This is a genomic window from Adhaeretor mobilis, from assembly GCF_007741515.1.
Lineage (GTDB): Bacteria > Planctomycetota > Planctomycetia > Pirellulales > Lacipirellulaceae > Adhaeretor > Adhaeretor mobilis.
Window position 1 is genome coordinate 5,104,084 of record NZ_CP036263.1, and the last position, 57,671, is coordinate 5,161,754.

Here is a 57,671-nt window from a genome sequence, read left to right on the forward strand (position 1 = left end):
TTTGGCAACTTGCAAGGCTGCATCGCGATAGTCCTCGAGCACTTTAGTAAGACCGCCGGCCTTCGTGAAATTCTCCACTCGATGGCGCGCAAAGTAGGGCTCGGCGTCTATGGGAGGCAATGTACAGAGTACGGCATGGATTCTGCGATTCGTGCAGGCTCTAACCATTTCATCTAGATTGCGGGAGTACTGATCCACGGGAACATGAACGTGCCCCTCGGCCAGACGACTGTCATTAGTTCCAAACAGGATCACCACGATCTCGGGATGGTGGTCGAGCACATCCTGCTTCATTCGCCGCAGGCCATGTCGCGTTGTGTTGCCAGCGATCCCTGAGTTGAGAATCTCTACACCCAGTAGTTTTTCCAACTCCGCAGGAAACCCTCGTTTCGTAATGCTGTCTCCGAAGCACACAATCTTTGGTGCCTTGGGTTTTGACTTCGCTGCCGACTTGGATTTCATGGGCCGTTCCAGCACCTGGCCATTTGCGAGAATTCGGCTTTGAAGCTTCTTGAAGTTTATTTGTTGGACCGAGAGGCCTTCCTCAATTGCCAGCACGGCAGCAGTGCCGGCCGATTGACCAAGCACCATGAAGACGGGTTCCATGCGAATCGAACCAAAAGCGATGTGCGTTGCAGACACACACACCGGCACGAGGAGGTTCTCACACTCAGTTTCCTTAGGGACGATGGAACGATAAGAAATTGGATACGGCTTCAAACCGTGCTCCTGAACATCACCTTCATTGCGAGCGGCACCGCCCTGCACGATGCGCTGGCAATTGTGCGAGTCCATTCCATAGGCTGCCATTCCGACCGGATCTTCGGCAATGATTTTGCTGCGGCAATTATGCTCGGTCATCACATAATCCGACACCATCCGCCGCGCCTCGCGAACGTATAACTGATGCGACCAGCCGTCGGTGTCCTGGAACTCGTCTTTGCAGGGCCCAAATGATTGAAACTCGGCTCGCAGGCTTTCGGGCATGCGGGGGCTGGTTGACATGAAGTACCAGAATCCTCGAATGTAATCCTCGTGTGCCTGCCAGATTTCAGCTCGCGTTGCATAATCGGCATCCGGGTAATCGTAGTTTTCCCCAATGAAGTCGGTGGAAATCCCTTGGCTGTTGTTGATATCCGTCTTGCCGTTAGGCATCCAGACGGGGTGACAGAACTGCTGAATCGTGGGGACTTTATTGGCAGCGACGATCTTCTCAACACGGCGGGCAGCCAGCTCGTAGCGTGCCGGGTCGTAGTTGGCGGGAGGCTCTAGCGCTCGGCGATTCTCTGGAATGTTGGTAAAACAAAGTCGGAAGTTGTAGGCCTGTACGCGTTGATCGCCGTCGCCCGGAATGCCCCCGCTGCCGCGCTGGATCAGCGGGATGAGTCCGCTCATGGGATCACCAGGCGTGACATAAGGATCTACGCTGCCATAGATTTGATTCTTCGGTGTCTCAGCTCGGATTCCATTCAAGGTCTCATTGTATAGAGCATTCGCCTCGCGCCCTACACGGTAGCTCACTCCCGACATGGCCATCAAGTCGCCCTCATAGGTGGCATCGATGAACATCTTTGCCCGGATGACATCTCCACCCTCGACTAGTATTTCGGTAATACGCTCGCCATCTTTCTTCACCAGGGCAAGACGTTGTCCCAAACGGACAGGCACCTTGGCTTCTTCAAGCATCTGCTTGAGAATCTGCTCGGCGACATGCGGCTCAAAGGTCCACATGGTAGCGTTCTCGCCTTGAACTTCTGCAAGTTTCGTACGTTTAGAACGCTCGGCGAAAAACTCTTCGCGAGATTCCTGCGTCCAAGATTCATCCTTGGCATAGTGCTGGGCGACTCGCCGGTAGAATTCACGGCTTAGACCACCGATGACATCCTTATTGCCGATGTCTGTAGCGTCTAAACCTCCGGACGTCATGCCTCCGATGTGCTGCCCTGGTTCCAGGAGGACGACTGACTTCCCCTGTCGTGCTACTTCAACCGCTGCAGTGACCCCGCTGGCTGTGCCACCGTAAACGCAGACATCGTGTTCCGCAATTTCTGCATTACAAGGCAGAGCGAGAAGAGAACAAAGTAACGGTGCAAATTGGAAACGAGCTAATATTTTGGTAGGTGTATTCATCAGGCGAACTACGACCTCTGGTGAAATCGATTGGCAAAGAAAACCGAGCATGGATTCTACATGCCATTTTGTCGATCGACAGCAGGGAATCCTACGATGGCCAACTATTTACTAGACAGATCAAAATTGGCTTCATTCGTGCCCTCGGCCGGCACTTCAAATTTGTGATCGCGATTGTGGGGCGACACAAGTTCGCGCGGGGGAGGGTCGGTCTCTAGCGCATCGGGTGCCCAATGATTCGTGGTCAAGCTTACGGAATACGACCCCGGCGCAACTCCAGACTGTTCGCCATCGAGCGACGTCAAGGAGAAGCGGCCATCAGCATCCGTTATGGCTGTGTAGTTTGTCTCGGGGCCTCCTCCGGGAAGATAAAACAAGACCTTTACCTTCTCAAAGGGATTGCCGTCGAGCGTGACTCGCCCCTCAACCGGGACAAGACCGGCGCCCCCACCGCAACCTGCAAGGTGCGTAACTGCTAGGAGGGCAAGTAGGGGAAGTCGAATACGAGCAAGCTTGTGGGTGACCATGGACGATGCGTACCAGAGGGGTAAGACGAAAGCTTTATGGGCAACGCTCGGAGCCCCGAGATTTATGCGACACGGTTGGGCGCTGGGTATTGGCAGAGGGTATGACGATTGGCGTTATGAGATTCCGGCTGCTCCCGAGCGTCAAAACCGGCCTGATTTCGGTGCCACCCAGTTTTCGTCATCCGCCGCATCAATGCTTCCCATGGCAGCAAATGCGAGTAAATCGATATCGAATGAAATGTAGCGAGCCGATGCATCGCACATTGCGCCATTCATGCCGCCGGGATGCATGGCCCAAAAAGCCGACATACAGGCTCTCTTGCCCGACCCTGGGTAGGCACCACTCGTTCCAGTGCTATTGGGGCATTCGAGGTAGTTGCCATCAAAAACGCGATCCTGGGCAATCGGCTGAGCCATTATGTAATTGCCCCAAGTCCATGCCCAGAACGGACGTCGCGGTTCGTACTCGTTGCTACTCTCTGCCAAGAGGAGCGTTTGGGTAGTCCCGTCCGCAATATTCCTCATTGATTCACGAGTCAATCGGTCGGCAGGCTGTGGGAACTGAGGAGCAACTTCGACATGCAGAGGGCCACGCCAGCCCCAGTGCGCACCTGTAGTCTTGAATGCGCCACTACTCGAAGGTAAATCTTCGTAGAGATACCACGTCAGGGAGCCATCTCCACGCCCCGCGTTCGCTACATAACTCGAAGTTGCGAACAGCTGGCCGTTGGTCGGTCCACTGGCAGGTACCACCAGAGCGGGCTCAATATCCGAAGGGCAATTGTAAGTCCCAATGAACGTTTCACGGAATTGCTGAAGACTCGGGTCACCCGGCGCGCTCACCGACAGCGGTGTACCAGAAGACATAGCAGGGCGATAGAGCTCGCGAAGTTGTGTGCTTTCCATATAGGGAAGTACCTCACGAGTCCAGCCGGAAAAATAATTGCTTTGAATTCCTGTGCCATCCCTCTGGGCCCCCGGTGGGAAAGTCTCGTGTGAATCATGGTAGAGATGCATCGCCAGAGCGATTTGCCTTAACTTGTTGGTGCATTCTGCACGCCGTGCTGCCTCGCGGGCAGCTTGCACGGCCGGCAGCAGGAGACCAACCAACACGCCAATGATGGCAATCACCACCAACAGCTCAACCAAGGTAAATGCCCGCCGATGATTGTGGCGCGGCTTACGCTTAAAGCAAAGCAGGCCTTCTCGAATCAGTTTGCTAGAAGCCATTTTTCTAATCCTTTTTGAGAAATAACTTTTTCGTGTACCGGCGAGCCTAAATTGACCTCAAACAGAGGGCAAATTCGCACTCAGACCGGCTTCCCTTTAAGGTCGCCAAGCTACTGATTGCGAGGAAGAACGAAGATGTAGGCTATGGACAAGGAGCTGCGAAAGATAAGGCAATCGTTGCTTTAATATATCCGTGAAAAGGCTGAGTTGATTTAAGTGGCGTCGGTAATTTTTCTTGCCTACCATTCAGTATTGTTTTACGGCAATGCGTCCCGCTACTGGCTCAAAGTCGACGTTCCTTGGTATAACGCGAACAACTAAATTGTAGCCCCCTCAGAATCAATTTGCCGAGGCATCTGCCCGGTGCCTCAGCAACAAAGTATCGCACTACTGCGCATCCAACGACACGGCCACAATTCCGTACATATTGGGCTCGGACTCCGGTGCCTCAGTCGAGCCCAGGAACACGACTGTCGGCTCGGCAACCACCTTCACCCACACGGAGAGGGTGTCCTCGACACTCTCGCCTGGGCCTACGCCCGAGGGACCTTGGTTGTGCCAAGCATGGTTGTACGTTTGATACGGTCCAGTGTCTAAACCGATTTCGTCGCCCGTGTCTTGGAAATCACGTTTTAACCAAGCAGGCGCTGGAAGTCGATTGTCGAACAGCACATACAGTCTACAAGGCACATCAACCTTCACGCTGACTTGAATGTCCGGGTTGAACTTGTCGCTATTAAATGTTTTCACATAGTCACCGCCCAGCAAGTAAGGTGGCATGCCAGCTGGCGTGACACCGTTCCACTGGTGAGCAACCCGATCAACGAAGGCAAACGCGTCTTCCTGCATGCCCTGCGGTACTATCTCGTAGTAATTCAACATCGAAGAGCTTCGCTCGATGTTGTCGTGGACCTCTGAAATAACAGCAGGTCTTGAGAAGGATTCCAGAGACTTGCTGGAGTAGGTGCGCCGATTGATCGACACAATGCGGCTGGCAGTACCGATCGCATCCAAATGCACCGCTTCGCCCATACGCAGTCGCTGGGCACTATTACGATCCGTATGGTCGTTGTAGTCGACATCGACTTCGCCCTCGAACACTACCACATCGGTCGCACCGTCGTTGTTCACTTCGACTCCGAACTGGGTGCCCAGATCCACGACCATGGCGCGAGGGGTCAGTACAGAGAATCCTTTGGCTTGGTCGGACACCGTCGCGGTCAAACGGCCCAAGAGAATTCGCGCCTTCATGTTGCTGATCAGTTCATAGGCTGCGGGCGCGTGCAGCACAACTTTGCTACCGTGAGCGTATTTCAGCTCAAGCTTTCCTTTTGTAACTCGAATTACATCACCAGGCATACACAAATTTGCGCGAAGGCGGGGAGTTTGCTCTACGTACCAAGTGCAGTCTTCAGAGATCGGTTTGAGTGCGTCCAGAATCTGAAATTCTGCCGTCGGCCTAGATCGATTGAGATCCCAGCGGTCTGCTGACTGCCAAATCCCTATCGCCAATAACAGCCCAGATGCGATTGCGAAGAGCCCCCAGTTCCGAACTGTAGAGCTACTCTTACGGGACGCAGGCTCCGGTTTTACGTTGTTTCCTTGGTTGCTGTGCGTTTTGCCGCTGCATTCGGTCTGATTCGCGTCTATCGAGTCGAAATAATCTTGGGCAGCCTCTAGACTACAAAGCTCCGCGTGGACGCTCATGTACTTGAGATAGAGTCGTCGTGTATTGGCATCTTCCTTCAACGCGGTTGCCAATTCGCGCATTTCTTCCGGAGCGATTGATTTATCAATCCAGCCAGAGACCAATGTATGTAGTCGAATTGCGTCCATTAACGTCCATTCACTTCCATTGTGGGTAACTCATTCTAAATCACGACCGCTGAGCCAGCTGTGTTTCAATACAGCGATGCAGCAAGCGCCGAATCCGAGACAAGGAACCATAAACCGTCGGGAGAGGCAATCCGCGTCGTTGAGATATGTTCTTTGGCTCTGCATTCTGGCAATATCGATCGTTCAGCAAGTTTCGATCTTTGGCGTTTAGTCGGCCAAGGCACAGATGCAACTGTTCTCGGCGAATATCATATTCGTATGAGTACTTCTCATATTCTGCTGAAAGCGACTTGACGAGGGCATCATCGAACATCAATTTGTCGGTCGCTTTCTTCCTTCGATGACGCAGGATCTCAATTAGCACAAAGCCGCATGCCCAAGGGAAGAATTCTCGATCAGCGTCGTAGTTATCTCGTTTCTCCCACAAAGTAAGGCAAGCATTTTGTAGTAGGTCGTCAGCGTCGCTGGGATTGCCTACCATCGAAATTGCATAAGCTCGCATCCGCGCTTGGTTAGAGCTCAGGATGTCAACGAACTGGGAATCAGTTGATTTTCCGCTCATCTGACTCTTTCGATAAGGGATGCCGTACTTCCGGTCACATACTTATCCTTCCGCAACTCACGCTGCAGTTTATCGCAGAAAGTCTGCAATTACCCTAATTTTCTTAATTGTCAAGTTTTTTTGATGCCGTGACAGAAGGGAGGGCGTGGTGGTTAGCCACCACTTTTCGACCTGCTCAATAAAGTTCCAATAAAAACCTGCTTTCTGCGATAACGATGGCTACTTTTTGCGAATACCCACTGGGAAGCATTACGGTATCTGCGTAATACCTCTGGAAGCACGGTGTTTTCCAGCAAGCTGGGCAGAGCGGTCTAGAAACTCGGTATTTCTAGGCGTGAAATAGAATGCCGCTTTGGGAAAGTTGAGTGCAGCTTGAGTTCAAGGCACTCGCCTCGTCACTTACTCTCACTCAAAATCCGTTCTTACAAAACTGCCCGATGTTCAAACTTCAACGCTGTTTCTGTCTCGCTGCTACTAGGCAAAGGTACGGGCGTTACTTCTTTGGGAGCTGCTTGCTCCTGGAGCGAGCCTTGTACAGCTCAACGTTGAAACCATCGACTCCGAGTCCGGCTCCATTCTTGAGATCGAGTTGGATGGAACTTCTGCTGGAAGCGAGTACGACCAGTTGATGGCAGATACGGTTACACAGGCTGGCGACTTAACCATTTTACTGATCGACGATGGCGGCGGACTGTTTGCTCCTATGGCTTCAGATAGCTTCCTGGTGTTAAGCGCCACGTCCTTGATGGGCTCATTCAACAATGTGGCCAATGGGGCGCGGATCGACACCATAGGTGGCGAGGGTTCCTTCCTCGTTTCTTACGACAGTGCGAGCGATATGGTACTGGTCTCCGACTTTCTCTCCGCAGGCCTCCCCGGTGATTTCAATGGCAGCAGCTTCGTCGATGGCCTGGACTTTCTCACTTGGCAAACCGATGGTCTGTCGGCAGCCGAGCTGACCAATTGGCAAACCAACTATGGGCAGTCGGGAGCTTCAACCGCAAGTACGGCGACTGCGGTCGTCCCCGAACCCAGTTGTCTATTCCTGTTTGCTATAAGCTTTCTTAGCTACGGAAGAGATCGCGGGGTGTTTGTAATCCGCTAAGACCATCCTAGTCGAGATTGTCGAAGCATTTACTCAACTGCACCTCGCAGGCGAAACACGAAGAACATTAGAAAAGCCGCGAAGACAGACTTTATTGGCATAAAAACATGACTTTCGTATGCGGAGGGAAATGTAGGCAGTGGGTAGAATAGAAGTATCTAGGAATGACGACTCGGACCGTTGCTATGCTAGATCGCCCCGCATTTTCGATCGTTGCAGTTTTACTGCGAGGTATCGCTTTGTATTACTGTTTATCCACCGCCGGCAGAGCAGCCGACTCGAACGCTGGAAGTCCAACTCACATCAAGTGCATCTCAGTAGGACCAGTTTCTCTTGGATGCAAGTCGTTGCTGGTGCCGAAGCCGCTGCAAAAGAGTTCTACAGTGAGTTAGATGTTCTCGTACCAGAATCGACCCAGACTGCAATACTCGCTCCTCGTAGGACTCGACACTAGAAACCCAACGACCAAGAGGAATCAACACTTGTCTTTCCTTCGAATCCTATTCGCCTTACTTGCGATTGTAGCCTATTGCTCAAGTGCTCCACTGGCTCGTGCAATTGACATTGGTACCACTACTTCGTACCACAATCACCGGTTCGAATACTGGGGCACCTCGCTGGCCTGGTGGGGCAATGAAGTTGGCGGCCAATCCAACGCCCAGGGCCGTGAAGACCTGGTCGATATCTTTTTCGATCCGAACAACGGCTTGGGGATGAACTTCTTGCGCTACAATATCGGGGCCGGCTCGAACCCCGACACGTCGATCCAGAACATCACGCGTCCCGGCGCAAAGATGGACGGTTGGGTGCCGGACCAGCCGACCGATTTCTCCGATACCAGCACCTGGCAATGGGACTGGAACGCCGACGCGACCCAGCGGTTGATTTTGGACATGGCCATCGATCACGGTGTGTCCAATGTCGAGGCGTTCGCCAACTCCGCCCCCTGGTGGTTGACGCGCAATCTGCAATCCAACGGCATCAGTGGCGGCGGCTCAAACTTGAGCACGGCCCGAAACGACGAGTTCGCCCACTACATGCTGGAAGTCGTCGATCACTTCGAGACGAATCTCGGCATTCATTTCGAAACCTTGGCCCCGATGAACGAGCCCGGGTCGGGTTTCTGGAATGGCAACTCCAACCAGGAGGGCATGGGCGTCCCGGCCGGATTTTATCAAGACCGATTGATTAAGGAGTTCGGGTCGGAGATCGCAAACCGGGGAACCAATATCAAGCTGGTTGGCCTGGAGGAGACCTCAACAGATCAATCGGCGGATTCTTGGAACAACGGCAGTCTTACCAACACCGCGAAAAGCTACCTCTCGCAAGTAAACACACACAGCTATGGATTTAACGGGGCTAGCTTACCAAGCGACTCCCAGAATCTGTTCAACGCGGTCAGCCCAGACGGCCTGAAGATCTACGCCACGGAATACGGTACCGGACAAGGCGCAACGCGGCTCGCCCGACAGATCAACAACGACATCCGCTACCTGGACGCCGCCGGCTGGACCTACTGGCAGGCAATTGAAGACAACAATGGTAGCGGCTGGGGGCTGGCCCTCTCGAATTTCAATGGAAACAACCCTAGGTTTGACGTCCAGGACCAGTACTTCGCGTTTAAACAGTACTCAGCGTTCATCCGTCCTGGGTCAGAAATCATCGAGCTAGCAAACCAAGACGATATCACCGCCGCCTACGACCCGCGAACCGGTATCACGAACGTGGTGGTCAACAACGAAGGGGGAGATAACACTTCCCAGCAGTACAGTTTCGATGTGCTGGATCGCCAAGTATTGTCGACCCGCCTGATCCGTACTACCGATGAGGACAACAGCCTGCGGACCGACGCCTACGCTGCGCTGGGCCCGGCTACAGCCAGTAACAACAACGTTAGTTTCGACGCCGTGGGCAACGCCGTCACTTCGGTCGTGATTTACCACCGACCCAACCTCGTCGAGAACCCTAGTCTTGATCTAGGGAGCTCCAACAACGGCACAAAGGTAATTGCTGGGTGGCAGGCAGAAGGCAACGCATTGTTCGCCAACGTGGAAGATAACAGTGGCGACGGCAGCGGATCGGCATTGATGCTGACTAACTCTGTCGGCAATACCGGTAGGATTTCCCAAAGTGGGATCGGTGATGCGGACGTCGACCTGACCGGCGTGGCGTACCAATTGTCGTTGGACGTGCAGTTTGCCAACGAGGACAGCGCTCATTATGACGCCGATACCTACCTAGCTCTGGAGTTCTACGGAGCCGACGACGAAACCCTCGCGTCGATTTCTCTACAGGATTCTGAAACCGAGATCGATCCAGCGTTTGCTGTAAAGCGAGACGGGTTTGAGAGCAGTGTCGATGGGAGTGACCCCAACGACACGGTGTACCGCACCTACCTCAGCGGCCGTTTTGTGGCCCCTGAGGGAACTCGATTCGTTCGCCCCGTCATCCGTTTCGACGGCGTCGAGTCGGGCAGCAATAACGTGGTGAACCTCGATAACGTACGATTGCAGGAAGTCCACCCCGAAGCCACGGCACGCGTGTGGAATGCCGAGGGTAGCGGAGACTGGTCTGGCGATGACAACTGGACGAACCATGCAAAGGTCGACAATAACGCTTGGGCTTACTTCGGGAATGCGATCGATCAAGCCAGCACGGTGACGATCGCCAGTACCACCTATGCCCAGGGCGTTACCTTCTTCAGCGACCACGAATACCAACTGCAAGGCAGCGGGCAATTGACAACCGGTCACCCTACAGAGAGCTCGGCGATCGATGCGAGGATGGGAAGTCATCGAATTTCCGTCGATACGTCGCTTGTCGGTTCCGTTGATGTGCAGGTGCTTCCCGGTGCAAGCCTGGTCTTTGATGGCGGGCTTGATCTCAATGGCCATGATCTCACGAAGTTGGGTGCAGGTCTACTTGATCTCTCAGTCGGTTTTGAAATGGGCAGTGGCCAGATCAACTCCTACACCACGTTAGAGGCACTTATTGCGATTGGCTCGGATGCTGTCCTGGATGGCGATTTCCAGCTCCTACTTGCCCCGGGCCAGACTTTGGAACTCGGCGATACGTTCGAGCTACTTTCTTACAACTCGCTGAGCGACACTTTCGATAACCTCTTCCTACCGTCACTCGCGGACGGACTTGCGTGGGACATCGACTACGGTGCCAGTTTGCTAATGGTAGAAATCGTCAACGCCACGTCTGAGGGCGACTTTGACGGTGACGGTAATGTTGATGGGGTAGATTTTCTCTATTGGCAACAACATGGCCTGTCGGCAAGTGAGCTGACTGAGTGGCAAGACAACTACGGAAGCATGGCCCCGCAGCCCAGTTCTGCCGTTGTTCCCGAGCCTAGCACTTTCGTTCTGTGCTTCTTTGCCATTACAATTCCATTGTCACTCGCCACACTAAGAAACCAACCCACACAGAAATCACTCCGGAAAGTGAATTGATCATGGCAGGCAGTACCAGTGAGCCCGTGAACACCCTTAACTCATCGTCTTTGGAAACAGGGCCAACCTCTCATACGCCATTTGTGACGGTTACGTTCCTGTTTTTCTTCTGGGGTTTCCTCACGGTCATGAATGACGTGCTGATCCCGTTTTTCAAGAAGACCTTCGATCTGACCTACTTTCAAGCTGGACTGGTGCAGTTTGCATTTTTCGGCGCGTTTTTCGTCATCTCGCTTCTCTACTTCTTTATATCAACTAAGAGTGGCGATCCTATTAACCGGATCGGGTATCAACGGACCATTGTCATCGCGTTGTGTATTTGCGCGGGAGGGTGCGCCTTGTTCTCACCGGCCGCCGCGGCGGGCTCGTATGCTTTTTTTCTCGGCGCGCTCTTCTTACTAGCTACCGGTGTGACACTGCTGCAAATTGCCGCGAACCCGTATGCAGCAATCCTGGGGAAGCCAGAAAATGCTTCGAGCCGTCTGAACCTTGCTCAGGGGCTAAATTCGTTAGGCACTACCCTCGCCCCAATTGCAGGAGGGCTACTGGTTTACAAGGTGTTTGCTAGTGAGGGTGAATTGGCTTTGGATGCCCTTAAGACACCGTACTTAATTTTTGCCGGCGTATGTCTTGTGCTTGCTGGTGTGGTGTGGTTCATTCACTTGCCTTCGATCGGAGGTGACTCAGTTCAAGATGAGAAATCGAGTGCGTTGGGCTTTCCACAACTCCGTTTAGGAATGGCCGCGATCTTTCTCTATGTTGGTTCGGAAGTTGCCATTGGCAGCTATCTGATCGACTTCATGGGCAACGAAAACGTGATGGGCTGGGCGAAACCACTAGCTACTACCTATTTGGCGTTCTATTGGGGTGGTGCCATGATTGGTCGCCTATGCGGCTCGATTGCGATGTGTGACATGGAAAACCCAGGGCGCAAACCTGTGTATATGATCGCCACGGCGGCGGCAGTCATGGCACTCATCTACATTGTCACAGCTGTAGATTTCAAGGACGGAGAGCTTGTGACAAAATTCATCGAGCTGAAGACTCTATGGCCGTTTGCCGCGATGGTCGGGCTTTGCTTGGTTGCGTTCGCGATTGGCAAAGGCAGACCTGCCATGGTGCTGTCTGTGTTCTCCGTGTTCCTGATTGCCTTGCTTATCGTGGCAGCCCTCACGACGGGCAAGGTTGCCCTGTGGGCAGCGTTAGGGGCAGGGCTGTTCAATTCCATCATGTGGTCGAATATTTTCACACTGGCGATCGAAGGCCTAAAAGAACATACCTCGCAAGGTTCATCGCTATTGGTGATGATGATTGTCGGTGGTGCACTGTTTCCGCTGGTGATGGGTGCGGCCGCTGATCGGTTTGGTATCCGTCATGCCTTCTTAGTTCCCGTGCTCAGCTATGTTTACATCGCATTCTACGGCTGGTGGTGCCACGCTAGGTCCGCAAAGCTTAGTTGATAGCCTCCTAATCTAGCCGCCCTGCCCTGCAAGCTTCGAACTGTGTCAATGAATTACCAGACAGATAACCGCATCGTTCTGACACTGGACGCCGGCGGTACGAATTTCGCTTTCTCTGCCATCCGGCAAGGAGAAGAGATGACCCAGCCGGTCACTCTGCCCGCGGAAGCGAACGATCTGGAGGCTAGTCTCAACAACTTGATCTCGGGATTCGAGCAGCTCGTGGGCCAGCTTTCAGAGCGCCCGTCTGCTATTAGTTTTGCTTTCCCTGGTCCCGCCGACTATCCACGGGGCATCATCTACAACGTGGGGAATCTTCCGGCTTATCAGGGTGGGGTTGCAGTGGGGCCCATGCTCGAAGGTCATTTCGACTTACCGGTGTACATCAACAACGATGGCGACTTGTTTGCCTACGGAGAAGCCATAGCGGGGCTGCTGCCTGAAGTCAATCGAATGTTAGCCGAAGCCGGTAGCCCTAAGCGGTATCAGAATCTTTTTGCCGTGACCTTAGGCACAGGGTTTGGTGGCGGAATCGTGCAAAATGGCCAACTGTTTCTGGGAGACAACTCAGCAGCTGGCGAAATCTGGATACTCAGGAACAAGATCCGAAGCGACTGCTTTGCTGAAGAGGGGGCAAGTATTCGTGCTGTTCAGTCAGCTTATGCAGCCGCAGCGGGAATCGATGCAGCCGCTGCCCCGCCGCCCAAAGAGATTTTCAAGATCGGGATGGGGCAGAAACTAGGCAACCAGGTCGCGGCACAGCAAGCCTTCGAAACTTTAGGGGAAGTCGTGGGCGATGCGATGGCCAACGCGCTGACACTGATCGACGGATTGGCAATTATTGGTGGCGGCCTAGCCGGAGCAGCTCCGCTGTTCATGCCGCGACTCGTGCAGGAGATGAATGGTACGATCTGCAAGTACAACGGAGAGACAATCCCTCGTCTAGCACAGCGCGTGTATGACTTGACCAATGAGCAATCGCAGCGAGATTTCCTGCGCGGTGAATCCAAGGAGATTGCTGTGCCTCGCTCAGACCGCACAATTCTTTGTGACCCACTGAAACGAATCGGCGTGGGGATTTCGCAACTGGGGACCAATCGTGCAGTCGCGATCGGAGCCTATGCCTACGCACTTCAGCAACTAGATAATTCAATCACTTGATTCAACATAGATTTGAGAGCGATCGCATGAAACTCTTCTTATTCGCAGCCGCTTTGCTGGCTGCATTGCCTACCGCTGCACTAAATACAACGGCCCTGCGCGCCGACGAGACCACCGATCTGACAAGGTTCGTCAATCCACAGATCGACACGCACAATTCGCGATGGTTTTACTTTTCCTCAGCTTGCCGACCATTTGGCATGGTTAATCTCAGTCCAGATACTCAAACCGAGGGAAGCTGGAAGAGTGGCTATCTGTATGGCGATGACACGATTCGCTGCTTTAGTCACGTGCATGCTTGGCAGATGTCGGGGATTGCAGTCATGCCAACTACGGGTCCCCTGCAGGGGCATCTAGGAATGGATGCCTATGAATCCAAGTATTCCCATGACGATGAGGTGGTGCGCCCTGGGTACCACAAAGTCTACTTGGATCGCTACAAGATCGCTGCCGAGCTCACCTCGACGTGCCGCGTCGGTTGGCACCGCTACACCTTCCCGGCTAGCGAAGAGAGTTACATTCTCTTCGATACTGGCGCTTTCTTGGGTCATGGCCCGATGGTTTCGTCTAAAGTCCAGCGGATAAGCGAGACGGAAATAGCGGGCTACGCGCTGATGGAGAAGACTTCACGTCGTCCCAAAGACACCTACGTCTATTTCGTTGCCCAATTCAACAAGCCGTTCACCCAATTCATCAGTTGGTCCGCAGGTGAGTTGCAAAGCGAAACAGAATCGGTGGAAGGGGCCAACGTCGGTGCTGCGGTCAAATTTGCTACAACACAAGATGAGCAAGTCCTCGCCAAGGTGGCCATTTCCTACACCAGCATTGAAGGTGCTCGGAAAAACCTCGCGGCAGAATCGCCACATTGGGATTTCGATCGAGTAGTTGCCGAATCGACCTCCGAGTGGAACGAGTGGCTAGGTCGCATCCAAGTGAGTGGCGGTACACTTCAACAGCAAACCAAGCTCTACACCGATCTGTGGCACTCGCTTCTAGGGCGACGCATTATCAGCGACGTCGATGGCAAGTATTGCGATATGACCGGCCCAGAACCAAAGGTTCGGCAAAAGCGACTGCGTAGCGACGGAACCCCCGTATTCGATCACTACAACTTCGACGCGCTCTGGGGAAGCCATTGGTCTCTGAATATTCTCTGGTCGATGTCCTATCCTCAGGTGATGGACGGTTTCTGTGAAACGATGATCGATATGTATCGGGACGGCGGGCTCATTCCGCGTGGGCCGTCGGGCGGGAACTACACCTATGTGATGATCGGCGACCCAGCCAGTTCATTTTTTGCCACAGCCTTTAACAAGGGAATACGCAGTTACGACTACGAGGCAGCCTACGAGGGGCTACGTAAGAACGCCTTCCCCGGAGGCATCCGCGATCACGCTGGATACGAACACAAGAAGAACGCTCATGGTGGAGGCATGCAATTCTATGTCGATTTGGGGTATGTACCAGAAGACATGGGTGGGAGCGGAGCACATCGTGATGGAGCTGCCATGACCCTCGAGTATGCCTATCAAGATTGGTGCCTCGCACAATTCGCCAAAGCACTCGGCAAGGAGCAAGACTACCGACTATTCATGGAGCGATCGCAAAACTATAGGAACCTTTGGGATCCTGAGATGAAGCTAATGCGTCCGAAGATGAAAGACGGGAGTTGGATGCCCAACTTCCAGCCGTACGGAAAGGGATTTCACGGCAAGGGCTTTTGCGAAAGCAACTCGATGATCTACTCCAACTACGTGCCCCACGACATGGCGGGACTTATTCAACTCTTTGGTGGCCAAGAGGCTTACTCTCAATTCCTCAACGGTTCGTTCGACCAAAGCGTCGAAAGGCGATTCGTCGCGGATCATGGCAAGCACGCTGAAATGGTCGTCGACTACGATAATCAACCAGGGACTGCGATGGCACACCTGTTCAACTACAGTGGCAAGCCGTGGCTTTCTCAAAAGTGGGTGAGGGAAGTCAAACTTAAGGCACACGGCGATGTTACACCCTACGGCGGGTACCATGGCGACGAAGACCAGGGGCAAATGGGAGCTCTCGGCGTGCTGATGGCGATCGGACTGTTTCAAGTAGATGGAGGGGCGGCAGTCGACTCCATCTACGAAATTACAACGCCACTATTCGAGAAGACCACCATCAATCTGGCTGCCCCCTACTACCCTGGTGATAAGTTTGAGATCGTGGCGAGAAACCGGTCCCCTGAAAATATCTACATCCAGACGGCGACACTCAACGGCAAACCACTGAGTGACTGCTGGATTCGCCACAGCGATCTTGTCGCAGGCGGAAAGCTGGAACTCACTCTCGGTGCCACACCCAACAAACAGTGGGGGTCGGCAGAACCACCCTCTGATATTGGCAAGTAACGCGGCCACTTAACATCGGATGTCTCCGAGCAACAGTCGCAATATGGTAATAGGAGTCACTATCCTCCCTACTCTTCCGCTGAGTTTCTAGCTGGAATTAGTTCCGCTCGCAACAGCAAGCACTGGTGTCGAGCTGTACGTGATCCAGATCGGCGCCGGTGGGAATCCTGGAACAAAAGAACAGCCACTCATGATTCGGACGATGCCGCAACGCGCTCAGCAACCAATCACAGTCGTTCTGTGAAGTGGAATCTATCTCGGCGAATCGCTGGTCTTTACAGCAGCGGATTCCGGCGTGAAGAATGCAACCGAGGAGTACCGCAGTGTAGCTGGCGAAGAGGCGATTCCCAGCGGGGGTAGAAATCTAGCTACCAAGCGCACTCTACCCCTTCATAACCGGTGGTACAGGAATTCGAAGCTGGTCACTGCCACACTTCGCAAGCCGGTAGAAACGGAATCGCCTTCGTCGGTGACCCTAAAGCGGGCTGCAACGGCTTAGTTGGTAGAGCTCACGCGCTAAGTTCGCAGCAATCAATGGACAACTTGTGCCAAGAGCATCGCATTATCCGGCTGATTCCCTCGTCGTGGGGCATAGCGTTGGATCACAACCTGATTCACTCTGAGACCGACAGCAGGAAGGCCCGAAAGGGCTGCTTCCCGCAACTTGGAGACTGGTTCCACACGTGTGGGCAGGTCACGTGTAAGCGAGACTTCACCTCGACAAGCAGGCATTGCGAGAGCTAGAAGTACTAGCTTTCTGTCTATGGTGCTACCTCGATCGGGTTCAAGCCTCGTGGCAATCCGTAAGACGTCAAGGTGCCCCATGGTATGTGGGTTGTCGATGAACCTTCTGGGCGTCGCTGTTCTGCCACTCTACGACTATACGGCATATCGACTTCCATCCGATCGCAATAGTGATGAATGATCCGCTCGTAGATCGGAGCGAATCGACCCCGCGAATTTGATGAAATCGTGCGATAGTGGTACCTGCCCTCAAAGCTCCTGTAGGGTTCGTACGGTACGTCTTCACCGAGATTGAACTTAGCCGTGTACTCAAATCCAAGAGCGAGACGATTGTCGGCAGCCCCGTAAAGATCGACACCCTGTTTCCAAGCGATCTCGCACGCACACCCGAGAAACCCCATGCCCATTTGAGTGTGTGCCTGATCTCGGCCGCTTTCCTGGCATTCACCGAACTCGTTGAAGTAATTCTGAATCGCGCCGTTGCCCTTGCCTTGCAGGTAATAGTTGACCGCTTGCTGGAACATCTCTCGGTCGTCGAGATAAACTCCCATTGCGAGCATTGTCTGGATCATGGACGCATCCCAGTTGCCATTGGCTGAGGGATAAAAGTCCTGAATCACCGGATAGAAAACCTTCCTAAGCATTCGTTCGAATTGTGCTTGTTGATCGATATTCCAGCCGGCATCCGTGTGTCGGACGAGCTCTGCCGCATTGCAGAAGCCTATGCCCGCCATACCGATCAGCAGCTTTGCGTCGTGGCCGGAAACGGACTCCAGCGTTTCGGACCAGCCATTTAGAATTTCTATCGACTTTGTCGCGTGCTCTTGTTTTCCAGTAAGGCACCACTGCAAGGCATGTGTATAGGCAGCGCTCGAGTCGTTTGAAAAATCGGAACTACCAATATTAGGATTGTTCCTTACCCCACGCACCACATTCGCAAACGGCTTCGGTTTGTATTCCAGTGAGGCTGATCCCACCGATCTGGAGGATCGCGACCGTGATCTGGAACGCGATCTGGAACGCGACGGCCGGGACGATTGCAATCGTTCCCAAGCGGATATCCACGGCTGTTCGCCGGCCTCGATCTTCTGTCGGATGAATGCCAGTTCGGCGCGACTGTGAAGCAGGCCGGGATGAATGAACGGCTTTGCCTTTGCCGAAGATTCAGAACTCTCGTCAGCTAGAGTCGAAGCCGCTGGTCCAAATGCGAAAAACAGGAGAAGCAAGTATTTCATGGTCAATGGCCTAAAACGTTCTGTCATTTGATACTGCATGCGGCGCAAGCGCGAGTCTCTTTCTTAACTTGCCCTAATTTATCCTTCAAGAGCCGGAAGCGACACATCCTCTGTACACCTTCCATCCTGTCATCTCGCCAGGCGTTCCGTTGAACTTTTACCGATAGAGCAATTGGCTTTTACCGCTGTAAATCCAGCAGTAGTATATCAGACGAAGAGCCATTGTGAGCCGGCGGTTCATTCCGTGCCACCTCTCACTGCTACCACACCCACTATTTAAGAGCGTTTGCTAGCCGGCCAAGCGTTGGCGACGAATAAACAGCGTCAGCAAGCCCAACGCCACGAGTAAACAGATTCCAGGCTCGAGCACAGCTGCGTTCGCTACTACGAGCGGTAGAACACTTCCTGCGGAACTCGTGCTCGGTGTAGCAGTCGAGCACATTCCCGCAGAGCTTGTCAAGCTTGGTCGCGGTCCGCCCGGCGACAGAGGTAGTCGAAGGACGTACTCACTCTACAAACATAGTGCTCCTGGTAGACTTTGTGCGTATCGTCTCAAAACCTCGCAGTCATCGCGTCGGTGTCAATAAAAGGCGAGGCACCATCACACGATGGCACCCCGCCCTTGGATTACACCTATTCCTCGAAACTAGCGTTACGCACAACGCTCCTTGCGACGTGCCATGAGTCCCATAAGAACCAAACTAACCATAGCTAGCGTGGTCGGCTCGGGGACCGCTGAAGCGGAAGACACTGCCGAAGTGACGTAAGTGGGGGGCGACCTCGACAACCACGCCATCGGCGGTGTGGTAGCTAAATACCAAGTCTTGGGCGTCAACCGTCTCATCGTAAGCATTGCCGAGACTGATCGACTCGCCAGCGCCCAGTGGGACAAGGGCAGTACCGCCACCACTACCGTCGTTGCCATATTCGCTCTGCCAGATCGCGAGATCTGCAGCGTCAATAGCATCGTCACCATTCGCGTCACCAAACGGGTGCAGATCAATGGGGGCGGTGAAACCAACATTGGCTTGCCAAGTCAGGAAATCCGCTCCGTCTACGAGGCCACTGCTATCGAAGTCGGCAGTGGTCGATTACTCCGCTAAGGTCGATGGCTGCTGTTCCCGGTAGTCGTCGACGTTGTCGCTATCGACGATCTGACAGGCCACGGTCAACGTGCCCGAATATCCCTGCGGGACAGCATAAGCTTTGTCGTGATGCAACAAACAGAGCAAGCGGACGGACTCATAGCCATACAAATAGGGCTTCTGCACGACCGAACCAATGATCTTGCCGTTGCGAATTCCTTGTAACGTTGCATCAAGGTGATCGAAAGCGACGACCTGCACGTCACCCGTCTTACCTGCTTCGTCCACGGCCTGCGCGCAAGCTGGACCGTTGCGGCTGTATAGGCCGACCAGGCATTGCACTTCAGGATGGTTCTGAAGTGCGTCGGTAGCGTTCTCCAGGGCACGGTCATCGTCGCGCTGATCGAGGTAGGTTTCCACGATCGTGTACTTGCCAGCTTCAATCGGCGCGTCTAGCTCGTCACTGACTGACGTAAAACTCTCGCGATCGGCAAGTGTATTGATCAACAATTGTCGTCGGATGCGGGCAGTCTCCCGGGAGTTATCACCCACGAAAAGGGCGATTTCCCCGCCGTCGGGCAACGCACGTTGGACCAATTCTGCCAATAACCGACCGCCATTATGATTATTGGCGCCAATGTGATAATGAGTCAGCGCATCGGGCGCTCGGTTATCGAAGGTGGCCACGCCCACAGCGGCCGCTGCTGCACTGATAAGTCTAGTCTGATTGGTAGGGTCGAGAGGACTGATCATCAGCGCGTCGATCTTTTTCGGATCAACATGGCGAAGCGCAGCGGTTTGCTCACTCACTGCTGTCTCGCTCGACTCGGGAGTTACCGTTTCAAGCTCGGCATTGAATTCCTCTGCCGCGTCCTTGGCACCCTCTAGAACATCATTCCAAAAAGGATCAGGCCCGCCCAAGATACATTGGATTCGCGTGGGCTCAGCCGGGAACTTCTGATTAGCGAGCGGGGCGCTCAACTGGTAGTAATAGCCCGCCAGGACCAGCACGGCGATGGTCGCGATCCAGAAATATGGTTTTCTCAACATTTCATGACTCGCTTTTTCTTGCCTGAGAAGAGTAATCGGGGCCAGAGCGCGCGTTTCACCAACTCGGGCGACGTAAACTACCGCGGGTACTTTACCACGTGCTTCTAGCTCGTACAACTTACCCGTCGAAAGGTTGATGACGACGTCTGCAAGAGCTTGCTACTGCAAGAATCGCTCGTACCAGTGGGCTACTTGGCTCAGGCACCGCATTGGAAGCTGACGAGACAAGCGTGGTCGGACCCCATAGCCAGCCAACCACGCATCTAAAGCGGTAGCACCTAAAGCATCTTGCTGCCATTTCAGCAAGTCTGCGACATACCTGTCGCCATCGGCCACAAAATCGCCAGGTGGAGTGGAAGTGACATAAACGACTTTGTCTGGTAGTAGCGAGTCGTCAGACAGGCCGATGTTTAATTGTAGATTACCATCCGTATTGGGACTGAACACGGAGTTGTCAAAGACAGAGCCCACTGTCTCGCTATCACTGTTGCCAAGCAACAGATTACCCCGCCAATACGCTTCGGCGATTTGTCCATCGTGGGGAGTGCCAAGTTCTTCCCTACCGTCGCCGGAGTTATTCGGAGGTCCGCTACTTTCGAGGTCTTGATCTTGAAAACTATTCTACGTCCCCGGGGCGAGTGCTCCGCTAGGTCTTACAATCTCGTAGAAGTTCATGTCGAACGGTGTGACGGTATCGTTCAGAATGGAAATTTCGCCAGTGGTCGTATTGACTTCCAGTGTCGGCTGACCATCCACTACGTTGATGGTCAAAGTGGTAGTTCCCGTCTGGAAATGCGGCATGCCATCTCTGTCGTCGATTGCACCAAATACGATTCCTGCAAGCCCGATGTCGACCCAACCTGGAGCGACATTTGGTAAACGTTGAGCGTCACTCGCCAGGCAGTGAGAAACAGGGAGACGTAGAATCGAACCGGCCGCAATACATCGCCTTAAGTGGCGGTGTGAACGATAACCCAAGAGATCCCCGGCCGCACTTTGACGAACCAGAAGCTGAGGGCAGTTGCAGTTGTTGTGGCGGGAATGCCGCGAATGGCATATTTTCGCCTAATGACATTTTGGCACCCGCAAGCGAGACGTCGAGTTTGTCAGCCGTCACCAACAGACTATCTAACATCGCTTTATTTGGAGAGGTCTCGGCGTTTTTCTACGACGCTGCCGGTGAGCCGTTACATGCCTACGGCCGCAGCGGCATCATAATGGGCGGCGTCGGCCTAACGTATCGTCCCGGGTTGCGGCACTTTCACGCCACCACTGTCCGCCAGCACAAGGCCGACTCCGTGGATTTGCCTGGAGTTCACCCGAACTGCGGGCCGAATTTTTCGCTTGTCTCCTCCCCCAGGAGGAGTTCATGTCGCGATGGGCGACGGTGCTGTCAAGTTTGAACCGGACGATGCTGAAATCCTCATTCTTAAGCAACTGGCTACCAAAGACGATGGCGGCATCGACAACACTGACGATTAGGCCATGGAAATGAACCAAGCGAATGGAGGGCAAGGATGAGATACGCACCATACGAGCGGCTGCTGCCGCTGGCGATCGTCTGCGCAGCTAGCATGGGTTGCGGGGATTGCGAACCTATCAGCTACGTCAAAGGTAAGGTGAGTTGCGGCGGCAAGCCGGTACCTGCCGATACTAGAGTCTTCTTCGAACAGGCTGGCAAAGGATATCTCGCCGCCAGGGTCGTCCAAGAGGACGGCACTTACGTGCTGAAGCACAAGCGGGCTGAAGAGTACCGGCCAGGTGAGTTCGTTATCTATGTAGGGCCTCCGACGACTTATCTCACGGAAGTAGAGTTCCGAGCGCTCAAGAAAAAGGTCAACGCCGATTTCCGCAGCCGCGTCGAAAAGCCGCTGCCTTCTCCCGACGGTGTACTACCCGTGAAGTACTACCAGTCGTCGACCAGCCCGCTTCGTGAAACCGTGAAACAGGGCGACAACGTGATCAATTTCTTGCTCGAAGATTAACGGCGTCGCGAAGCAGACCAATGGGCATCCGGAACGGTGGCCATGAATTTGCACCCGTGCTGCAATCCTTGTAGATCCGCGAGTCAACGTCTGAGTCATGGCGAAAGCACTATGCGCTCCACGCATTCTTCATAACGTTCCGGCGTGGCACGAAGGCTAGGACCATCAACAACAGCAAACTGCTACTTGGTTCAGGAACAGAATTGGTTACAGCAAGAGAGTTTAAACTTGCTCCGTAACTAGTTTGCCAGGCAGCTAAGTCCGATTCGCTGAGAGGGCTGAATGAATCTCCTCGTTGCCACTGTAAGAAATCAAGCCCATCGAATTCGTCGTCGTAGTTGAAGTCTGGATGAAGGTTCAGTTTGACCCCAGTAATTTGGCCTTCTCCCAGTGCGCCACCATTCTGGTCTGAGACATAAGATAGGAAGAGATATTTGCTGCCATCTTCGTCTACAAAAATGTCACTATCGCCGAGAGATACGGGGTCGGCGTAGTCGTCAGGATCAGAACCAATTCCGTTTGCGGTCTCAACTGCGGCGTGCAACTCTTCAGCAGAGATCACGACATCGAAATAGGCTTGGCCGGTGGAGTCGCGAGCAACTTCCCAGTTTTCAAAATCTGAATCGCTCACATCCAAAACAACGCGGTAGAGATCGTCGTATCGGTCAGGTGCACTGGAATTCGCTTCCCTCACGTAAAAGAATATCTCTAACGCGTCGGGAGAGATGAGATTCACACTCACGTGGTTAAACCGTTCATCATTTCCGTTTGATAGGACACGTTCCCCAGGTAGCGGATTCCTTGGATGAGCAGCAAATTCGGAGGATGCGATGAACGATGCGGCCGGCGAATAATAGTCGTCCTGCCCTCCGGGGTTGGCGTCACTGGTCCATAAACTGCTGGGCGTACTTTCGCGCGTCCAAGCTTCGCCAAAGGGATTGCCAGCCAGTGGCGCCCAAGGATCAAGCGGATTGGGCGAAGCATTGATAATTCCACGTTTTCCGATGGAATACCAGCTGCCATCGACTTCAAAGGCACGTTGATAGTCTTCGCCGATCCAAATATCTCGCGTGATATCGTCCACGGTCACGGTCTTTGGGCCGTGACCTGACTCGCCGCCGGCATGTGTGGGATCATTGAAATTCAGTCCTGAGGCGCTGGTGGTGACAAAGCTCTCGTGCTTTCGTGGCACAGAAGTCCCGCCGGAGGTGGTTGTCGATGGCTGATTCTGGCCGTGGAAGTACATCACAATCTGCTGATTGGCTTCATCGACATGGACATCAGGGGCCGAGACGTGATCATAGGTATCACGGGTCGAGTCCGCGTCGATATCGAAAACCCCGCGTCGATTCCGACCATTGTATTCGCCGCCCAGATCGAATGTTGTCCAGGGACCTTCCAGCGACTGGGCCCATTTCATGCGGATGCGTTCTCCCCCATGATTGCCGTAGTACATATAGTAATTCGCATCGGCATCGGCCCGCTCAGCTGGGGGTATCCAGCTTGGCACTCGAATGACCGACGGAAAGGCGGTGTCGTTTCCATTGTCGGCAATCACTCGGCCATTATCGAGAAGTTCAAAGTCGTAGATCGTTCCTGCGATTGCGGAAGGTGCCTGCACGAACAGTAAGGCTGACAGCAACATCGCGCAGATCGAAATTGTGGCGGAAGTGAGATTGTTTCTGCTTTTCATGATTAGGGGAATTTCTAAACTGGGTTAGCGATGAATTCGCAAGCTAAGAAAGCAAATGAAAGAGAAGAAAAACAAAGTGAACCCTGTAGGCTCCGGAATCGAAACACTAACAGACGGCGGCGACGCTAGGCTGTGGTCTGTTTGCCAAGCTAAAAAGTCGGAGCCGTCCGAGTCTCTATCTCCGTCGGCATCTGAGTAACCATTCTGGCCAAAGTCGCCCGTCCATCGCAGGAGATCGTCTGAGTCGATGTCGCCATCGAGATCGAAGTCAGCGGTACTCGCGTTCGCTGCAAAGCGAATATTGTCGATGAGGCCACGAGTTGCCCGAAGACCTGTGCCAATCCAAGTGCTCGGATCACTACCAAATTGGGCTGCCGACAACTCAAGGGTGAGAATCGGATCGCCTGCATTCATTGTAGTCTGATTCGTGAGGTCATTTGCGAAAAGAGAAACTTCGCGATTGCCTAATTCGTCAGGATTCGACCAAGTCAGAGATAACCGATACCACGTATCGACCGCGTAATTAACTCCCGAATCAATCTCGGCACCGGTCGCGTCCCTGAGCTTGAACACGCCATCGCTATCGAGCCCAAACCCGACACTTCGTTCGTCGTTGGATACAGAGAACTGACCGTTGTCGTTCGTGTCTTCGCTCCAACCATAAAGCCGCACCGTCGAGTCTGAGGTTGCGTCGTCATCGTAGTCAGCATTTCCGTCCTGGTCGTGATCCGTGGAATCCCCAGCGAAAAAGTCGGCAGTCATTGATCTGCCGTAAACGGGAACCAACCCTAGGTTCCCGAACTGCTCACTTCCGCCGCTATCCACATGTCCCGCAGCCTGACCTGCCACATAGCTCCCACTGGTGACTGTCGAGACGATCAGGTTTTCTGTCGTTCCGGTGGATACCCAGCCAGCCTGCCCGTTGAGCGGGCCTACGTCATAGAGGGACGGCTCAAATTCGACGTGTTGCCACGAGGGTGACAGTGCGTTGGCAAAGCGTGTTCCAAGCCACAATTGGCTCTTGCCGTCGAGGTGTGTTGTTACATCAAAAACTTCGAACTGTGTCGAGTGAATAACTTGGGAGCCAGTCACAGATGCAGCAGTGGCTTGCTGCGCTGCGATAATATCCTCTCGCCCTACTGGAAATACTTCTCCGATAAAGAAGGGCATATTTGGCAGATTCAAGTCCGTCCGCACATCGCTGATGAACTGCGTCAAGTTGGACTGATAGGCACCGGGGTTGTTCGATTCGTATCCGTTGTCGCCCTCCCCCTGGTGCCACGCCATTCCTAATACGTTCACGGTGTCTCCGCGATTTTGTATCACATCAAAGGCTTCACTGACGGTACTTACAAACAACGAGTACATCTCGTCGCCGTTGGTGTTCCCTTTCTCCCAGTCGGTGCGAAGATTGGTCCCACCGCGAGTTACTTTGACGATCGCGAGATCATCTATTCCTTTCCCAGACAATGTTCTTCCGAGGCCAAACTCGGGCCCAAAAGTAGAGCTTGGTGGGGCGAGCGGCAGGAAGTTTCCGCCCGAGTCTAAGCGGGTACTAGCACCGGTCACATCGGTGTCGTAGTAGAACTCAATGCCAGCGTCCAAAGGGCTTGAAGGAAGTTCGCTAATCGAGGCGCGACCGCTGGCATTGGACTGGCCAGCCAGCAAGACGACATTCACAGTTTTCGCCTCCGATGCTCCAGCGAACCAGATGGTAAGCAGGGATGCCGTGAGTCCAACAAGCCAGCGTTGTGCGACAACGGAGCTAGTCACAAACAGCTTTTCAAATCTTCGCCTACAAGAGGCCGAAGAAATTGAGAGACGACTCATGATGTAGTCCACAGTGTAATACATAGAAGCTTCTTCACTAATGTCCTTGGAACGCACTCTCTGATTTAAGCAGTAAAAGCGAATCTTCCTGAGAGGCAGATGGCCGAAATGGCCAACGTGCAGACGAGCAGGCTGGAGGGCTCTGGGACAGCGGTGGAACTCGCTGGCGTTATCTGCGTGCCATACTGATTCTTCCATACAACGAGGTCGTCGCTATCCACAACCTTATCGTGGTTCGCATCCCCGTCAGTGATCTGTGCGTTGGAGTTGCCAAAACCTCGTTGCCAAATGAGGAAATCCGTGCCATCGACTTCACCGTCTGTGTTAAAATCGGCATTGTCAGCTAGGCTTATATCCAGATCCGACAATGCCAGAATAAAGTCTCGTTCTCCGCCGAGCTTCTCGACGCCATCCTCGTAAGCCTGCCCAAAAGCATAGACAGACCCAGCCGTGGAGCCCGTACGCAGCCACTCGAATCCCGGGTTGCCGCCATTAGTGAGCCGTAGTGCGTAGCCAGCCGTCCCTGCGGTTTCCTCCAGGGAAAGTGCAGAATCGAGAACGATTGCTCCAACGTCCGAAGCGATGAGCTCGGGCAGGCTTAATCCGGTCAACACTAATTGCGACGTGCCTGGGATGAGTGTGCTCGCTCCGACATCATCGACTTCAAAGATCTCGAGATTGACGAGGATTTCGTTGGGGTCTAAAGAGTTCGGATCGTAGTCATATCCGAGAAAAATCGTTTTAAGATCGAAAGTCGAATCGACCTGGAACGTTTGGGTCAAAGAGGTTAGGGCATCGTCTCCACTCAAGCCGGGATGGTCAGGCGTCGCAGCAATTACATTTGCGACATTCGTTGCGGGGAATAAGTCTCCTGTTAAGACGGTCGCTGTTGGACCCATTCCAGCTGCACCGACTTTTCCAGCACCAAACACGGTGGAACCCGCTGACAACGGCGAACCCCAAAAGTCCAATCCCCCGTCGTTAGCAATCGGAATTCCGCCAGCACCGTAGGGAGAATTTCCGGCGAGCATGTACCCAGCAAGCACACCTCTACCAAACTCCATGTCGATGTCATACGGTTCAGCGCCTGGGGAATAGAGCTGAGGGTTCTGAGTGAGGGGATTAACCTCCGAAGCTGGCGGAGTGATGTTGTGATAGACATTCGTGTCATACGTGACGTTCGTTCCGTTATCAGCATTGGTGCCTGCGGTCCCGGAGCTGGCACTGGAAAACACATTGTTGTTGAAAACGGTCTCCAGGGGAGTTCTATCCAGCCTTGGTCCAATGAGCTCCGGAGAGAGTTCTTCTTTGAAATAATGCGTGTTGTTGTAGATATTTGTATCCGTCATATCGGAATCGTTCTCGAATCCATAATGATAGGCACCATACAAGTCGTTCACGCTCAGGTTGTAACGGATGATCGTGTCCGTCATCGGTTTTTTCATGATGCTCGCAAACCAATGGTTGCCATGCGTGTAGTTATATTGAATGACCGTTCCCTTAGAATAATAGTCGGCATCAAAGCCACCACGGTCATGGTCTCCCACATCACCCGTGTTGCCGTAGGCTTCGTTAAACTGAAAGACGGTACCGATGGTTTTGAAGTTGTAGAAGCTATTCCCGGTGCTATGGCGGCTGCTGTTTGCAGACGTGTTGTATTCAATGACCGCGTAGTCCGTGTCACGCGCCACGAGGGAGTTCCTCCCCGTGTTGCCAATCCAGTTGTGAGCCACATACAGATTCTTAATCGCATTGGCCCTGTGCGTGCCGGGGAAATCGTGCGCACGTTCGATATCGGCATTGGCAATGTCAGTACTGATACCGACACCGCCGACATAATTAAGGACGTTGTTTGTTATCCGTACATCATTGAAGGTTGTAGCATTGGAAGAAGTCGGTGAAGCTCCATAAAAGTGGATTCCCCCTCTTTCCTTACCTTCGACCTCGCCATTGATGTGGTGGATATAATTATCTTGAATGTAAATTTGGTTGAGAGCCTTGCCTCGATCTTCTCCGAGAACGTAGATCCCCATGGATTGAACGTCTTCCTGAGTGCCCCCATTGTTGTTGGTGATTTCAAGATTGCTTACCGTCACGTACTCAGAATTATAGAGAAGCAGTCCAGCTGACACCGGATCGCCGTTGGCGCGAGTCGGGTGAGGATGAACAACACCGTGATTGTTGATGATTGGCTTGTTCCCCGTGCCATAGGCAGAGATCGTGATCCTATTCGCAGGCGAGCCGACGCCTCTCGGGGCGAACATACCGGTGAACACTTTGCCTCGCTCCAGCAGGATATTGTCACCTGGAGAAAAAGTCGCTTGGCGGTAGGTATCGAAATCTGCTTGCGTCGAGATGTAGAAATCGGCACCCCTTGCCAACGGGCCGGGGCATAAGAGGAGTGCAAGCGCGCAGAGCAGAGCTTGAGGTAGTCGCTCGAAGTGTGTGGTTTTGAATCTCATGTTGGTATCTCAGTAAAGAAAGCTCCGCTCGATTGAGCGTTCGACTTAAGTCGAACACTGTTACCTCCAGTGTGGCGATTACATTTCCGCACTTACTATTGGCGACTACGGCTGACGTTCGACAGCTCCCATATCCGCAGAATCAACCCCGACTCGCGTTCCGAGAATGTCTCTGCCGCCGTTGTTCACTATGGATACTGCTCTGTCGATGCAGGGAGAAGTTTTCCTTAGCTGATATCCTCGGAGGTCGGCCATGGTGGTCAAGTCGATGTCTTTGCCAGCCTTTCCCGGCTTGGTGAAGCTGGGATTGACGTTGAGCGGGTCGCCATCTGATTCGTGAGGCGAAAGATTGAAATAGTGGTTGTTCTGGAACTTGGTGTTGATCCCATGGGGGTTCTTACCCCAAGTGCCTTTTCCTGCAAAAAAGAACAGATTATTCTCAAATGTCGAATTCAAGGGTGTCCTGCCTTTGGGGAAAACTTCGACATCAAGTCCCTCACGAACGAAATGTGTGTTGTTGTAGATGTGAATATCTTTTGCCTGCCGCGCGGTCTCAAAGCCGTAGAAGTAGAGGCCTTCACGTTCGTTCTGACTAATGTTGTAACGAATCACGACATGGCGGTTGCGCCGTTTCATGATCCCACAAAACCACTGGTTGTCGTGGCTGTAGTTATATTGAATGAAGGTGTTTACACAGTTGTAATCGGCATCGAATCCTCCTCGATCGATCTTGCTCTCCCCAATATTTCCATAGGCCTCGTTGAATTGGATTTTGATGCCGTTGGTATTAAAGCAAAAAATGCTGTGCCCGGTATCGTAGCGACTACTATTGGCAAGCACGTTGCGCTCGTAGATTGCATCTTTACTGCAGCGAGCGATGATATTGTTGCGCCCCGTATGATCAACGTAGTTGCCCGCCACGTACACCTGAGTCCAGAGATGGTGATCGCGCGTAGACTGCTTCCGGAATTCTATGCGTCCGCAAGAAGAATCGTTTCCAATGCCGACTCCTCCGACGTTGACAATCCGATTGTTGGTGATTCGGAGGTCGTCGAAAATAGTAGATTTCAAGCTGCGGACGTGGACATGAATCCCCCCTCGTTTCTTGCCAGCGACTTTCCCGTTTACATCGTGGACATGGCAGTCGTCGATGTAGACATGGCGGCGAATCCCTTCCTCGCCGTTGGCGATCACATAGATACCGTAGAGGTTCCCCTGATCCTTGTCGCTTCCATCGGTATTGGTAATCTCCAATCCGCTGACTTCCACGTAAGAACTGTTGGCGAGCAGTAAGCCGGCTTTTTCTTTCCCTCCGGCATCGATCCTCGGGCGTGCGCCCTCTCCCACTGGTTGAATACGGATGGGGCCTTCTATTGTGCCATTTCCAGAGGGGGCCAACATGCCGGAAAACTTCCTGCCACGCTCAAGCAAAATCGCATCGCCAGGAAGCAACTCGACGGCGTTGATCGCATCAAACTCTGCTTGTGTTTGAATTCGATAATCAGTGGCATTGCAGGGCGCACCTTGATCGCAAAATAGCAAGAGAACTACGAGAAAAAGTGGAAGCGTTAATTTCACGATACGACTCTGCATCTGCTACTGGGGAACTGGCGGATCAATAGCGATAGTCCGCGCCATCGCGGCTCAGTTGGCAGCTCTCCTCGATCTCTGCAAGCTGCTCAGAAAGTTTGCGAAACAACTCAGGTTTCTCGCTGGCGAGATTGTTGGTTTCTTCGGGATCTTGCTTCAAATCATAGAGACCGAAGCGGCCTTTTTTTTTCGCTTCTTTGAGCAGTTTGTAATCACCGCTGATGATCGCCTTCCCGTCAATCCCGCTGTAGAGTCTGCGGTAACCAAGAAACAGTGGTTTGTCTCGAGCGGTGACGGTGCCGTTGATCACAGGCATGAGATCGATGCCATCAATAGGTCGGTCCTGCTTGCTGGAGAACTTATAGCCAACGAGCTTTGCAATCGTGGGAAAGTAGTCGACCGTCGAGCAGCGGACCTCTGTCGTCGTTTCTGCCGGAATGACACCGGGCCATTCAGCACATGCCGGCTCCAGGACGCCGCCTTCGTACATCATATGCTTGTGCCCTTTAAACGGGCCGGCCGAGGCAACGCCCTTTTTGGCAAGTCCATCGGACGGGCCGTTGTCGCTGCAGAAAAAGACGACGGTATTTTTTTCGATACCCAACGCCCGCAGCTTTGTGCGGAGTCGTCCCACTTGCTCGTCCATGGCCGTGATGCAGCCATAATAGTTTTGCCTCGCCTTGCCGAACTTTGCATATCGCTTCTTGTACTCCTCGCCAGCAACGACCGGTTCGTGAGGCGTATGGAACCAGATGGTTGCAAAGAAAGGATTGCTCTTGTTCTGCTCGATAAAAGGTATCGCGCGGTCCATGATGACTCGGCTATCATCACCTGCTAAGTTCTCGGTGGCTTCCTTCCCATTGTGCATGTAAGGGAAACCGCCCTTCCAGGGCTCGCCTGACGTGCTTCCCCATTTCTCCCATCCCTCGGGAGTGACCGTTGGGTCCCAGGTCGGCACGGCACTAGTCGTGGCAAAAAACTCGTCGTAGCCGTGATGCGAGGGAGGCGAGTAAACTCCTCGAGTGGAGACCTCCTCGGACTTCACCCAGCCCATGTGCCATTTGCCAAAGAAACCGGTTTGGTATCCCCGCTTCTTCAGCATTTCGGCAATGGTGATTTCGCCAACACGCATGCCACCGGTATGCGCAGCAAGTATCCCGAACCGAAACGGAAAACGTCCGGTTAGGCAGCTCCCGCGCGTTGGAGAGCAAAGCGGAGCGGCCGCATAGAACCGATCGAACCTCACCCCGTTCCGCGCCATGCTATCGAGATTCGGCGTTTGGATGTCCGTGTTGCCATTGAAACCGACATCCCCCCACCCCTGATCATCGCTCATGATCAAGATCACGTTGGGGGTGCCCTGCCCTTCCTCTGCCGCCAATAGCTTGAACGAGCCAAAGCAGAGAGAGCAAATGCTGAAAAAGAACAGAATGGTGTAGCGAGAGTGTTTCAAAACGTATCGTGACTTTCCAAATGTGGTGCGCTGAAACCGCGCACCACAGATATAGCGACAGATCAGGCGGGACGACCCCGCGACTGCGAGATCGTCCCAACACCGACAGTAGAAAGAAATTCTCAGTGACGTCTGCAAGCTCTACTTGCCGACGACTTGAAGCCGATTGCCTCGACCAAAAGCAAACAAGACGGCACAACCGGCCAAGAGGAAGCTGCTGGGCTCGGGAATAGTTCCCACGGTCAGGGAATCTACTCGGAGTCCTGTATCAGGATCCATAACATTGCTATCGGCTGACATCTGCAGCGTAATCGTCGTTCCTGCAGTGACAAAGAGTTCACCCAGATTATGGACATCTCCAGATTCTCCGTTGCCAAGCACAACATCGGAAAACGCCGTAGAGGAAATGGTGAGGAGTGCGCCATCATCTTGGCCTGCCAAGTCGATCTCAACCAGATTCACATCGACATCGAAGGATATCACCCACGCTTCGCCCGGATTGAAATCCCGGGATTCATTGCTGTAGCCACCTGGATTGGTATCGTCATTGATACCGAGCGAATTGACGTTCGCTTGGACGTTAGTCTTGTGGTCGGTGTCTGGGTCGCCAGAGGATGCTAGACTGCCGTTTTGGCCAATAATCTCGATAGTCTCGAGCGTTACATCGATCCCTGTGTCAAGATCAGTCCCAATAACTGATGCTCCGACCAGCCCCTTCCCACTCTCACCGCCATCGAAGGGATCATCCTGTACAAAATCGAACGTAAACGCGGCATGTGCATGCGGGCTGAGCAGTAGTAGCAGGGCTGTTGCAAAAGCGAGCGAGTATGGTTTGAAATTCATGAGACCCTCCGAAATATGGTTGCCCCGGAAAAAGAGTAGAACGTAATGGCACGAACGCACGAGGCAACGCGCTTCCCGCCACCAGATAAGGGCGGTAGAGCACGCTTTTGGACACGAGAACCTGTATTTTACTTGATCCTGCCTCCTAAAGCTCGTGAAATGGGGCTTTGATTCTCAAAATCACTCTCGTAGACGAAAACATGCGAAGAAATGCGGGCACACATACCGAATGCATTTCCCCATGTTCCTCCGCAGTGAGCTCCCACGCTTGCCGCACGCAGCTCCCTAGGAAAGCCCCGGTTTAGGCGGCCTTTCGTCGGTGAGTCATTCCTTTGAAGCCTGGACCTCAAACGCCCCTTTAAGCCGGATGTCTTGGGAAGAACTACCGACCAACACCGCAAAGTCGCCCGGTTCGACCACCCATTCCATGTTTCGGTCTAGCAGAGCCATGGCGCGACTCTCAATGGTGAACGAAACGTCCTTGGTTTCTCCCGGAGCTAGATGAATGCGCTCGAAGCCCCGCAGCACGGAGTCGTAGGTCGTGACACTGCTAAGCTCGTCACGTAGATAGAGCTGTACCACTTCGTCGCCGGCACGATCGCCTGCATTGGTGACGCGGCAGGTTACTTCGACAGACTCACCGGGTTGAATCTCTTCGGGAGTGATCTTCAGATCGCCATAAGTGAACTCCGTATAGCTAAGGCCGAATCCGAAGGGGTAGAGCTCTCCCAGGATGCGAGAGCTGCCTTTCCCATTCGGGTTGTGGCCGGTGCCCTGCCCCGACTGGCTGCCTGGTTTGAACGGGAAGTTGTAGGGGAGCTGCCCGACTGTACGTGGAAAAGTGACCGGAAGCTTTCCACCGGGGTTGTAGTCTCCAAACAGAACATCAGCCACGGCTCGTCCGCAGGCTTCGCCCGGGAACCATGCTTCGACAATTCCAGGGATGTTGCGGTCGATCCAGTTGATCGACAGGGCACGTCCGTTGACGAGCACCACGACGATCGGCTTCCCCGTCTTGTGGAGTGCTTGCACCAGTTCACGCTGGTAGCCAGTGAGATTCAGGTCAGTACGACTCTTGCTCTCGCCGATAGTGTCCTCAGATTCGCCGAGTACTGCGACAATAACATCCACGTCGCGAGCCAAGTTAACAGCCTCCTTAATTAACTTCGCATCATTGCCTGCGGGAGGCTCGTACAGTACTTCCGACTCTGGCCAACGGGAGTCGACGGTTTCAGCACCAGCCGCGTAGTGAACGACCGTGTCTGGAGAGACTGCCGATTGCACACCTTCCAGAATGCTTACCACTTCCCCACCGGTAGGACCGTATCGGCTAATGCTATGTTCAATCTCTTTCGCGTTAGGGCCGCATACCAGGATCGATTTGAGATCCTTCTTCAAGGGCAAGACCTGGTTCTCATTCTTCAGCAGAACGATCGACTCGCGAGCCGCGCGGATCGCTGTTTGACGATGAAGCGGCGAGTGGACAAGCCCGTCGCCTCCCTTCGGATTGGCGACATAAGGGTTGTCGAAAAGGCCCAATTCAAACTTTACGCGTAGGACGTCGCGGACACGGTCGTCAACGATGTCCATGGAGATTCCCTTCTCCTCGATCAGCTCGCGAAGCGGTAAGACGAACCCTTTCGGAGAGTTAAACTCGGTTCGGACGTTCCCGCCGCTCTCGAGAAACAAGCGAACCGCGTCCTTCGCAGAACTCGCAACGTGATGCTTACTATGCAAATACTTCACTGCGTCGCTATCGGAGACGACGTACCCGCGGAATCCCAACTGTTTCCTCAGGATGTCAATCATCATCTCACTGCTGCCTGAAACGGGGATGCCATCGTAATCGTTATAGGAACTCATGATGCCCAGAATGCGGGCATCGCGGATCACCTCAGCGAATGGTGCTAGGTAAATCTGCTGCATTTCGCGCGGAGCAACGTGAGGATCGGTGCGTGCCTTGCCGTCTCTTCCCCCTTTGGGCACGCTGTACACAGCAAAATGCTTGGCCGTGGATGCAACCCCTGAGTTTTGTAAGCCACGAGCCTGTTGCACTCCCAGAGCCCCAACCAGAAAAGGATCTTCGCCGTAACATTCCACAACGCGTCCCCACCGCGGATCGCGAGCGACATCCAAAATAGGTGAATAGATATTCGTGTAACCCAAAGACTTGGCTTCGGTACCTGTTATGCGTCCAATGTCGGCAGCCAGCTGCTTGTTCCAGGTAGCCCCGATACCGACCTGTGCCGGGAAGTTCGTGGCACGATGGTGGCACACTCCTCGGATGCCCTCGTTGGTGAATTCAACTGGGATTCCTAATCGTGTTTCTTCAAGAAACCAGCGCTGCACTTCGTTGATTGCGCGTGCATGCTTCGAAGGTGGCCAGAGATACTCGCTTTCCTTATCGCCTCGCCATCCTGCTATTCCGTTAATGTGTTCGTCGATATTCGCGAGGCCGTCTTTCCAGATACTTTCCTTCCACTTCGGCGTGGGGAGATCGTCTTTGACGACTCGCTTGTAGCCGTAGAGCGTCACTAACTGGCAGGTCTTTTCGTTGACGTTCATCTGAGACAGCAGGTCTTCTGTCCTGGCATCGATCGACGCTGTAGAGTCCTCGTAGGTGTCCCGTTTGCCGTTCTTGTTCAGATCGATCCACCCTTGGTGGTAGAGCGATGCCTCTCGCGGAGCGAGAACATCACCCTCGTTGGCGGAAGACTGCAGACTTTGCATTGCCGTGGCAAACCGGGTCCCGAAGGTTTTCAATGCTGCGGCATCGAAGTGCGAATAATCGCCAACGTGTCCGAGGTCGATAGCGCTCACGCATGCGGTGTTATCGACATGGGTCGGAATGCTCCGTTGCTGCTGGATGACGATGTCGCTGCGACTCTTCTTGCCAACGCGGAAATGCCCCAGTTCGCCCAGTACAAAAGGCAAGCCTGGGGAACCGAGATCGGCTCGCAAGTCGCCAATCAGTTTCGTGAGCCGCTTACGGTAAGTAAGCGCCTTCGACTCTCTGCAATCGCCCTCTCCTTGGTGCCAGAGAATGCCCTTGAGCGTCCCACGCTTCGCGGCAAGTTTAGCCCGAGCGATTGCCGACGCGTAAAGTTTCCCGCCTTGACTCCATTCTTTCAGCGAGGTTCCCCCCACGGCGCACGGGACTAGCCCGATTGATAACGTTTCATCCTGTGCTTGCATCTGCTCGGCAAACTCTATGCCCAGGCCATAACGGGCGATCTTGGGCTTGTCGAAATGGAGCGGATGCGATGCGGGCTTCCATTGGTCATTGGCATCCAGGGCATAGATTCCCCGCTTGGGATTTCTATCTTCTGGGGACATTTCTCCCCGTCCCGACATATTCGACTGACCAACTAGCAGGTAGACGTGAAATTGTTCCTGGGAGATGTCCTCCGGCAGACCGCTATGTTGGTCCTCCTGGGCAAAGCCAGCTGAGCAAGCCATCACGAAGAGCACCCACACGACTGTGGCCAGCGAGGTAGTCCGGGCGCTACGGCCTTCATAGACTGGAAGTATTGGAAATCTCACTGATTTACCTCTTGGGAGAGAAGTCTCTCACATTTTGAATAATCGGATTGATGGGATCGCCAACTCGCGTCGAGACGCACACAGGCGAGCAAGTGAACGAATGAGATTGGGCGATACCTTGGTTGATTGGAGGCAAGCCCAAGCAGCAGTGTACGCGATCGTGCTGCGACGCAAGTATCAGGACGTCGATTCTCTGGTCATTTCTTACCCAGAGCCCCCAATTGACAAAGGGCCAAACACGCCAGAATTGGACAACCACGCTGAAATCCACTGCATCAGCGCCGCTCAAGATACGCCAGGCTTGCGGGTAGCTCGTGCTTTGACAACTCTTAGAATGGTCCTCAAGCTCGCAGGACGACTGACCATGAAACAACTTCTGTCAGCTTGCGCCCAAGTCACCAGGAATGACAAAGCCCTAGGGGCAGTTTGATATTCAACGTTTCCGAATCGCCTGCTCCTCTTTTGCCAAAAAGAAATCAATATATCCGTCCAAACCAGCGCCTGCTCGCCCTTTCTACCTAGCGAGGGGGGCCAGCCGGCGTGGCAATTGGCTCTGTTGGCTTTTGCCATGCCTCTACCATGCGGGATTAGAACTGGTAGCGATCTGACACAGCAGATATGAAGAATCATGACATTAGCTGAAACGCAAGGTGCATTTGCGCGACTGATCGCTCGGCACGAGCGAGATGTACAGAGCTACATTTTCGCGTCGGTCTCACGATGGGCTGACGCCGACGACATTTGGCAAGAGACAATCGTCCGACTGTGGGAAGAGTTCGATAAGTATGAAATGGGCACCAACTTTTCAGCCTGGGCAATTCGGGTAGCCTACTACGAGATTCTGACTTGGCGAAAACGTCAGAGTCGAAGCCACTTGGTCTTTGACCAAGCGTTGGTTGATGTGATAGCAAGCGAACAGCAGCAATTCTATTCCGAAGAATCCCGTTCCCGACTGCTCGCCCTGGAGCAGTGTCTCGAATCGCTTGACACGGAGAAAAGAGAGGTCTTGAGTTGGTTTTATTCGCGCGCGATGCGGGTCGAGCAAATCGCATCCGTTCGTAGTTCGACTTCAGATGCGATCTATAAAGTACTCCAGAGGACCCGTCAATCGTTGCGATTGTGTATACAAAAGCGGCTCGACGGAAAGGCACACACATGATCCGTAGCGATAGAGAGATATTGGATCTGATCCACGAACTGGTTACCGACCAGATCGAGGAGGGTGCGCGAGGAACCGATCCCCAGTCGCTCCAAAAGCTCGTCTCTAGCGACGACCGCATACGACGCCTCTATCTGCAATACATGCAAGAGTCTTTTCATATTCGATCAAGACTCATAGCGGATTCCGCATACTTCAGTGATTCGACGATTGCGAATCTTACCAACGTCAATCTTCCCGGGCCAACCAGCGGGACGTTACGGCACCAAAGTCCCAGGCGATCGAATCTGATGTGGTTTGCAGCCGTTTCGGCTGTGGTACTGGTGTCTGGTTTTGCTTGGCTTGCTCCCGATTCCAGCAAGCAACGAGGCGGCCAACAAGAAGGCAGCCAACTCACCTCCACGACAGACAATCGTCCAAGCCAAATCGAACTACCCGAAGGGGCGGTTGCCACATTGGTGAGAAGCAACGGAGCAGTTCGGGGTGATTCGGGCGATATGCTAGCTGATTTAAGCCGCTTGGAGATTGGACAAGAGATACGTATCGATCGAGGTAGTGCGGAGTTAGTATTTGATTCTGGGGTCGAGGCTTTGCTGCTGGCACCAGCCCAGCTTAAAGTCTTGGGTACCGATCGAGTTTCGAGCGAGTACGGTCGGTTCTCTGCTCGCGTCGGCAGTACTGGGGTCGGTTTTGTTATCGAAACTCCAATGGCACGTGTCACAGACCTCGGCACTGAATTTGGAGTTTCGATCGCTGAGTCCGGTCAAACGGAAATTGCCGTTTTTGAAGGCGAGGTTGATCTGGAATTCGGCTCTACTAGCGACCGCCAACAAGTTGATAGTTCCGACACAAGAGAACGCTTGCTTCAAGGAGAAGCCGTTCGTATTGACAGCAGCGGCGCGAGAACACGCGTCGTTTCCATCGACGACAGGCACCTTCCCAGTGTTCGGCAGCTACCCCCCGTGTTTCAAAGACTCCCCGCAATTGGGGCGGTTCGCGACAACACAGACAAGCAGAATCCGTCGAACCGAAAATTCTACCGAATCGTTCACAGCGGGTTCCGCGAAGACTGCCAAGCGTTTGTTGATCGTCCTCATCAATGGAATGGTCTCTTAGCTGAAGGACTCCCACGCGAATTGATCGGCGCTGACTATGTCATGCCTTTCAATGACGACAAATTTGATAGCGACCTGGAGGTGGAGATTTCGGTAACTCGATCTGCTTCGATCTATGTGTTTTTTAGCGATAACGTGAGCGTGCCGCCTTGGTTGCGCAGAGATTTCGAGGATACCGGAATAGATATCGGCCTCGATGAAGGACGTAATCGGTTCCGCCCCGACTTGATCTCAGGAGTAGGCCCAGGGGAGAGTATCGACACGGTGTTTTCCGTTTGGAAGCAGGAGGTACCAATTCCCCGGACCGTTATTCTGGGGTCCGTAAAGAAGCCCGCATCAAAGAATGGCTACAATATGTACGGGGTCGCAGTCGCTGGGCACTAGGAAGGTGCTCAATCATGTCAGCTTCTCTGGCCCCCAAAGAGAACAAGTTAGGTTGCTGATAATCGCCCAGATAGACTTTATGCTGTTTTACAGGGTGAATTACTGTCCAAAGGTTGGATTTATCGCCCTTTCAAGTACTCGGAGGGCTGGTTTTCTTGCGGGAAGCTGCCTGGAGTTGCTGCAACCCGCTTGATTCCGTTGGAAGATTGAGTCCTCATAACACGTTATTCGATTAAGGGTTTTTCTGCTCTACCGCTTATCTTGCTCGCTATTCAGGGAGATTGGTTTCATGGCATTTCGAAGAAAACAAGCTTCAATTCTTACGTTTCTAGTGCTGGTTGGCTGCGTAATTGGCTCTGCAACGTACGCCGCCGAGAAGAGTGTCGGTACGTTGGTCGTCGACACCTACATTTCTGACGATGGCGATGATCCGGAAGAAGAACCAGACGACGTGCAAGGGGCGAGGACCAATATCACCATTCGTGGCGGAAGCGATGGTGCTAACAGCCTCAACGCCAAAGCATTCCTGACGTTCGATCTCACCGAAGCGATCGATCCAACGCTGCCTTACTTTTTGGAAGTCACCACCGACGTGGATGGAAGTTCGGGCGACACGTTCGGCGTCTATTCAATCACCGATCCAGATCTGCGAGCGATCATTGATGAGACAACTTTGACATGGAATGTGGCAGCTGCAAGTGCTCCGGGCGCCGTTGAGTCTTTCCGCGATTTGGATGCTGTTGGTAACGAAGTGGCTCAATTTCTTGCACCAGGTACAACCAATACTCCCATTCTGTCGTCATTCTTCGGTTCCGACATTCAGTCCTTTGGGCCTGGGCTGGGTTCTGCTGTCTTTGGGATTGTGGGTGGCGGTAACCAACAGATTGACATCAAGTCAAAGGAACTTGCCGCGGGAGTTGGAGCCGCTCGACTGTTCTCGTTCGATAACATCGACTCGAATGGATCAGGAGGTGGCCCGATCAATGCGACTGCCACGTGGGTCAACAATGCGGTACCTGTAGCGGGCAATACCTATCGGGTGGTCTCCGGCGACATTGTCGAAGCGGATGGGGCAGGTACTTTCCAGGGGAATGCCATGATTGTAGCCGACGGGGGTACGCTTGATTTCACCGCCGATGGTTTTGATCAAGATGTCCTTTACGTTAATGCGGGTGCCAACTTGACTCAAAACTCGTCTGGCGACTTTGCCTTAGGGGACATCAATGCCCTGGGAACCTTAATTCTCGATGGAACTGCGACAATGAATCCTAGTGCAGGTTCCGACATCTTTATCGACATGGTCATGTCTGGCACGGGCAACATGGTCGTCAATAGCAATGGGACCGGTTCCGACTTATTCCTCTCAGCAGCAACCGCTCACACGGGCACGATCACGTTTGCTGGCTCTGGCGACGAGGTCCTCTACACCGAACCTAATTCTGGGATTGGGGGGCGTCTGGAAATGAATTCCACCGGTGCCAATCGTCTAGTCTTTAATGGTGACGGTGCTGGCGGGGGAACAACAGCTTTCAATCAAGCTGGCAGCATTGACCATCGCAGCACGGTTGATCGCCTCAACGGCACATCGACTATCGAGGCGAATGCACCTGTGGCCATCGACCTTACCAAGACATTTGTTGGGAACGAACGCAGGCTCTTCATTAATGACACGATAACTGGGTCGGCAGACATTACCGTCAATGGCACGGCGACTGACCCTACTTCAGGGAGCACGACTCTGAATGAGCTTGAGGTAAACAATACGGACCAGGGTAGTGATATCGAAGTTGGCACTTACTCGGGCACTATGACCACTAACGATTTCGTCAATGTCGAAATTCGCAGGGAGTTTCCCGCCGCAGCTTTCGTTGTCAACTCGGGGGGTGTTCTGGAAATGGGCAGTCGAAATATCAACACGCAACATACCCTGCGAATGGGAGAGATCACGGTCAACGCGGGAGGCGCATTGATAGTTGGTCATGAAGTCGACGACCAGCATGTTCCTCTGGAATTGCACGTTGCTAGCGACAGTGGACAATCGGGTGACTTGACTCTCGCAAGTACCTCGACACTTACCATGCAAGTCTCAGGGACCGGCGCCAACGACTTCGACAAGATTCTTGTGGATGGTACGGCCAATTTGGATGGAACCTTGCAAATCTTAGTCAATCCTGCCGTTCCTTCTCAAACCGATACGATTACTGCGGGCCCTTACGTGCCCACCTTGGGAGATACCTTCGACATCATTCGCGCTTCCACAGGACAGTTGGCGAATTTCGATGGTCTGAACGGCGTCGATGGCGATGATCTTGCAGTTTGGAACACTTCTTATGGCGTCGACGACGGGGCAGACGCCGATGGAGACGGCAATTCCGACGGAGTTGACTTCCTCACTTGGCAAACCGAGTTTGGCGCAGCTGCAGGCGGCGGTGGAACGCTCATTGACAATTCCTTGGTGCTGAGCGTCATTGATGCCGGTGGGGCGTTCACGGGTACGGGGCTGGAGTTTCAGTTGAATGTCAGCTCTTCCTTGATCCAACTCGAAGTCGTTTCCGCGGGAGCTGTATCTGCAGTACCCGAGCCTACCACTAGCCTGATGCTTCTGTGTGCGGCTTTTGGATTCGCAGGCACCCGACGCGGTCGATTGCCAGCTTAGTTGCACGATAGACTTGGCAAGACAAGGCACGGTCCGCGAGAGGGCAGGTCGCGGACCGTGTCAGCTTTCAACGAAAAACATTTAATTAGCCCATGACTAGGAGCGACAAGATGGATCCTCGCAGGCGGATAGCTCGAATCCGGAAGACATGCTGGAAAGTTGACCAGCCGGCAGCTTCTCGATGTGAGCAATGGAAATCTGGCTTCACTTTAGTAGAGCTGCTGGTTGTCATCGCCATTATCGGCGTTCTCGTGGGCCTCTTATTGCCAGCGGTTCAGGCGGCTCGCGAAGCGGCCCGACGCAATCAATGCCTGAACCAACATCGGCAAATCAGCATCGGTGCTATGAACTACGAGAGTGCTTTTGGGCACTTCCCCCCCTCGACCGATTCGCTAGATCCGAATGCCGGTACAACCCTGAAACATGAATACTCCTGGACGGTCTTCTTGCTCCCTTATGTAGAGCAACAGGTGCTATGGGATACCATTGACAAGTCCCAAAATTGGTCGGACCCCATTAATGAAATCCCCACCAAGTCCACTCTCTCACTCGTCCGCTGTCCTAGCCGAGGAGTTACGGAAGAGGTCAATCTCAACGGGCCGGGAGGTACCTCTGGCGGATTTGGGATCGTGCAAGGGTCGGAGTTAAGGTCTCACATCATGGCGGTCTTGGGGGCCAACACGGAATTTGATGCTACGATTCCTAACTTTTGCACCGACGAATCTTCTCCGTACACGATGGCGAAAGAGGAACAGGGATCTTCGCGAGGGACACCCCCCTGTATCACCGGAAACTTCGGGCCCATTGCCAATAGTGGAGTCATCTACCGGTACAGCAGAACCACTATTGGCCAGATTGAGGACGGCACCAGCAACACTTTTCTGGTAGGCGAGTCTGCCTTCGGCGATCCGGAGGCCGACGTAACGCGCCCTTGGATCTGTGGTTCCACGAACGGCAAGTGGATGTATGCTGGCAAGAACGTTGCCTACACCATCAATAGCGGCGACAAACCAGGACCTTTACGAAACAATGTCGGTTTTGGCTCCGAACATCCCGGAGGGTGTCACTTTGCGATGAGCGATGGCTCGGCGACCTACTTCTCTGAGAATGTCGAATTGAGGGTCCTCTACAACTTGGCCAGTCGCAATGATGGGCAAATTATCGATTATGGTTCGCTATAAGGCATTCATGTTGAGAAAGCTCATTCGCGATTCCCGCCCCTTGCGATTGCTGGCAGCTTGCCTGTTTGCTGTGGCACTGGCTGGTTGTGACTCGCCTTCCTACGAACAGGATACGGCCCCTGTCTCGGGTCGAGTCACCCTGGACGGGGAACCGCTAACGCAGGGCATTGTGTATCTCTTGCCTAGTAAGGGTCGGTCGGCCAAAGGATTGATCAAGCAAGACGGTTCCTTTGTGCTCAAAACCTATAGCGAAGGTGATGGAGCGCAAGTCGGCACGCATCCCGCCACGGTAGCTGCTTTGCCGGGGGACGATATGGATTCGGCTACCAAGAAACCGAGCGTCACCGTGCCACGACGATATTCGCGGCCTGCCACATCAGGCCTGACTGTGGAAGTAAAACCTGGGGAGAACAATGAAGTCGAGTTCGCCCTCACGAGTAAGGCGAACGGAGATACGAGGCGGGCAAGGTGAGTTGCCTTGGCTGCCGAGGAGGTATCGAGTCGCCCGGTTTTGCATGAGTCTTCTGCAAGGTTGTCTCACACATTCAGTTCAACTCTATTTTTGCTTTCTCCAGAGTTTGCTTCCTCGGCGAACGTGTTAGTACTGCGAATGCGGTAGTGCTCGCACTACTCCAGAGATCTCACACTAAGCAGAAGCAACACGTGCATTCTACTTTCAAGCCAACAACCCTAATCGGAACACTCTCTGGAACTTTGATCGCTCAAGCTCGTCGAGGGTTCTGCTCACGATCCTATTTCTCATTCCAATCGTGAAGACAAGAGATTGCGTACAATAATGAAAATACTGGGCTCGCTTTCGTTGGTTCTTTTTCTTCTATTGCCAAACGCACATTCAGAGACTGAACAGCATGCGTATCAAGCAACGGGACTGAAGATAGGGGAAGTCACCCCTGACTCAGCAATCGTTTGGACTCGGCTCACAAAGCGTCCTGAGCGCAACCCGAGCGATGGCCCCCAAGTCGAAATCAAATACGTTGGCAACAAGAACGACAAGGCGCGTCGAAAAGGAACGGTTGAAGCGGTAGTCTTTCCTTCCGGCACTTCTGTGGGGGACTTGCGAGAGTCCGTTCCCGGTGTAGGCGGTGATACCAGGGTCCGTTACCGACCTCAAGGTCAACTAGAATGGATTTCGTCGCCGTGGGACGCCGTGAATTCCGAACGCGACTACTCGCGACAGATACTCTTGAAAGGGCTGCAGCCACGAACTAAATACGAGTTGCAAGTGGAGGGACGTGGCTCAGGACAAACTGAGCCAACTTCGCAACTGAGCGGCAGCTTCCGCACCGCCCCATCACCTGAGGAAAGTGCCCGAGTTGTCTTTACCGTTTCAACGGGCCAAGGAGACAACGACCAAGATCGCCCCGACGGGTTTCAGATCTACCCATCCATGCTTCGACTGAAGCCGGACTTTTTCGTCCATACGGGGGACATTCTCTACTACGATCGACTCGCCAAGACGCTACCGCTGGCACGTTACCACTGGCAACGAATGTTCAGCTGGCCGACGAACTTGGATTTCCATCGTCAGGTTCCCAGCTACTTTGAGAAGGACGATCACGACACTTGGGTGGACGACTGCTGGCCGACGATGAAGTCAAACTATATGCACGAATTCACATTTGCACAGGGACAAGCGGTTTTTCTTGAGCAAGTTCCCATGGGCGCGCGAACCTATCGGACTTTCCGCTGGGGGAGCGACTTACAGATCTGGCTGGTTGAAGGCCGTGACTTTCGCAGCTCGAACAATGCACCGGACAGCCCTCGGAAAACCATTTGGGGCGAGCAGCAGAAGAAGTGGTTTAAGCGCACTTTTCAGGAATCCGACGCAACCTTTCGAGTCCTCATTAGTCCGACGCCTTTGGTGGGCCCCGACCGATCAAAAAAGAACGACAACCATGCTAACGCTGGTTTCCAAACCGAGGGGCAAGAACTAAGAGATTTTCTCGGCTCGCAAGAGAATGCGATCGTCGTTTGTGGCGACAGGCATTGGCAATACATGTCCGTTGATCCCAAAACCGATGTCCGCGAGTATTGCTGCGGCCCCGCTTCAGACAAACATGCCGGTGGCTGGAGCCAGGATGACTATGTGGAAGACTATCATCGCTTCCTGCGAGTCAAAGGAGGCTTTCTTTCAGTAACCGTACAGCGAATCAAGTCGAAACCTACGCTCATTGCAAAATTTCATGATGTCGATGGCACTGTTCACCACACCGATACAAGAGTAGCCAAATGAGAATCCCCAAGACTGCCTGGGCTAGCTTGGCAATCCTCTTTTGCGGACTCGTACCGAATCTTGCGTCCGCTCAACAGGAAACACCACAACCTAAGAGCAAGCAGCCAAACGTCTTGTTCATCATGGTTGATGACTTGAACGACTGGACAGGCGCATTGAAAGGTAACTTGCAAGCGAAAACGCCCAACTTGGACAAACTCTTCCAAAGCGGGACCACTTTCACAAACGCTCATTGCTCGGCACCCGTTTGCAATACTTCCAGACACTCACTGCTTACAGGGCTGCATCCCGTGAACACCGGCTGGTATGGAACTACTGGCTTAAAGGGTATCAGAGATTCTTACGACCAAGTCCTCGCTGGCCGACTTCCGATGCCCACGTTGTTCAAGAACAATGGCTACACGACTTTGGCGGCAGGCAAGATATTTCACAAAGGGGTGCAAGATTTCACCTACCCCTATTGGGATGTCACCCGTAGAGCCAATTACGGATTTCGAAAGAACGCCGCCAGCAAAGGGAAGTTTGGCCCCGCTGCCCAGGACGGCGGCGCCTTCAAGCTGAAATACGGAAAAGCTGTCAAAGGAGATTCGCTCAACTGGGAAGCGCTTGAGCAAGGACGTATTCCTCCTAAGGGAATGCCCGACGAACAAATTGCTCAATGGGCGGTAGAGCAATTGGAGCAGGATTTCGAGAAGCCTTTTTTTATGGCTGTCGGCTTTTTGAGACCACACGTTCCCTATACGGCCCCGAAGCGATTCTTCGAGCAGTACCCATTGAATTCGATTCAAGTGCCCGAAGTTCCGGATGACGATTTTTCCGACATTCCCTTGTATGGAAAAGCGATGGCCTATGGCACCTTGCCGAACGGCGATCACAAGGAAGTGCTAGATTTGAGTCCGACTTATTGGAAAGAGCTTGTGCGCGCCTACTTAGCATGCACCACTTTTGTAGACCATGAAATCGGTAGAGTCATCGATGCACTTGAAAAAAGCCCCTATGCTGACAATACCATCATCGTCTTGTGCTCCGACCACGGCCAGCACTTGGGTGAGAAGAAGCATTGGCGAAAACAATGCCTGTGGGAAGAAGCGACTCAAGTGGTACTGTTCTTTTCCTACCCAGAGCTGAAAGCCAGGAATCAAACAAACGATTGTCCGGTAAGCCTGATCGATATCTATCCAACTCTATCTGCGCTGTGTGATCTCCCCGAACAAGCGCTGGATGGCGTGAATATCAAAGAACTGATCGATGACCCAGAGGCAGAGCGAGGGAGACCTGTATTGACCAATCGGTACTACAAGAATCACGCTGTCCGTAGTCAAGACTGGCGTTTCATTCGATATCGAGATGGATCGGAAGAACTCTATGACCATCGGACTGACCCTGAGGAACACAATAATTTGGCAAGCCAGTCAGGATACGAAGAAATCCTAGAAGGGCATCGCAAATGGCTGCCCGAGACTGATGCACTTCCGCCAGGGAAATCCAGTTTTTCCAAAGACTCCTACGATCTGCGAGTTGAGAGTTTTCAGCGGAATGGAGTTCCTGCCTGGCTTCAGTAACGTGCGCTGACGTAGCATATAGTTAAGAGAACCTATCCAACCGGTCAGTTCGCAAGCCAACTCTTTGCCTTCCCGTACTGAAAGCAATGCAAGCCACCAAATCTGAGAATCGCCCTGCCGGCTCTGGAACAAACGTTATGAGGTCTCGTTGCGGATAGGGCGCTCCCGATACTTCATGAGCCCTTATTTGTGTTGAAATTCTCGACTCGAAGTGGTCCTCCGAATCCTGTGACGTACAATCCAGGGCAGTATACGTCCATCTCAACGCACTGATGCTTCGAAAATCAGCAGTAGCCTAACGCATCGTCAGACTACCAAACGAACGTCAATTCTGTATCAAGGCTTGGTTGAATCCCATGACACTACTTCAAGCGGCTGACTAGACACTCCTCGATCGTAGCGTGAATTATGTCGGGGGCGCCGGGGTAGACTAACTCACTCTTGACCCCCAGCGATTGGAGATGCTCGTGCAGCTTGACGCCATAGTTTGAACTGTGCGTCGGATCTTTGGTGTCTTTCCCCATCGCTGGCTTCACATGGTAGTAGAGATAGACCGGCGGGTCGTCGCTGCTTGCCAGAGCGTAGGGTGAATACTCGTTAATGGTTGAGAGCATCTGGTCACGGCTAGCGAGGAAAGCTTTGATGCTCTTCTCGCGATTCTCCTTACCGGGGTTGATGATCCCAAACGCGTGACCGCCGTAAAACCCATTCGGCATCCACTTTTTCATCTGCATCGGATCAAGAGTGGTCTGTGCACGCAACCCGACGGCAAAGTTGGGTCGGGTCGACAGGCGGGCGATGGGGTCTTCGCTACAGGGATCGGCAAGGTCATCGTGAAAGGCCAGCCAGAGACTCGTACAGCCACCAGCCGAGCCACCAAACGCGGCGACTCGCTTTGGATCCAGATTCCACTCGTTTGCTTTGCTGCGCACAAACTGCAGCGCGTGGGCGCAGTCGTACAGCGGCGCTTTGACGGGCGGATCGACGCCCTCTTTAACGGCATGACGGATCAGACGATACTCAACGCTGACAACCGAAATCTTTGCCTTGAGCAGGCCAGGGAGCACGGATATTAGATTTCTATTTAGCCTCTCGCCACCATTCCAACCACCGCCATGAATGTGGAAGGCCAGCGCAGTTGGCCGTGCCGAATCAGCCTTCCAGAAGTGCAGCTTATGTCTTGGGCTATCCCCGTACAGAACGTCGCGCAGTGTCGGCTCCAGGGCGGCGTCGAGTTCTGGATCCGCGGCAGAGGCGAAGCTGACACTCAGGAGCAAGCCCCCGACAAATAGCGTCATCTGCAGCATGGCGGCTGTTTGGTTTCTTGCTTTCATGTGAATCCGCGTGTTAGAGAAGTGCAGGAGGATTGCAAAGTCATTATACCAATGCTCCCAATAGTTTGAGTAGGACCATGGGGTTCTAGCTAAGTTGGTCGGCATAGGCTCGCAGCGGTATTTTGGGTTGGGGGAAGAAATATCCTCAAGCAGTTAGTATGAAAACCTCCGGATCGGCCTCTGCCACGTCTGCGAGTTTGTATTAAACGCAACACGCACGAACTTGCTCAACCTCAGCGATTTACCGGACGTCCAACACGCTCTTGAAGCGACTAGGGCCGGCAAGCAGTACCACGAGCTCGGTCCGCCTTTTTCGAGAGTCTCGGCGCAGACTTGCCGCTGCGTAATTGCATGGTGCTTTCTGGGAGGTATATTATATCAAAGAGTGGTATGGATCAGGCTGTATAAGTTGCCTGTTGGCCGGATTGGCCGACAGCCATCCTGAACTTTTACCATCGCAGTCGAAAGCAAAAAAGGAAGCAGAAGATGAATACGTCAAGAACAACGTTGTCTATCGGTGCGATATGCGGTGTGTTCGCCGTCGCTCTACTCGTCGGCTGCGGCAAGAAAAATGTCCCCGTCACTACGGCGATCGAAGCCGATAAGAAGGCCAGCATCGCCGCCCCCAGTATAGAGGAAATAAAAGCCATCGCCGAGGAGGGCTTCATCTACGGTCTGCCGATCGTGATGAACTACGCCGTGATGTATGAATACGCTGTCGACGAAGGCGGCAGTCAGTTCAAAGCACCCTTTAATCAAATCAAGAACGAGCCTCGCGTCTACACCTATAAGGACACGGCGGTCATCTCACCAAACAGCGATACACCTTACTCCTTCACTTGGCTCGACCTGCGTGCCGAACCGATCGTCCTTACTGTTCCTGCCGTCGAAGAAAAACGCTACTACGCGGTGATGATGTGCGACGGCAATACCTACAACTACGGCTACATCGGCAGTCGTGCCACCGGCAACGAGCCCGGTAGCTACATGGTTGTAAGCCCGGATTGGAAAGGCGAAAAGCCCGAAGGCATCAAGCAGGTTTTCACGTCCACTACGCCCTTCTCCCTCGTTGCCTACCGCACCCAGCTCTTCAATCCTGAAGACATGCCAAACGTGATCAAGGTCCAAGCCGGCTACCAAGTGGAACTACTATCCGCCTTCCTCAAACAGCCTGCACCCACTGCCGCACCAAAGATCGATTTCCTCCCGGCCTCTACTCCCGGTATCAAGGAGAACTTCTTCCAATACCTCGATGCCGCCCTCGAGTTTGTCCCGACCACCGACCAGAATAAGGACATCCACGCCAAGCTTGCCTCTATCGGCATTGGCCCGGCCAAGGTCTTTGACTTCGAAGACCTCAGCCCGGAACATAAACTCGCATTCGTTGAGGCGTTGAAGGCCGGTGACGCAAAGGTGAGCAAGTACCTCGCAGAAGGCACCAAGCAGGTCAACAACTGGAACATCGGTGCCTTCTTCGGCGACCAGAAGTTCTTCAACGGCGATTGGCTCAAACGTGCCGCAGGCGCCAGGGCCGGCATTTATGCAAATGACGCCATTGAAGCGACCTACCCCTACACCCGGGTGGATGGAAATGGTGATACACTCGATTGCAGCAAGTCCAACTACACCCTCACCTTCCCCGCCGGCAAGACCCCACCAGTCAACGCTTTCTGGTCGGTGACGATGTATGACGGCAAGACCCAACTTCTCATCGAGAACCCCATCAACCGTTACATCATCAACTCCCCGATGATGTCTAACATGAAGAAGAACGACGACGGCTCGCTGACGATCTACATCCAGCACGAAAGCCCCGGTGCCGACAAGGAAGCCAACTGGCTCCCCGCCCCAAACGACACCGTCTATCTCGCGATGCGCCTTTACTGGCCACAGACTGAAGCCCCATCCGTCCTACCTCCGGGCGAAGGTAGCTGGAAGCCACCAAGCATTGTGAAAGCCAACTAAAGAAAATCCACTAACAATATCGGGATAACCAAAGCTAACTTATATGAATACTACACATCGAACCCATCATAGCGCTGCCTGCGGCCTTACTATTGCCACGGCAATGCTCGCCATCATCTCAACCCATTCAGCCATTGCTCAAAGTGCTGCCGTCCCGCCATCGATCACCTCTCCTGACGAAGTGGATACCGTGATCGGATCGCTCAAGTTCACCGACGGCCAGCCAACCGAGGACACTCTTGAGAAGGTCTATGACTACGTGGACTTCACGCACGCGACCCGTGCGTTCTCTGATACCCTGCAAGGCGTAAGTATTCACGCCATCCGCAAAGGTCTTCAAGAAATCGGCGTGAAAGACAATGAAGTCATCGTTTTCTCTGAGTTGATGGATGCCAATTCGCTGTTTCTAACAGCCAATGCGGACACGGTTTACATTATCGGCGGATTCGATCTCAGCAAAGGCCCGGTGGTCATTGAAACTCCGCCGCAGGTTCTCGGCACCGTTCAGGATGCCTGGTTCCGCTGGGTCATAGATGTCGGCCTCCCGGGCCCGGATCGCGGCGAAGGCGGAAAGTATCTGATCGTCCCTCCCGGATACGAAGGAGCCTTGCCTGAGGGGGGATTCAATGTCGCTTTCTCCAAGACCACCCACGGTGTTTGGTTTGCACGCGCTTTCATCGAGAACAACAACGATCCGAAGCCTGTAGTCGCGAGAATCAAGGAGCTCACCAAAATCTATCCATACACACCGGGTAGCTTTGGCACTCCGATCGCTGAGTTCCTCGATGGCAAAGCACCGCTCGGCAAAATCACCGATCCTCCGGCAACCGTTTTCCATGAGGGGAGCGGCAAGGTGATGAATACCATTCCTCCGAACGACTGGACTTACTACGAGATGCTGAACGAGGTCATTCAGCAGGAGCCAGCGACTTCCCTCGATCCCGAGCTGATGGGGCCGATTGCCGCTATCGGCATCGTCAAGGGCAAGCCCTTCACGCCGGATGAGCGGATGAAAAAAATTCTCACCGAAGCGCTGGTGGTCGCCAACGCGGCTTCGCGGAGCATCTTCATGGCTCCAAGGGATCCGTCCTGGTACTACTACGGCGGAGATTCCAACTGGCAGAATATGCTCTTCGCTACGGGTTACGAATTTGAGACCCCCATCCCGATGATCACCAAGGATGGGGTGAAGCCCTTCCCGACGACCGGATATCGTCAGTTGGATGCGCGGCGTGCCTTTTTCTATGGCGTCACCGGAATCACACCGGCGATGGCCATGAGACTGCCTGGTATCGGATCCACCTATCTATGGACGATGGTGGACTCCGATAAGAACTACTTTGATGGATCAAAGACCTACAAGGTCACCCTGCCGAAGGACATTCCCGCCGGGAAATTCTGGTCGTTCACCTTGTACGATACGATGACCCGCTCGATGCTGGCCACTCCGCAACGCTATCCACGCGCAGGAAGTCAGAGCTACCCGTCACCGGCTGCTACGTCCGCCTCAGATGGGACCACCACCCTCTATTTTAGTCCCGAGCAGCCTGAGGGCGTGGAGCGTGGCAACTGGATTCAAACGCTTCCCGGCAAGGGATTCTTTCCGGCGTTGCGTCTCTACAGCCCGCTTGAGCCGTTCTTCGACAAGCAATGGCAGCCGACCGAGGTGGAGCTAGTGAAATAGTTCCCAAACTAATGTTGAACCATGCAGGCCGGTCGAGAACAAGACCGGCCTGCGCATTCAGATGCGGATTGCTCAACATGAATCGATCCGACACTTTTGTTCCACCCACCTCTTTGTAGTGGCTGTTCATTTTCCATACTTTTCCACCACATTGAAATCCCCATAATGTATCTAAGTCACCAAACCCTTGCCGGTGCCACGCTGATTCTTGTATCTGCTCTTTTAGCCGCCTCGGTCTCTGCGGCGGATCACATCGAAGGACGTGTCGAGGGAGGCGATGTGTCGATGATACGTCCCGACGGCACGGTTCTCGGTCACTTTGACGCAGGCAAGAACATCACTGGACCGTGGGGCGTTGCTATCGACGGCAATGACAATGTCTGGGTCGCCAGCTCCATAAGCCACTCCATCACCCAGTTGTGTGGTGTGCGCCCTGAGAACTTCCCCCCGGGACTAGCAACGGGCGATCCTATTTCCCCTCCCGGCAGCTACATCGACGGACTACAAACCGTTACAGCGGTCGCCATCGATCCTGCGGGAAACGCATGGGTGGCCAACAGTTGGAACTAGACGGACGTAGGCTTCACGGAGGTGCCGGACGAGGCGCTTTTCACCCGCTTTGCCGCAAATACGACGGTGGTATTTTTCGGAGTCGCCAAACCGGTACGCACCCCGTTGATCGGTCCGGTCGAAGCTCCGTAGGCGCAGTGACGCTAGAATCCCCCCTGCTCTTCCCCTGACATCTAACAAGCACTCAAGCACAAAGCTATAAAATGAAAATTTACAGTTCTATCACCGCCCTGCTCGCCACCAGTGCCATCCTTTTCGCCGTGACCGTCGCCCACGCCCAGGTTTCGAAAGAGACTCTCGAGTCCATCTCCATCCCTGACAAGGTCGAGACCGCTATCGGCAGTCTCGAGTTTTTCGACGGCGTGCCCAGCGATGCCACCATCGACAGGCTCTACGACAACCTCGACCGCAGTCGCGCCGTCGATGTGTTCCTCGACAATGTCGGAGCCGTGTCGATGTACAACGTCCGCAAGGGTCTGGCCGATGCCGGGGCCAAGGGAGCGAACAAAATCGCGATTTTCGAACAACTCATGGATTCGCAGACCCTCGTGGTCACCGCCAATACATCGACACTCTACGCTTACACCTATACGGACCTGTCCAGTGACGGCCCAACCGTCATCGACGTCCCGCCCGGCATGCTCGGCTTTCTCAACGACGCCTGGCAGCGGTTCGTCGGAAATATGGGCGTCACCGGCCCGGACAAGGGCAAGGGCGGCAAGTATCTCGTCATTCCTCCCGACTACGATGGCGAAATTCCGGACGGCTATTTCCTCCTCAAGCCGCCGACCAACCGGAACTTCATGTTCCTGCGCGGCTCGATCAAGAACGGCCTGAAGCCTGCGGTCGAAAACATTACTTCCAACCTGAAGGTTTATCCGCTGAAGGACGCGAAAAAGCCGGCCCCCACCGAATTCGTCAACGTGTCCAACAAGGCATTCAGTACTCTTTTCCCCAGCGACTATGCCTACTTTGAAAACCTCAACGAGGTCATCCAAGAAGAACCGATCGATGCCATTAGCCCGGACGTGCGCGGCGAGGTAGCCGCGATCGGCATCGTCAAAGGTAAGCCATTCAATCCGGATGCCCGGATGAAGAAGCTCCTCGCCGAATCCGCCACCCTCGGCGCCGCAACCGCACGCGCCATCACCTATCAGCCGCGCATCGGCGGCGTGGCGATCTATCCGGATACCGACAGCGTTTGGAGCACGGCTTTCGCCAATCACAACACCGCCTTCGAGGCCGACGGCACGATGAACCTGGATGCTCGCGTGCTGTACTACTTCAACGCCGGTGGCGTCACCCCCGCCATGGCGACCAGTCATGTTGGGCAGGGATCCGACTACGCGCTCGCTTGGCTCGATGCCAACCAGCAACCCTTCGACGGATCCAAGACCTATAAGTTGCACCTGCCGCCCAACGTCCCGGTCAACGATTTCTGGGCTATCACCATGTATGACACCCAGACCCGCTCACAGCTTCAAACCGGCCAACCCTTTCCGACTATCGGTAGCCAGACAAAGGGCATGAAGAAAAACGACGACGGTTCCTACGATGTTTACTTCGCCCCAAAGGCTCCCGAGGGCCAAGAAGGTAACTGGTTGCAAACCGTCCCGGGCAAAAGCTGGTTCACCATCCTCCGCATGTATGGCCCGCTCGAGCCATGGATAGCAAAGACTTGGCGTCCGAGTGAAATCGAACTAGTGACCAAGCCGATTGGCAAAGGCGGTCTCGCCGAGGAGTTGGAAGAGAAGGTCGAGAAGGCTATCAGATAAGACTCAATACGCCCATCCACTAGAGCATATTCCAAAACTTCGATTTGCTAGCTGAACATAAGTTCGCGAGTTCCGTTTTCATTTCATTGACAGTGTTACAGCATGGGTGAGAATGGTTGTCCCGCGAAGTGAGCGTAGCGGACGACCGCTTCTTCTTGTCGGAAAAGTTTGCGGGACTACACTTCGCTGAGCGAAGCAGCCAGGAACGATTGCTGATTCGACGGTTCCAACTTTTCACTTGTTGACGTGCCCCGTGGGCAATAACCCAAAACCAAGTTACTCGCTAACATCAACTTCAGATGGCGGAAGTGTTACGCTTTTCTTCGAAAACATGATGTCCTTCTTGCAAATAGGGATGTCCCACTCACTGTTCCGATGCTCGTCTCACAAGAAGACGATCTCGTTCCACCATAAATTGAAAAGTGGATTCACACGTAAGAGCGGGGGCAAATGTTTATGCGGGGTGAATTGTGTGATAGATTGGCACTGCAGCAAAATTCGTTAGTGCATCGCAATCTTGCGCGTTGTCGGTAACGAGACGAAGTAGGAAGCGAAAGACACTGTTCACACGTTGCCCCTAGTGTAGATGCCCTACACTAGACAGCCCGCTCAACGCTTTTCTTTGGCCAGAAACATCTGTTACTCGTCGTCGATGATTCCCGTCCAGAACTCAGACCAAGAGGTTCTTAGCAATCATGAAACTCTTCAAAATTAAATTTGTTATTGGCTGCTTGATTCTGCTCATGGCAAGTCCACTGGCTGCTCAGGAGCACGTCGAGAACCAACACGCTGATGACGCAAAAATGGCGTGGTGGCGCGAGGCCAAGTTCGGCATGTTCGTGCACTGGGGTGTCTATTCGGCGACTGGCGGGGAATTCAGAGGCAAGATGCCGACCAACAGTGCGGAATGGATGATGAACAAGGCGCAGATTCCCATCGCTGACTACAAGGTGGAAAACGTCGATAAGTTTAATCCCACCCAATTCAATGCCAAGACCTTTGTCGGATTGGCCAAAGAGGCCGGTATGAAATACCTAGTCATCACCGCCAAGCACCACGATGGTTTTGCCATGTTCCACTCGACAAGCAGCCCCTACAACGTCGTGGATGCCACCCCATTCAAGCGTGATGTCATGAAGGAGCTTGCCGAGGCTTGCCAGGAACAGGGGATTCGCTTCGGTTTCTACTACTCGCAGTGCCAAGATTGGCATCATCCCGGCGGCATGGGGAACGGATGGGACAAGACCATCAAACGCGTTAGCTTCGATGAATACGTGCAAGAAAAGGCGGCTCCCGAGATCAAGCAATTGCTCACAGAGTACGGTCCCATTGCGATTTTCTGGTGGGATACGCCTCGCGATATGAGTAAGGAAGCCTTCGACAGCCTTCACTCCAGTACGAATTTGCAGCCCGGTATCATCACCAATGATCGCCTGGGGAAAGAGTATCGAGGTGACCACAAGACTTTTGAACGTCACATCCCACGCAAGGGGCCGGTCGGAGCTGACTGGGAAGTTTGTATGCCCATCAGTGGCAGCTGGGGCTACAAGAAATCGGACAGGGACTTCAAATCGATCGAGACCCTGATTCGTAACCTAGTCGATATCGCCAGCAAGGGCGGCAATTATCTTTTGAATGTCAGCCCAACCGGCGAAGGAACCCTATTGCCCCAGGCGACCGAACGGCTCAAGGCGATGGGGCAGTGGATGAAGGTGAACAGTGAGTCGATCTACGGCAGTACGGCCAGCCCGTTCGGCAAACTAGACTGGGGACGCTGCACCAAAAAGGAATTCGCCAACGGATCAACTTTGTACCTACACGTGTTTGATTGGCCCAAGGACGGCAAGCTGCTGGTGCCCGGCTTAAATAACAAAGTTGAGCAGGCCTACCTAATGGACGGTTGGCAGGCCTTGGAAACCTCTTCGGCGGATGCCGGCGTCACGGTATCCCTACCTGCCGAGGCACCCGACAAGATCGCGAGCGTCGTCGTGGTGAAGGTCCATGGAAAACTGGATATTTCAACCGTATTGCCAAAGCCTACCAAAGACGGTTCCTTGGTTCTGTTGGCCGACATGGCCTATCTTCATAACAACGAAGGGAGTGAGCAACTAAGCTTACTAGAAGGACGACGTGGTGGTGATTCTTACCTCAGTCGCTGGACGGATGCCGAGGCTTGGGTGGAGTGGTCGTTCACAATCGATCGGCCGGGAAGCTATGACGTGTCGGCGGAACTGTCTTTACAGGGAAAGAAGAGTCGCTTCCGCATGGGCCTACCGGGCCAACTCCAGACCGTGGAGGTTGCTTCTACGAGAAGAGCTCGCGACTACGCTGAGAAGTCAATCGGCACAATCGAAATTGATAAAGCGGGAGAGTATACGTTGCAGATCAAACCCGAAAAAGGAGAATGGCAACCCATGAACCTTCGAAAGGTCGTGCTGAAGTTGAAGTAAGCCGTGCGACCCAATTCGAGAAGGTCTCAATGAAAAAGTTTCTGCCCATAGCTCTCTTGCCCTAGTGCTTGGCAGCAACTTCCTCTGCTGTTGGTACCGATGGGTTTTCTGTTGCCGAGACAACCGAGCAATTCGCCCAGCGGATCGCTTGGCGGAAGGATGCAAAGCTTGAAGAGGCGTTTGCATAGGATCACTCATCTGACAAACTTGGCCAAGTATCAAACTCACGATCCAATGGTTCTTGATTGAGGGAGAAAAAGACCCATTGGTCTTGCTTGGCATTCACGTCGAAACTAATGCGTTGTCCTCCAGGTGTTAAAAAGGATTCTCCGAGCTGCGTCGCGTCGCCATTTGTTTCCTCCAGAGTTTTTGCGACAATCTGAGCGTCATCTGATCGGCTCACATACACGATTCCCAGATCGGGACGAGAATGCACAGCTACGCATAGATTCTCTCCGCGATGAAAGACTCTCCAGTTGGGCCCTGTCGCATCAGGAGTCCAGCTTTGCGGAATCTGGACTGGCCCCCCTGCGACGGCTAGATTGCGCCAAACGCCCGTGTTATTCCAACCACGATAAGCCGTACCCGGGCCTGCCAGATAGAGAACTTCCGAAAGATCGGTGGCACCATCGTCTAACAAGAGAGTAATTGGACGCGACACAATTTGAGACATCATGCCACGATGCACGCCACCGGCACTCAACAAATAGCCGGGACCTCCCGAATAGATTTCAGGCGAAGCTCCCGGTCCATGGCCAATCCGAACGTAGAATTCCTCGGGTTTTGTCAGTATCCACTTGGCTGTTTTATCGGGTAATCGATAAGGGGCCCAGCATGCCCACAGTGCATGATGAAGGCCTCCTGCGTGGACTTCCAAATTAGCGGGGCTGTCAGGTGACAGGCTCATCCAAGTCTTCATAAGTGCTGTGTGATAGTCTCCGTCCAGAGATGTTGTAGTGGCATGGCGGTATTGCCTCCTGAAGGGAGGAAATCGCCGGAGACTCAGGCTCCCGATGGCATACTTCCAGTTTAGTTGGTCCAACACACGCCGCGCACTTCGTCTAATTCTTGGCGAACCGAACGCCTCTAGGTTCAGTAGTGCTGTCAGCGTATATCCCTGGTAGGGAATTGAATTGAACTCATAGAGGCCCTCCATTCGCAAATTCTCCAACATGTCTAAGAGCCAAAGCTCCAGCCCATTAGTCGTGTTGTCAAAACGAGGATCCTCGCTTCCGTGCAATGCCATCCAACGATTCTTAAGAAAGCGTGATCCTTCGGTCATCAGTAAGTGATTTTCCGTATCGCGAACTAACCCCATGGTGCGGGGAACTGTAACGAGCGGATCACCACCATCCTCGGTCATCAGTACGTTGAGCAGGTGAGTTCGCGTCTCGGGAAACAACACGTTGGGGTCTTCGCCAAATAGGAAAAGAATTGGGACCAACCCAGCCAATGTGAAGTCGTAGTCGCCTTCAGGGTGCTTGCTCCACGTTGAACCCACATTTCCCCATGGTTTGACCTGAAGCAAGTAGGCATTAGCAGCATCCAAGTCTCTCCGGAGTGCAAACCGCCCCATTAGTGCCCGGGGGACTCGCATCTTGCCTTCCGACTTCCAATCGCCCAGTGGATGATCTGCCCAGTACTCGAGGATCTTGTTGGTTAATTCCGAGCTCTCTTGCCAGACCAAGGTACGAGTCTTCGGAATCTCAACAGCGGATGATTTCCGATCCGCAGGTTCACCATATGCGGTGCTGAGCGAGAAACCCAGCATCCAACAACTCAGCAGTGCAACTAGGATGGGAGAGAAAGTCGAGAGGCGTTGCATTGAGATGTTTTGCTTCTCAGGGAACTGAAATTAGCCTTGGAACGTGTTTGCTGATCACGCCCTAATGCCTCGAACAAGGTGGAGTCTCTTTTGGCCAACGGTCTTCTTGGATGCTCCCGAAACGCTGGTAGAAAGAGCTTAATCTTGTCTACTGCACTGATCGCTTAGGTGGTTCTGCTAGAAGTTGCTTCCGATTCACCTTCCTCTGGGGTCTCCTGCTCCCCTGCAGGCGACAGGCGTTTTTCTAGACGCTCCTTGAATTCCTCAACGTTCGCTTGTCGGATCACTTCGCAATTGACGTTGATCTCTCCACGTTTCGCGGACGGTAATTCCGAAGTCTTGTTGTTCTGCAAGCATGCCAGGATGCGTATGGCTTCATAGCCGTAGT

General features: G+C 53.5%; 40 protein-coding genes (2 of these 40 only partly in view). 20 read left to right on the forward strand and 20 right to left on the reverse strand.

The genetic code is table 11. The annotated features are described in order from the left end of the window. The 5 genes from HG15A2_RS20145 to HG15A2_RS20165 form a co-directional block, all read right to left on the reverse strand. On the reverse strand, positions 1-2,130 hold the 5' portion of the coding sequence (locus tag HG15A2_RS20145; protein WP_145062689.1) for an FAD-dependent oxidoreductase. The gene continues 156 nt to the left of window position 1, outside the view; 2,130 of the gene's 2,286 nt are visible here — the first part of the coding sequence; its start codon is at positions 2,128-2,130; the stop codon falls past the left edge of the window. A 104-nt stretch (positions 2,131-2,234) separates the two neighbouring features. After that, positions 2,235-2,657, reverse strand: a complete 423-nt coding sequence (locus HG15A2_RS20150) for a carboxypeptidase-like regulatory domain-containing protein (RefSeq protein WP_145062692.1) — start codon at positions 2,655-2,657, stop codon at positions 2,235-2,237. Between the two features lie 141 nt (positions 2,658-2,798). Next, positions 2,799-3,887, reverse strand: coding sequence for a DUF1559 family PulG-like putative transporter (locus HG15A2_RS20155; RefSeq protein ID WP_145062694.1), 1,089 nt, complete (start codon positions 3,885-3,887; stop codon positions 2,799-2,801). A 387-nt stretch (positions 3,888-4,274) separates the two neighbouring features. After that, positions 4,275-5,723: a FecR family protein gene (locus HG15A2_RS20160; RefSeq protein WP_145062696.1), complete on the reverse strand. Its 1,449-nt coding sequence runs from the start codon at positions 5,721-5,723 to the stop codon at positions 4,275-4,277. A 40-nt stretch (positions 5,724-5,763) separates the two neighbouring features. After that, entirely contained in the window at positions 5,764-6,285 is a 522-nt protein-coding gene (locus HG15A2_RS20165; protein WP_145062699.1) for a sigma-70 family RNA polymerase sigma factor, read from the reverse strand. 589 nt (positions 6,286-6,874) lie between these two features. Between HG15A2_RS20165 and HG15A2_RS20170 the strand changes: the two genes are divergently transcribed. From HG15A2_RS20170 to HG15A2_RS20190, 5 genes are all read left to right on the forward strand, one after another. Then, a complete protein-coding gene (locus HG15A2_RS20170; RefSeq protein WP_145062701.1) occupies positions 6,875-7,390 on the forward strand; it encodes a hypothetical protein in 516 nt (171 codons plus the stop codon). Positions 7,391-7,872: 482 nt separating this feature from the next. Then, positions 7,873-10,848, forward strand: a complete 2,976-nt coding sequence (locus HG15A2_RS20175) for a glycoside hydrolase (RefSeq protein WP_218932132.1) — start codon at positions 7,873-7,875, stop codon at positions 10,846-10,848. Positions 10,849-10,850: 2 nt separating this feature from the next. Further along, entirely contained in the window at positions 10,851-12,308 is a 1,458-nt protein-coding gene (locus HG15A2_RS20180) for a sugar MFS transporter (RefSeq protein WP_145062708.1), read from the forward strand. Between the two features lie 48 nt (positions 12,309-12,356). Further along, positions 12,357-13,469 carry an ROK family protein gene (locus HG15A2_RS20185; RefSeq protein ID WP_145062710.1) on the forward strand — a complete coding sequence of 371 codons (1,113 nt, stop codon included), beginning with the start codon at positions 12,357-12,359 and terminating at the stop codon, positions 13,467-13,469. A 26-nt stretch (positions 13,470-13,495) separates the two neighbouring features. Continuing rightward, a complete protein-coding gene (locus tag HG15A2_RS20190) occupies positions 13,496-15,856 on the forward strand; it encodes a GH92 family glycosyl hydrolase (protein ID WP_145062713.1) in 2,361 nt (786 codons plus the stop codon). 761 nt (positions 15,857-16,617) lie between these two features. Here the strand turns inward: HG15A2_RS20190 and HG15A2_RS20195 are convergent. Both HG15A2_RS20195 and HG15A2_RS25225 read right to left on the reverse strand, forming a co-directional pair. Further along, positions 16,618-17,835 (reverse strand): alginate lyase family protein, encoded by a 1,218-nt coding sequence (locus HG15A2_RS20195; RefSeq protein WP_145062715.1) that lies wholly within the window; start codon positions 17,833-17,835, stop codon positions 16,618-16,620. Positions 17,836-18,487: 652 nt separating this feature from the next. Beyond that, complete coding sequence (locus HG15A2_RS25225) at positions 18,488-18,688, reverse strand: PEP-CTERM sorting domain-containing protein (protein ID WP_391483905.1); 201 nt, start codon at positions 18,686-18,688, stop codon at positions 18,488-18,490. On the opposite strand from HG15A2_RS25225, the gene HG15A2_RS24290 reads away from it, so the two are divergent. After that, positions 18,603-18,938, forward strand: a complete 336-nt coding sequence (locus HG15A2_RS24290) for a hypothetical protein (protein WP_218932134.1) — start codon at positions 18,603-18,605, stop codon at positions 18,936-18,938. The two genes, HG15A2_RS25225 and HG15A2_RS24290, sit on opposite strands and share 86 nt — an antisense overlap. Here the strand turns inward: HG15A2_RS24290 and HG15A2_RS20205 are convergent. The 3 genes from HG15A2_RS20205 to HG15A2_RS20215 all read right to left on the reverse strand — a co-directional run bounded on the left by HG15A2_RS20205 (position 18,927) and on the right by HG15A2_RS20215 (position 20,771). After that, a complete protein-coding gene (locus HG15A2_RS20205; protein ID WP_145062718.1) occupies positions 18,927-19,970 on the reverse strand; it encodes a substrate-binding domain-containing protein in 1,044 nt (347 codons plus the stop codon). The genes HG15A2_RS24290 and HG15A2_RS20205 overlap by 12 nt on opposite strands. Before the next feature lie 159 nt (positions 19,971-20,129). Next, the gene (locus HG15A2_RS20210) at positions 20,130-20,441 is read right to left on the reverse strand and encodes a hypothetical protein (RefSeq protein ID WP_145062720.1); all 312 of its coding nucleotides are present in this window, start codon (positions 20,439-20,441) and stop codon (positions 20,130-20,132) included. Between the two features lie 150 nt (positions 20,442-20,591). Beyond that, complete coding sequence (locus HG15A2_RS20215; RefSeq protein ID WP_145062722.1) at positions 20,592-20,771, reverse strand: hypothetical protein; 180 nt, start codon at positions 20,769-20,771, stop codon at positions 20,592-20,594. 543 nt (positions 20,772-21,314) lie between these two features. Here HG15A2_RS20215 and HG15A2_RS24295 point away from each other — a divergent pair. Then, entirely contained in the window at positions 21,315-21,452 is a 138-nt protein-coding gene (locus HG15A2_RS24295; protein WP_218932135.1) for a DUF1559 domain-containing protein, read from the forward strand. A 35-nt stretch (positions 21,453-21,487) separates the two neighbouring features. Further along, positions 21,488-21,955: a hypothetical protein gene (locus HG15A2_RS20220; RefSeq protein WP_145062725.1), complete on the forward strand. Its 468-nt coding sequence runs from the start codon at positions 21,488-21,490 to the stop codon at positions 21,953-21,955. 109 nt (positions 21,956-22,064) lie between these two features. On the opposite strand, the gene HG15A2_RS20225 is transcribed toward HG15A2_RS20220, so the two are convergent. From HG15A2_RS20225 to HG15A2_RS20250, 7 genes are all read right to left on the reverse strand, one after another. Then, positions 22,065-23,648: a hypothetical protein gene (locus tag HG15A2_RS20225; RefSeq protein ID WP_145062727.1), complete on the reverse strand. Its 1,584-nt coding sequence runs from the start codon at positions 23,646-23,648 to the stop codon at positions 22,065-22,067. A 24-nt stretch (positions 23,649-23,672) separates the two neighbouring features. Further along, on the reverse strand, positions 23,673-25,421 hold the full coding sequence (locus tag HG15A2_RS20230) for a sialate O-acetylesterase (RefSeq protein WP_218932136.1): 1,749 nt from the start codon (positions 25,419-25,421) through the stop codon (positions 23,673-23,675). Between the two features lie 122 nt (positions 25,422-25,543). Then, positions 25,544-27,940, reverse strand: coding sequence for a hypothetical protein (locus HG15A2_RS24300; RefSeq protein ID WP_218932137.1), 2,397 nt, complete (start codon positions 27,938-27,940; stop codon positions 25,544-25,546). A 105-nt stretch (positions 27,941-28,045) separates the two neighbouring features. Then, a complete protein-coding gene (locus HG15A2_RS20235; RefSeq protein WP_246117806.1) occupies positions 28,046-29,518 on the reverse strand; it encodes a right-handed parallel beta-helix repeat-containing protein in 1,473 nt (490 codons plus the stop codon). A gap of 37 nt (positions 29,519-29,555) precedes the next feature. Next, positions 29,556-30,983, reverse strand: a complete 1,428-nt coding sequence (locus HG15A2_RS20240) for a sulfatase-like hydrolase/transferase (RefSeq protein ID WP_246117807.1) — start codon at positions 30,981-30,983, stop codon at positions 29,556-29,558. Between the two features lie 141 nt (positions 30,984-31,124). Next, a complete protein-coding gene (locus tag HG15A2_RS20245) occupies positions 31,125-31,826 on the reverse strand; it encodes a hypothetical protein (RefSeq protein ID WP_145062734.1) in 702 nt (233 codons plus the stop codon). A 324-nt stretch (positions 31,827-32,150) separates the two neighbouring features. Next, positions 32,151-35,369 carry a sialate O-acetylesterase gene (locus HG15A2_RS20250; RefSeq protein ID WP_218932138.1) on the reverse strand — a complete coding sequence of 1,073 codons (3,219 nt, stop codon included), beginning with the start codon at positions 35,367-35,369 and terminating at the stop codon, positions 32,151-32,153. Positions 35,370-35,997: 628 nt separating this feature from the next. Between HG15A2_RS20250 and HG15A2_RS20255 the strand changes: the two genes are divergently transcribed. From HG15A2_RS20255 to HG15A2_RS20285, 7 genes are all read left to right on the forward strand, one after another. Next, the gene (locus HG15A2_RS20255; protein ID WP_145062736.1) at positions 35,998-36,528 is read left to right on the forward strand and encodes a sigma-70 family RNA polymerase sigma factor; all 531 of its coding nucleotides are present in this window, start codon (positions 35,998-36,000) and stop codon (positions 36,526-36,528) included. Then, complete coding sequence (locus HG15A2_RS20260; RefSeq protein ID WP_145062738.1) at positions 36,525-38,027, forward strand: FecR domain-containing protein; 1,503 nt, start codon at positions 36,525-36,527, stop codon at positions 38,025-38,027. The genes HG15A2_RS20255 and HG15A2_RS20260 overlap by 4 nt, the downstream gene beginning before the upstream one ends. 289 nt (positions 38,028-38,316) lie before the next feature. Beyond that, the gene (locus HG15A2_RS20265) at positions 38,317-40,683 is read left to right on the forward strand and encodes a PEP-CTERM sorting domain-containing protein (protein ID WP_145062740.1); all 2,367 of its coding nucleotides are present in this window, start codon (positions 38,317-38,319) and stop codon (positions 40,681-40,683) included. A 110-nt stretch (positions 40,684-40,793) separates the two neighbouring features. Further along, the gene (locus HG15A2_RS20270) at positions 40,794-41,864 is read left to right on the forward strand and encodes a DUF1559 domain-containing protein (protein WP_218932139.1); all 1,071 of its coding nucleotides are present in this window, start codon (positions 40,794-40,796) and stop codon (positions 41,862-41,864) included. Positions 41,865-41,871: 7 nt separating this feature from the next. After that, positions 41,872-42,336, forward strand: coding sequence for a hypothetical protein (locus tag HG15A2_RS20275; RefSeq protein ID WP_145062745.1), 465 nt, complete (start codon positions 41,872-41,874; stop codon positions 42,334-42,336). Positions 42,337-42,702: 366 nt separating this feature from the next. Then, entirely contained in the window at positions 42,703-44,118 is a 1,416-nt protein-coding gene (locus tag HG15A2_RS20280) for an alkaline phosphatase D family protein (protein ID WP_246117808.1), read from the forward strand. Beyond that, complete coding sequence (locus tag HG15A2_RS20285) at positions 44,115-45,680, forward strand: sulfatase (RefSeq protein WP_145062749.1); 1,566 nt, start codon at positions 44,115-44,117, stop codon at positions 45,678-45,680. The genes HG15A2_RS20280 and HG15A2_RS20285 overlap by 4 nt, the downstream gene beginning before the upstream one ends. Before the next feature lie 362 nt (positions 45,681-46,042). Here HG15A2_RS20285 and HG15A2_RS20290 read toward each other — a convergent pair whose 3' ends face one another. Continuing rightward, positions 46,043-47,014 carry an alpha/beta hydrolase gene (locus HG15A2_RS20290; RefSeq protein WP_246117809.1) on the reverse strand — a complete coding sequence of 324 codons (972 nt, stop codon included), beginning with the start codon at positions 47,012-47,014 and terminating at the stop codon, positions 46,043-46,045. A 486-nt stretch (positions 47,015-47,500) separates the two neighbouring features. Between HG15A2_RS20290 and HG15A2_RS20295 the strand changes: the two genes are divergently transcribed. The 5 genes from HG15A2_RS20295 to HG15A2_RS20315 all read left to right on the forward strand — a co-directional run bounded on the left by HG15A2_RS20295 (position 47,501) and on the right by HG15A2_RS20315 (position 55,458). Then, positions 47,501-48,979, forward strand: a complete 1,479-nt coding sequence (locus tag HG15A2_RS20295; RefSeq protein WP_145062751.1) for a DUF1254 domain-containing protein — start codon at positions 47,501-47,503, stop codon at positions 48,977-48,979. 43 nt (positions 48,980-49,022) lie between these two features. Continuing rightward, a complete protein-coding gene (locus HG15A2_RS20300) occupies positions 49,023-50,663 on the forward strand; it encodes a DUF1254 domain-containing protein (RefSeq protein WP_218932140.1) in 1,641 nt (546 codons plus the stop codon). 165 nt (positions 50,664-50,828) lie between these two features. Next, positions 50,829-51,233 carry an NHL repeat-containing protein gene (locus tag HG15A2_RS20305; RefSeq protein WP_145062754.1) on the forward strand — a complete coding sequence of 135 codons (405 nt, stop codon included), beginning with the start codon at positions 50,829-50,831 and terminating at the stop codon, positions 51,231-51,233. A gap of 203 nt (positions 51,234-51,436) precedes the next feature. Beyond that, positions 51,437-53,008 carry a DUF1254 domain-containing protein gene (locus tag HG15A2_RS20310; RefSeq protein ID WP_145062757.1) on the forward strand — a complete coding sequence of 524 codons (1,572 nt, stop codon included), beginning with the start codon at positions 51,437-51,439 and terminating at the stop codon, positions 53,006-53,008. Between the two features lie 695 nt (positions 53,009-53,703). Then, the gene (locus tag HG15A2_RS20315) at positions 53,704-55,458 is read left to right on the forward strand and encodes an alpha-L-fucosidase (protein ID WP_145062759.1); all 1,755 of its coding nucleotides are present in this window, start codon (positions 53,704-53,706) and stop codon (positions 55,456-55,458) included. 190 nt (positions 55,459-55,648) lie between these two features. Here the strand turns inward: HG15A2_RS20315 and HG15A2_RS20320 are convergent, their stop codons facing one another. Both HG15A2_RS20320 and HG15A2_RS20325 read right to left on the reverse strand, forming a co-directional pair. Next, positions 55,649-57,283, reverse strand: a complete 1,635-nt coding sequence (locus tag HG15A2_RS20320; RefSeq protein ID WP_145062761.1) for a hypothetical protein — start codon at positions 57,281-57,283, stop codon at positions 55,649-55,651. Positions 57,284-57,447: 164 nt separating this feature from the next. Continuing rightward, positions 57,448-57,671 carry the 3' portion of a substrate-binding domain-containing protein gene (locus tag HG15A2_RS20325; protein WP_145062764.1) on the reverse strand. 853 nt of this gene lie beyond the right edge of the window, so 224 of the gene's 1,077 nt are visible here — the last part of the coding sequence; its start codon lies off the right edge, out of view — the gene reads right to left on this strand; its stop codon occupies positions 57,448-57,450.

Excerpts from the sequence above, each read along its gene's own strand:
- HG15A2_RS20205 (WP_145062718.1), bottom strand. The coding sequence starts at position 19,970 with ATGTTGAGAAAACCATATTTCTGGATCGCGACCATCGCCGTGCTGGTC.
- HG15A2_RS20290 (WP_246117809.1), bottom strand. The coding sequence starts at position 47,014 with ATGAAAGCAAGAAACCAAACAGCCGCCATGCTGCAGATGACGCTATTT.
- HG15A2_RS20165 (WP_145062699.1), bottom strand. The coding sequence starts at position 6,285 with ATGAGCGGAAAATCAACTGATTCCCAGTTCGTTGACATCCTGAGCTCT.
- HG15A2_RS20160 (WP_145062696.1), bottom strand. The coding sequence starts at position 5,723 with ATGGACGCAATTCGACTACATACATTGGTCTCTGGCTGGATTGATAAA.
- HG15A2_RS20245 (WP_145062734.1), bottom strand. The coding sequence starts at position 31,826 with ATGAATTTCAAACCATACTCGCTCGCTTTTGCAACAGCCCTGCTACTA.
- HG15A2_RS20155 (WP_145062694.1), bottom strand. The coding sequence starts at position 3,887 with ATGGCTTCTAGCAAACTGATTCGAGAAGGCCTGCTTTGCTTTAAGCGT.
- HG15A2_RS20220 (WP_145062725.1), top strand. The coding sequence starts at position 21,488 with ATGAGATACGCACCATACGAGCGGCTGCTGCCGCTGGCGATCGTCTGC.
- HG15A2_RS20195 (WP_145062715.1), bottom strand. The coding sequence starts at position 17,835 with ATGAAATACTTGCTTCTCCTGTTTTTCGCATTTGGACCAGCGGCTTCG.
- HG15A2_RS20270 (WP_218932139.1), top strand. The coding sequence starts at position 40,794 with ATGGATCCTCGCAGGCGGATAGCTCGAATCCGGAAGACATGCTGGAAA.
- HG15A2_RS20315 (WP_145062759.1), top strand. The coding sequence starts at position 53,704 with ATGAAACTCTTCAAAATTAAATTTGTTATTGGCTGCTTGATTCTGCTC.
- HG15A2_RS20225 (WP_145062727.1), bottom strand. The coding sequence starts at position 23,648 with ATGAAAAGCAGAAACAATCTCACTTCCGCCACAATTTCGATCTGCGCG.
- HG15A2_RS24300 (WP_218932137.1), bottom strand. The coding sequence starts at position 27,940 with ATGAGATTCAAAACCACACACTTCGAGCGACTACCTCAAGCTCTGCTC.
- HG15A2_RS20215 (WP_145062722.1), bottom strand. The coding sequence starts at position 20,771 with ATGCCGCATTTCCAGACGGGAACTACCACTTTGACCATCAACGTAGTG.
- HG15A2_RS20275 (WP_145062745.1), top strand. The coding sequence starts at position 41,872 with ATGTTGAGAAAGCTCATTCGCGATTCCCGCCCCTTGCGATTGCTGGCA.
- HG15A2_RS20150 (WP_145062692.1), bottom strand. The coding sequence starts at position 2,657 with ATGGTCACCCACAAGCTTGCTCGTATTCGACTTCCCCTACTTGCCCTC.
- HG15A2_RS20300 (WP_218932140.1), top strand. The coding sequence starts at position 49,023 with ATGAATACTACACATCGAACCCATCATAGCGCTGCCTGCGGCCTTACT.
- HG15A2_RS20295 (WP_145062751.1), top strand. The coding sequence starts at position 47,501 with ATGAATACGTCAAGAACAACGTTGTCTATCGGTGCGATATGCGGTGTG.
- HG15A2_RS20190 (WP_145062713.1), top strand. The coding sequence starts at position 13,496 with ATGAAACTCTTCTTATTCGCAGCCGCTTTGCTGGCTGCATTGCCTACC.
- HG15A2_RS20180 (WP_145062708.1), top strand. The coding sequence starts at position 10,851 with ATGGCAGGCAGTACCAGTGAGCCCGTGAACACCCTTAACTCATCGTCT.
- HG15A2_RS20255 (WP_145062736.1), top strand. The coding sequence starts at position 35,998 with ATGACATTAGCTGAAACGCAAGGTGCATTTGCGCGACTGATCGCTCGG.
- HG15A2_RS20320 (WP_145062761.1), bottom strand. The coding sequence starts at position 57,283 with ATGCAACGCCTCTCGACTTTCTCTCCCATCCTAGTTGCACTGCTGAGT.
- HG15A2_RS20265 (WP_145062740.1), top strand. The coding sequence starts at position 38,317 with ATGGCATTTCGAAGAAAACAAGCTTCAATTCTTACGTTTCTAGTGCTG.
- HG15A2_RS20285 (WP_145062749.1), top strand. The coding sequence starts at position 44,115 with ATGAGAATCCCCAAGACTGCCTGGGCTAGCTTGGCAATCCTCTTTTGC.
- HG15A2_RS20185 (WP_145062710.1), top strand. The coding sequence starts at position 12,357 with ATGAATTACCAGACAGATAACCGCATCGTTCTGACACTGGACGCCGGC.
- HG15A2_RS25225 (WP_391483905.1), bottom strand. The coding sequence starts at position 18,688 with ATGCTTACGATGAGACGGTTGACGCCCAAGACTTGGTATTTAGCTACC.
- HG15A2_RS20310 (WP_145062757.1), top strand. The coding sequence starts at position 51,437 with ATGAAAATTTACAGTTCTATCACCGCCCTGCTCGCCACCAGTGCCATC.
- HG15A2_RS20260 (WP_145062738.1), top strand. The coding sequence starts at position 36,525 with ATGATCCGTAGCGATAGAGAGATATTGGATCTGATCCACGAACTGGTT.
- HG15A2_RS20305 (WP_145062754.1), top strand. The coding sequence starts at position 50,829 with ATGTATCTAAGTCACCAAACCCTTGCCGGTGCCACGCTGATTCTTGTA.